Annotated in this window: 47 protein-coding genes and 1 pseudogene (1 of these 48 running past the window's edge); 13 read left to right on the top strand and 35 right to left on the bottom strand. The window is 62.7% G+C overall.

Translation table 11 applies throughout. The features are described from left to right. The 3 genes and pseudogenes from BMY03_RS27045 to BMY03_RS19895 form a co-directional block, all read right to left on the bottom strand. Window positions 1-307, bottom strand: the 5' end (the start) of a protein-coding gene (locus tag BMY03_RS27045) for a methyl-accepting chemotaxis protein (protein WP_413697910.1). It extends 434 nt beyond the left edge of the window; only the first 307 of its 741 coding nucleotides appear in the window; its start codon is at window positions 305-307; the stop codon falls past the left edge of the window. A 114-nt stretch (window positions 308-421) separates the two neighbouring features. After that, a pseudogene (locus BMY03_RS27040) lies at window positions 422-1,192 on the bottom strand (MCP four helix bundle domain-containing protein); the annotation flags it as partial. A 114-nt stretch (window positions 1,193-1,306) separates the two neighbouring features. Beyond that, window positions 1,307-2,314: an amidohydrolase family protein gene (locus tag BMY03_RS19895; protein WP_094012052.1), complete on the bottom strand. Its 1,008-nt coding sequence runs from the start codon at window positions 2,312-2,314 to the stop codon at window positions 1,307-1,309. A 109-nt stretch (window positions 2,315-2,423) separates the two neighbouring features. Here BMY03_RS19895 and BMY03_RS19890 point away from each other — a divergent pair, with 109 nt between their 5' ends. Beyond that, window positions 2,424-3,287 (top strand): pirin family protein, encoded by an 864-nt coding sequence (locus BMY03_RS19890; protein ID WP_094012051.1) that lies wholly within the window; start codon window positions 2,424-2,426, stop codon window positions 3,285-3,287. 28 nt (window positions 3,288-3,315) lie between these two features. Here the strand turns inward: BMY03_RS19890 and BMY03_RS19885 are convergent, their stop codons facing one another. The 4 genes from BMY03_RS19885 to BMY03_RS19870 form a co-directional block, all read right to left on the bottom strand. Next, window positions 3,316-4,041, bottom strand: a complete 726-nt coding sequence (locus tag BMY03_RS19885; RefSeq protein WP_023629622.1) for a dienelactone hydrolase family protein — start codon at window positions 4,039-4,041, stop codon at window positions 3,316-3,318. 101 nt (window positions 4,042-4,142) lie between these two features. Beyond that, a complete protein-coding gene (gene htpG, locus BMY03_RS19880) occupies window positions 4,143-6,050 on the bottom strand; it encodes a molecular chaperone HtpG (protein ID WP_094012050.1) in 1,908 nt (635 codons plus the stop codon). Between the two features lie 92 nt (window positions 6,051-6,142). Continuing rightward, complete coding sequence (locus BMY03_RS19875) at window positions 6,143-6,601, bottom strand: PaaI family thioesterase (protein ID WP_023629623.1); 459 nt, start codon at window positions 6,599-6,601, stop codon at window positions 6,143-6,145. Beyond that, window positions 6,598-7,074 (bottom strand): PaaI family thioesterase, encoded by a 477-nt coding sequence (locus BMY03_RS19870; RefSeq protein ID WP_023629624.1) that lies wholly within the window; start codon window positions 7,072-7,074, stop codon window positions 6,598-6,600. Before BMY03_RS19870 ends, BMY03_RS19875 begins: the two co-directional genes overlap by 4 nt. Before the next feature lie 136 nt (window positions 7,075-7,210). On the opposite strand from BMY03_RS19870, the gene BMY03_RS19865 reads away from it, so the two are divergent. Further along, window positions 7,211-7,486 (top strand): hypothetical protein, encoded by a 276-nt coding sequence (locus BMY03_RS19865; protein WP_023629625.1) that lies wholly within the window; start codon window positions 7,211-7,213, stop codon window positions 7,484-7,486. A gap of 67 nt (window positions 7,487-7,553) precedes the next feature. Here the strand turns inward: BMY03_RS19865 and BMY03_RS19860 are convergent, their stop codons facing one another. From BMY03_RS19860 to sdhC, 11 genes are all read right to left on the bottom strand, one after another. Next, window positions 7,554-8,303 carry a DUF599 domain-containing protein gene (locus tag BMY03_RS19860; RefSeq protein WP_094012049.1) on the bottom strand — a complete coding sequence of 250 codons (750 nt, stop codon included), beginning with the start codon at window positions 8,301-8,303 and terminating at the stop codon, window positions 7,554-7,556. A 190-nt stretch (window positions 8,304-8,493) separates the two neighbouring features. Further along, the gene (brnQ, locus tag BMY03_RS19855; protein WP_023629627.1) at window positions 8,494-9,807 is read right to left on the bottom strand and encodes a branched-chain amino acid transport system II carrier protein; all 1,314 of its coding nucleotides are present in this window, start codon (window positions 9,805-9,807) and stop codon (window positions 8,494-8,496) included. 389 nt (window positions 9,808-10,196) lie between these two features. After that, on the bottom strand, window positions 10,197-11,081 hold the full coding sequence (gene sucD / locus BMY03_RS19850) for a succinate--CoA ligase subunit alpha (RefSeq protein ID WP_004376004.1): 885 nt from the start codon (window positions 11,079-11,081) through the stop codon (window positions 10,197-10,199). Beyond that, window positions 11,081-12,247 (bottom strand): ADP-forming succinate--CoA ligase subunit beta, encoded by a 1,167-nt coding sequence (gene sucC, locus BMY03_RS19845; RefSeq protein WP_023629628.1) that lies wholly within the window; start codon window positions 12,245-12,247, stop codon window positions 11,081-11,083. Before sucC ends, sucD begins: the two co-directional genes overlap by 1 nt. Window positions 12,248-12,419: 172 nt before the next feature. Beyond that, on the bottom strand, window positions 12,420-13,856 hold the full coding sequence (gene lpdA / locus BMY03_RS19840) for a dihydrolipoyl dehydrogenase (RefSeq protein ID WP_038706504.1): 1,437 nt from the start codon (window positions 13,854-13,856) through the stop codon (window positions 12,420-12,422). A gap of 90 nt (window positions 13,857-13,946) precedes the next feature. Then, window positions 13,947-15,167 (bottom strand): 2-oxoglutarate dehydrogenase complex dihydrolipoyllysine-residue succinyltransferase, encoded by a 1,221-nt coding sequence (odhB, locus tag BMY03_RS19835; RefSeq protein ID WP_094012048.1) that lies wholly within the window; start codon window positions 15,165-15,167, stop codon window positions 13,947-13,949. Between the two features lie 42 nt (window positions 15,168-15,209). Next, complete coding sequence (locus BMY03_RS19830) at window positions 15,210-18,041, bottom strand: 2-oxoglutarate dehydrogenase E1 component (RefSeq protein WP_023628894.1); 2,832 nt, start codon at window positions 18,039-18,041, stop codon at window positions 15,210-15,212. 245 nt (window positions 18,042-18,286) lie between these two features. After that, complete coding sequence (locus BMY03_RS19825) at window positions 18,287-18,991, bottom strand: succinate dehydrogenase iron-sulfur subunit (RefSeq protein WP_012315348.1); 705 nt, start codon at window positions 18,989-18,991, stop codon at window positions 18,287-18,289. 11 nt (window positions 18,992-19,002) lie between these two features. Next, complete coding sequence (gene sdhA / locus BMY03_RS19820; protein ID WP_023628895.1) at window positions 19,003-20,775, bottom strand: succinate dehydrogenase flavoprotein subunit; 1,773 nt, start codon at window positions 20,773-20,775, stop codon at window positions 19,003-19,005. Between the two features lie 3 nt (window positions 20,776-20,778). Continuing rightward, the gene (gene sdhD, locus BMY03_RS19815) at window positions 20,779-21,147 is read right to left on the bottom strand and encodes a succinate dehydrogenase, hydrophobic membrane anchor protein (protein WP_023628896.1); all 369 of its coding nucleotides are present in this window, start codon (window positions 21,145-21,147) and stop codon (window positions 20,779-20,781) included. Beyond that, a complete protein-coding gene (gene sdhC, locus BMY03_RS19810) occupies window positions 21,141-21,527 on the bottom strand; it encodes a succinate dehydrogenase, cytochrome b556 subunit (RefSeq protein ID WP_023628897.1) in 387 nt (128 codons plus the stop codon). Before sdhC ends, sdhD begins: the two co-directional genes overlap by 7 nt. A gap of 352 nt (window positions 21,528-21,879) precedes the next feature. Between sdhC and gltA the strand changes: the two genes are divergently transcribed. Continuing rightward, window positions 21,880-23,169 carry a citrate synthase gene (gltA, locus tag BMY03_RS19805; protein WP_023628898.1) on the top strand — a complete coding sequence of 430 codons (1,290 nt, stop codon included), beginning with the start codon at window positions 21,880-21,882 and terminating at the stop codon, window positions 23,167-23,169. Window positions 23,170-23,238: 69 nt separating this feature from the next. On the opposite strand, the gene BMY03_RS19800 is transcribed toward gltA, so the two are convergent. The 7 genes from BMY03_RS19800 to rlmKL form a co-directional block, all read right to left on the bottom strand. Beyond that, a complete protein-coding gene (locus BMY03_RS19800; protein ID WP_023628899.1) occupies window positions 23,239-23,844 on the bottom strand; it encodes an START domain-containing protein in 606 nt (201 codons plus the stop codon). A gap of 33 nt (window positions 23,845-23,877) precedes the next feature. Further along, window positions 23,878-24,132, bottom strand: coding sequence for a YkgJ family cysteine cluster protein (locus tag BMY03_RS19795; protein ID WP_023628900.1), 255 nt, complete (start codon window positions 24,130-24,132; stop codon window positions 23,878-23,880). A gap of 107 nt (window positions 24,133-24,239) precedes the next feature. Continuing rightward, a complete protein-coding gene (locus BMY03_RS19790) occupies window positions 24,240-24,692 on the bottom strand; it encodes a hypothetical protein (RefSeq protein WP_094012047.1) in 453 nt (150 codons plus the stop codon). Window positions 24,693-24,754: 62 nt separating this feature from the next. Then, entirely contained in the window at window positions 24,755-26,197 is a 1,443-nt protein-coding gene (locus BMY03_RS19785; protein WP_038706507.1) for an aminotransferase-like domain-containing protein, read from the bottom strand. 115 nt (window positions 26,198-26,312) lie between these two features. Further along, window positions 26,313-26,543 (bottom strand): hypothetical protein, encoded by a 231-nt coding sequence (locus BMY03_RS26415; protein ID WP_094012046.1) that lies wholly within the window; start codon window positions 26,541-26,543, stop codon window positions 26,313-26,315. 706 nt (window positions 26,544-27,249) lie between these two features. Further along, window positions 27,250-29,649, bottom strand: coding sequence for a sensor domain-containing diguanylate cyclase (locus BMY03_RS19775; RefSeq protein WP_094012045.1), 2,400 nt, complete (start codon window positions 29,647-29,649; stop codon window positions 27,250-27,252). A 95-nt stretch (window positions 29,650-29,744) separates the two neighbouring features. Beyond that, window positions 29,745-31,943, bottom strand: a complete 2,199-nt coding sequence (gene rlmKL / locus BMY03_RS19770; RefSeq protein WP_094012044.1) for a bifunctional 23S rRNA (guanine(2069)-N(7))-methyltransferase RlmK/23S rRNA (guanine(2445)-N(2))-methyltransferase RlmL — start codon at window positions 31,941-31,943, stop codon at window positions 29,745-29,747. 550 nt (window positions 31,944-32,493) lie between these two features. Here rlmKL and rmf point away from each other — a divergent pair. After that, window positions 32,494-32,709 carry a ribosome modulation factor gene (gene rmf / locus BMY03_RS19765; protein ID WP_003248687.1) on the top strand — a complete coding sequence of 72 codons (216 nt, stop codon included), beginning with the start codon at window positions 32,494-32,496 and terminating at the stop codon, window positions 32,707-32,709. A 139-nt stretch (window positions 32,710-32,848) separates the two neighbouring features. Here rmf and BMY03_RS19760 read toward each other — a convergent pair whose 3' ends face one another. Next, window positions 32,849-33,874 carry a quinone-dependent dihydroorotate dehydrogenase gene (locus BMY03_RS19760; RefSeq protein WP_038706511.1) on the bottom strand — a complete coding sequence of 342 codons (1,026 nt, stop codon included), beginning with the start codon at window positions 33,872-33,874 and terminating at the stop codon, window positions 32,849-32,851. 126 nt (window positions 33,875-34,000) lie between these two features. Here BMY03_RS19760 and BMY03_RS19755 point away from each other — a divergent pair, with 126 nt between their 5' ends. The 4 genes from BMY03_RS19755 to BMY03_RS19740 all read left to right on the top strand — a co-directional run bounded on the left by BMY03_RS19755 (window position 34,001) and on the right by BMY03_RS19740 (window position 38,852). Next, the gene (locus tag BMY03_RS19755) at window positions 34,001-35,215 is read left to right on the top strand and encodes a CmpA/NrtA family ABC transporter substrate-binding protein (RefSeq protein WP_038706512.1); all 1,215 of its coding nucleotides are present in this window, start codon (window positions 34,001-34,003) and stop codon (window positions 35,213-35,215) included. Between the two features lie 11 nt (window positions 35,216-35,226). Further along, window positions 35,227-35,802, top strand: coding sequence for an ANTAR domain-containing response regulator (locus BMY03_RS19750; protein WP_023631803.1), 576 nt, complete (start codon window positions 35,227-35,229; stop codon window positions 35,800-35,802). Window positions 35,803-35,963: 161 nt separating this feature from the next. Next, window positions 35,964-37,175, top strand: a complete 1,212-nt coding sequence (locus tag BMY03_RS19745) for a nitrate/nitrite transporter (RefSeq protein WP_038706513.1) — start codon at window positions 35,964-35,966, stop codon at window positions 37,173-37,175. Window positions 37,176-37,184: 9 nt separating this feature from the next. After that, window positions 37,185-38,852 carry a bifunctional protein-serine/threonine kinase/phosphatase gene (locus tag BMY03_RS19740; RefSeq protein WP_038706514.1) on the top strand — a complete coding sequence of 556 codons (1,668 nt, stop codon included), beginning with the start codon at window positions 37,185-37,187 and terminating at the stop codon, window positions 38,850-38,852. A gap of 70 nt (window positions 38,853-38,922) precedes the next feature. On the opposite strand, the gene BMY03_RS19735 is transcribed toward BMY03_RS19740, so the two are convergent. The 8 genes from BMY03_RS19735 to ppsA form a co-directional block, all read right to left on the bottom strand. Next, complete coding sequence (locus BMY03_RS19735) at window positions 38,923-39,963, bottom strand: OmpA family protein (protein ID WP_023632142.1); 1,041 nt, start codon at window positions 39,961-39,963, stop codon at window positions 38,923-38,925. Window positions 39,964-40,073: 110 nt separating this feature from the next. After that, window positions 40,074-40,640, bottom strand: coding sequence for an RNA polymerase sigma factor SigX (gene sigX / locus BMY03_RS19730; RefSeq protein ID WP_046854750.1), 567 nt, complete (start codon window positions 40,638-40,640; stop codon window positions 40,074-40,076). A 113-nt stretch (window positions 40,641-40,753) separates the two neighbouring features. Further along, entirely contained in the window at window positions 40,754-41,578 is an 825-nt protein-coding gene (locus tag BMY03_RS19725; RefSeq protein ID WP_023632140.1) for a mechanosensitive ion channel family protein, read from the bottom strand. 2 nt (window positions 41,579-41,580) lie between these two features. After that, window positions 41,581-41,844, bottom strand: a complete 264-nt coding sequence (locus BMY03_RS19720) for a hypothetical protein (protein WP_038706516.1) — start codon at window positions 41,842-41,844, stop codon at window positions 41,581-41,583. A 168-nt stretch (window positions 41,845-42,012) separates the two neighbouring features. Beyond that, entirely contained in the window at window positions 42,013-43,008 is a 996-nt protein-coding gene (locus tag BMY03_RS19715; protein ID WP_094012042.1) for a zinc transporter ZntB, read from the bottom strand. Between the two features lie 25 nt (window positions 43,009-43,033). Further along, a complete protein-coding gene (gene rraA, locus BMY03_RS19710) occupies window positions 43,034-43,525 on the bottom strand; it encodes a ribonuclease E activity regulator RraA (RefSeq protein WP_023630330.1) in 492 nt (163 codons plus the stop codon). Between the two features lie 156 nt (window positions 43,526-43,681). Next, window positions 43,682-44,677 (bottom strand): alpha/beta fold hydrolase, encoded by a 996-nt coding sequence (locus BMY03_RS19705; RefSeq protein WP_023630329.1) that lies wholly within the window; start codon window positions 44,675-44,677, stop codon window positions 43,682-43,684. Between the two features lie 152 nt (window positions 44,678-44,829). Continuing rightward, a complete protein-coding gene (ppsA, locus tag BMY03_RS19700) occupies window positions 44,830-47,205 on the bottom strand; it encodes a phosphoenolpyruvate synthase (protein WP_023630328.1) in 2,376 nt (791 codons plus the stop codon). A gap of 178 nt (window positions 47,206-47,383) precedes the next feature. Between ppsA and ppsR the strand changes: the two genes are divergently transcribed. Further along, window positions 47,384-48,202 carry a posphoenolpyruvate synthetase regulatory kinase/phosphorylase PpsR gene (gene ppsR, locus BMY03_RS19690; protein ID WP_023630327.1) on the top strand — a complete coding sequence of 273 codons (819 nt, stop codon included), beginning with the start codon at window positions 47,384-47,386 and terminating at the stop codon, window positions 48,200-48,202. 151 nt (window positions 48,203-48,353) lie between these two features. Here the strand turns inward: ppsR and BMY03_RS19685 are convergent, their stop codons facing one another. After that, window positions 48,354-53,219: an NAD-glutamate dehydrogenase gene (locus BMY03_RS19685; protein WP_094012041.1), complete on the bottom strand. Its 4,866-nt coding sequence runs from the start codon at window positions 53,217-53,219 to the stop codon at window positions 48,354-48,356. A gap of 290 nt (window positions 53,220-53,509) precedes the next feature. On the opposite strand from BMY03_RS19685, the gene BMY03_RS19680 reads away from it, so the two are divergent. From BMY03_RS19680 to BMY03_RS19665, 4 genes are all read left to right on the top strand, one after another. Next, window positions 53,510-53,863 carry a hypothetical protein gene (locus BMY03_RS19680; protein ID WP_094012040.1) on the top strand — a complete coding sequence of 118 codons (354 nt, stop codon included), beginning with the start codon at window positions 53,510-53,512 and terminating at the stop codon, window positions 53,861-53,863. Between the two features lie 240 nt (window positions 53,864-54,103). After that, window positions 54,104-54,814 (top strand): FadR/GntR family transcriptional regulator, encoded by a 711-nt coding sequence (locus BMY03_RS19675; RefSeq protein WP_094012039.1) that lies wholly within the window; start codon window positions 54,104-54,106, stop codon window positions 54,812-54,814. Between the two features lie 102 nt (window positions 54,815-54,916). Beyond that, complete coding sequence (gene lhgO / locus BMY03_RS19670; RefSeq protein ID WP_023632060.1) at window positions 54,917-56,110, top strand: L-2-hydroxyglutarate oxidase; 1,194 nt, start codon at window positions 54,917-54,919, stop codon at window positions 56,108-56,110. 46 nt (window positions 56,111-56,156) lie between these two features. After that, a complete protein-coding gene (locus tag BMY03_RS19665) occupies window positions 56,157-57,485 on the top strand; it encodes an MFS transporter (protein WP_023632061.1) in 1,329 nt (442 codons plus the stop codon). The last annotated feature ends 186 nt before the right edge of the window (window positions 57,486-57,671 follow it).

Here is a 57,671-nt window from a genome sequence, read left to right as displayed (position 1 = left end):
GCGCTGCCTCGATGGCAGCGTTGAGCGCCAGCAGGTTGGTCTGCTCGGCGATCGAGCCGATGACATCCAGCACCTTGCTGATGTCGTGCACCTGCTGGGCCAACTGCCCCACCTCCTCGGCGTTGCCCGCCACGCCACTGGCCAATGCCTCGATGGCAGTGACCGTGGCCTGCACCTGCTCGCGCCCGCGGCGAGCGATCTGGTCTGACTCACGCGAAGCCTCGGAGGTAGCCACCGCGTTGCTCGCCACCTCCTCCACTGCCACAGTCATCTGGTTAACCGCAGTGGCGGCTTGCTCGATTTCCATGCTTTGTTGCTGCAGGCCACGGGTCGCGTCCTCAGTGACCGCGCTCAGTTCTTCGGAAGCCGAGGCCAACTGGTTGGCCGAGTCTGAGATTCTCCCAATGGTCTCGCGCAGGCTCTGCTGCATGCTCTTGAGGGCTGCCAGCAAGCGTGCTGGCTCATCGTCGCCCTGCACGGTGATCTGCGGTGTGAGGTCGCCGGTGGCGACCGTCTCGGCAACCCTCAGCGACTGACCTAGCGGCCGCACGATGCTGCGGGTCAAAGCCAGGGCGAGCACCACAGTCAGGCTCAGGGCAATCACCAGCAACACGCCGACCCAAACTTTCGCACCGTTGTACACAGCCTCGGCCATGTCGGTGGCTGAGTTGGCCTGATGGTTGTTCAGCTCGATCAACTCGTTGAGGGTCGCAGTCATCTGATCGGCCAACTGGTTCATCTCGCCGTTGACCAGCGTCGCCGCCGCCTGGACATGCCCATCGGTGGCCAGTTGTACGACTTGCCCTTGCAAGGTCATGTATTGGCGCTCGAGAACCTGGTAGCGATCGAACAACGTCCGCTCTTCAGGAAGCACGATCAAGGCATCGTAGTGACTCTGCGCCTTGCTCAGGCCGCCCTTGACCTCGTCTATGCGAGCACGGTTCTGCTGTTGGGCAACCGGGTCGGTATTGACCAACAACCGCAAGGTCAAGGCGCGGATGCGTAACATGTCCTGGGTCATGCTGCCCACCGAGATCACGCTCGGCAGCCAGTTGTTGTCCACCTGCTCGGACTGCTGGCGCATATTGGTCATCTGTTGCAATGCGAAGCCACCCAGCGCCACCACCAGCAGCGCCATGATGCCAAAGCCAAGCCCAGCGCGCGGCGCTATATTCAAGCGTCTCAAGCTCATTTCCAGGATCCCTCCCAAGCGTGATAGTCCGTTGCTTAAAAAAGGTATCGGGCCACATGGAAATTGCGTAAGACGAAAAGGCGATATCAAAACGACATCTGCTCATGAAACTCGCTATTTCGTGCGTTTTGGCAGCAGCTCAATAAAATTTTTCCTGCTCACCCGCTCTGCCACCGCTTCGGGCAAGGCATCGAGGAATGGATCGAAAGCGTGCATCTGCTCGCCGATGCTGCCAAAGCGCCCCACCACATCGGACCCGAGCATAAAGCGCTCGGGAAAGCGCACGACCAACTCGACCCAGTCCTGGCGTGGCACGCCCTGCTCATCCAGCAGATAGGGCTCAAGCACGCTCCAGGACAGGTCCACGTACAGGTTGGGATAGTCCTCGAGCAATCGGTTGAGCACCGGCAGGAGAAAGTCCATGCGCTCCTGGTGCCGGTGAATCTCCATGCTGCTGCCGGCATGGGCCCAGATGAAGCGGGTATGCGGGTGGTTACGCAACGGCTCTTCGATTTCCGCCAAGTAGAGTGGGTTGCGCTCGCGCTTGGAGGTGATGTTCGAGTGCAGCAACACCGGCAGGTCGCGCTCGGCAGCCAGGTGATAGATGCGGGTCATGGCCTCGTTGTTGGCGCGAGGCGTGTCGCCGCTGGTCAGGGCGGTGAGGTCGTCATGGCGGGTAAATACCTCGCCGATGCCCTGCCACAACCCCGGATAAAGCTCGAGCATGCGCTCGATATGGCTGACGGCGTTCTTGTCCACCGGGTTGAAGCCGGTGAGAAACGGGTGGAAACGCCTGCGCTGCTCAGCAGGCAGCTTTTCCAGAGCGGCGGCGACGTACAGGTCGGTGGCGCTGTACCAGTAGGCATCGGCATCGTCGCCGGCGTAGTAGCGCGGACGCTTGGGTTCGTCCTCGTGCCATTTCTTCGCCACCGGGATGCCGGAGATCATCGACTGCTCCACCCCGGCCTCGTCCATGGCCTTGAGCAAGGCCGGCATGCCTTCGGTTTCCTGGAAGAAATCCACGTAGTGCAGATGGGCGTCGCTGTAGCGGTAGTCGCGGGCTTGCGCAGTGTCGAACAGACTTGCACTCAACAGCAGGCAGGCCAATGTGCGGGCAATCATCTCAGGCTCCTTTGCCGGTACCGCAAGAGTAGACCGGGCAGCGCTCGCGACGGTTCAGCCACGGACGGCAAAACGCTATGCTTGCAGGCATCCCTCAAGGAGTGTCGCCATGAGCAGCCCCCTGGTCATCCGCCCACGCGCCGAATCGGTCGAGGGCCAGCCGATCCTGCGCCCGCTGCCCTCGGCGCAGTGCCGCAGCGTAGGCCCTTTCGTGTTCTTCGACCATATGCTGGAAACCGACTACGCGCCGGGTCATGGCATGGACATTCGCCAGCACCCTCATATTGGCCTTTCCACCCTCACCTACCTGTTCGAGGGTGAAATCCAGCACAAGGACAGCCTCGGCTCGGACCAGCGCGTGCGCCCAGGAGACGTCAGCTGGATGACCGCCGGAGCGGGCGTGGCGCATGTCGAGCGCACGCCGGCCGAGGTGTTCGAGCGCGGCTCGCGGCTGCATGGGCTGCAGGTCTGGCTGGCCTCGCCGAAGTCCGACGAGCAGGGCCCGGCAAGCTACAGTCATCATCCGGCCGACAGCCTGCCGGCCAGTGACAGCCTCGGCGTGCGGATCCGCATGATCGCCGGCACAGGCTTCTGCCTGGCCTCACCGGTACCGGTGCTCTCCCCCACGCTCTACGCCCATGTGCACATGCAGGCGGCCACCACCCTGATCGTGCCGACGGAACACGTGCAGCGCGCGCTGTATCTGCTCGAAGGTGAGTTGCTGCTGGATAACGAGGACGTCGAGCCATGCAGCCTGGTGGTGCTACCCGAGGGCGAAGTCGTGAGCTTGTATGCCGAAGATGAGTGCCAGCTGGTGCTGATCGGCGGCGCGCCGCTAGACGGACCGCGGCGGATGAACTGGAACTTCGTCGCCAGTGACCCGGGATTGATAGAAGCGGCACGGGCGCGCTGGGCGGCTGGGGATTGGCCGGTGGTGCCGGGAGAAAGCGGGCGGATCGAACTGCCGCGCTGATTGGGGCCGCTTGGCGGCCCCTGAGCCTTCAGCTTGCGAACACTTCCTTGAGCAAGTTATGCATCGAGCGGAATGCCCGCTCCGAGGTGCGCCGGTCGTACTGCATCTTGCCCGGCACATTGGCGTTCGGATCGGTGAACGAGTGCACCGCCCCGCCATAGCTGAGCAACTGCCAGTCAACCTTGGCAGCATTCATCTCTTCTTCGAAGGCTGGCAACTGTTCCCTTGGCACCAATGGGTCGGAGGCACCATGCAGCACCAGCACCGAACCCTTGATGCGCTTGGCATCCTCGGGGTTCGGGGTATCCAGCGTGCCGTGGAACGACACCGCTGCCCTCAGATCGGCGCCGGTGCGGGCAAGCTCCAGGGCACAGCAGCCGCCAAAGCAGAAACCGAACGTCGCGACCTTGCCTGGCTCGAGCAGCGCCTTGGACTGCCCGAGCAATTGCGCCAACGCTTCCTGCATGCGCTTGCGAAGTTCGGCGCGGTCGTTCTTCAGCGGCATCATCGCCGTACCGGCTTCGTCAGCATTGGACGGCCGCACCGACTGGCCATACAAGTCGGCAATCAGCACCACATAGCCTTGCTCGGCCACTTCCTTGGCGATACGTTCGGCGCCCTCGCCGATACCCATCCAGTTCGGCGCCATCACCAGGCCCGGCTGCGGCAGCGCGCCCGGGGCGTAGACCAGGCGGCTTTCGTAAGCCTTGCCTGACAGGTGATAAACCAACGACTCGACGATGACCTTGCTCATTCAGCTCTCCTTGGGCGTTCACGGGTCAGGACAGGATAGATGTATTCGTGGCAACGGCAGACATGAAAAAGCCCGCCGAAGCGGGCTTTTCTTGCCTCAGGTCAAGCCGACAGCTCGACCAGCAGCTTGTTGAGACGGCGTACGTAGGCCGCCGGATCCTTCAAGCTGTCACCGGCCGCCAGGGCCGCCTGGTCGAACAGGATGTGCGAAAGCTCGGCGAAGCGGTCTTCACTCTGCTCGCCATCGAGCTTCTCGATCAGCGGGTGGCTCGGGTTGAACTCGAAGATCGGCTTGGACTCCGGCACCTTCTGCCCGCTGGCCTCGAGGATCTGGCGCATCTGCAAGCCCAGGTCCTGTTCACCGATGGCCAGGATCGCCGGCGAGTCGGTCAGGCGGTGCGAGACACGCACCTCGGCAACGCTGTCACCCAGCGCGCCCTTGAGACGCTCGACCAGGCCTTCCTTGTCCTTGGCGACTTCTTCCTGGGCCTTCTTGTCCTCTTCGGAGTCCAGACTTCCCAGGTCCAGGTCGCCGCGGGCGACGTCGACGAAGGCCTTGCCGTCGAACTCGTTGAGGTAGCTCATCAGCCACTCGTCGATGCGGTCGGTGAGCAGCAGCACTTCGATGCCTTTCTTGCGGAAGACTTCCAGGTGCGGGCTGTTCTTGACCTGGGCGTAGGATTCGCCGGTAAGGAAGTAGATCTTGTCCTGGCCTTCCTTGGCGCGGGCCAGGTAGTCGGCCAGGGCGACGCTCTGCTCGCCGCTGTCGTCATGGGTGGAGGCGAAGCGCAGCAGGCTGGCGATCTTCTCCTTGTTGGCGAAGTCCTCGGCCGGGCCTTCCTTGAGCACCTGACCGAAGTTTTTCCAGAAGCCCTTGTACTGCTCGGGTTCGTTCTTCGCCAGTTTCTCCAGCATGTCCAGCACACGCTTGGTCAGCGCGGTCTTCATCGAGTCGATGATCGGGTCTTTCTGCAGGATCTCGCGGGAAACGTTCAGCGACAGGTCGTTGGAGTCGACCACGCCCTTGATGAAGCGCAGGTACAGCGGCAGGAACGACTCTGCCTGGTCCATGATGAACACGCGCTGCACGTACAGTTTCAGGCCGCGTGGCGCTTCGCGCTGATACAGGTCGAACGGCGCGCGGGCCGGCACGTACAGCAGCGAGTTGTACTCGAGCTTGCCTTCGACCTTGTTGTGGCTCCAGGCCAGCGGGTTCTCGAAGTCATGGCCGATGTGCTTGTAGAACTCCTGGTACTCCTCGTCCTTCACCTCGGTGCGCGAACGGGTCCACAGGGCGCTGGCGCGGTTGACGGTTTCCCATTCCTGCTCCGGCTTTTCCTCGCCTTCGGCGGCCTCGGCCTGCTCCTTGGGCAGCTCGATCGGCAGGGCGATGTGGTCGGAGTACTTCTTGACCACGTTGCGCAGACGCCAGCCATCGGCGAATTCATCCTCGCCCTTCTTCAGGTGCAGGACGATGCGGGTACCGCGCTGCGGCTTGTCGATGGTGGCGACTTCAAACTCGCCCTCGCCTTTGGATGACCAGTGCACGCCCTCGGCGGCCGGCAGGCCGGCGCGACGGCTGAACACGTCGACCTTGTCGGCGACAATGAACGCGGAGTAGAAGCCCACACCGAACTGACCGATCAGGTGCGAGTCCTTTTTCTGGTCACCGGTGAGGTTCTTCATGAAGTCGGCGGTACCGGACTTGGCAATGGTACCCAGGTGCGCGATCACGTCTTCGCGGCTCATGCCGATGCCGTTGTCCTCGAGGGTAACGGTGTTGGCAGCCTTGTCGAAGCTGAGGCGGATCTTCAGGTCGGCGTCGCCTTCGAGCAGCTCAGGCTTGGCCAGGGCCTCGAAGCGCAGCTTGTCAGCGGCGTCGGAGGCGTTGGAGATCAGCTCGCGCAGGAAGATCTCCTTGTTCGAATACAGGGAATGGATCATGAGGTGCAGCAGTTGCTTTACCTCGGTCTGAAAGCCCAGGGTTTCTTTTTGAGTCTCCACACTCATGGTCTTCAAAACTCCAATCTGTTGGTTGGTGACGCCTGGCGGCCAGCGGGCCGTTTTGATGGCGGATGTCCAGCAGATGGGGGCAGCCCTGACTATTTCAAGGGCTTTTCCGGTTCAATCTTGAAATGCGCGCGTGCCGTGGCGATCGGGGTGTCGCGATCGCCCTGCCAGGCGGTAATGGCGACGTTGGTCACCCGTCGCCCCTGGCGCCACAGCTGGCACTGGGCGTAGGTATCGCGGTAAAGGCCAGCACGCAGGTAGTCGATGGAAAAATCGATGATCTTCGGAATGCTCGCGCTTTCGCTGTAGATCAGCAGGTAGAGCGCCGCGGACAGCTCCATGAACCCGGCGATCACGCCGCCATGGATGGCCGGCAGCAACGGGTTGCCGATATTGTCCGGATTGGCCGGCAGACGGAACAGCAGGTCTTCGCCCTGGCGCTCGCATTCGATACCGATCAATCCGGCATAGGGGATCAACGCCAGCAAGGGCTGGTAATCACCCCGGGCGTGGGCCTGGTTCAGTTGCTGGCGGATATCGCTGGGGATCACGTGCGGCGCTCCTTGAGGCTGTTACCGAAGCGGATGCCGCCTTTGACGTCCTGCCCCAGGCGCATGAAGGTGCCGACTACCTGGCAGATCGGTTGCGCAGGGTCATCCTGGTAGGCTGTCCCCCGGGTGAAGATGACATCGCGGGTCACACGGTAGCACTGGGCATGGCCATGGATGTCCTTGCCCGCCTCGGCCGGGTGCATGTAGTCGATGCGTAGGTCCAAGGTCGGACATACCTCGAAGCTGGGCAGCGCGCAGAGCGTAGCCATGCCGCACGTGGTGTCCATCAGCGTGGTCAGCACACCACCATGCACCGCGCCATTCTGCGGATTGCCGACAATGGCCGGCGACCAGGGCAGCACCAGGGTCATGCCATCGGCGTCGGCATGCTGCACCCGCATCTGTAGTACCTGGCAATGTTTCAATGCCGACAGAAAGCGCTCGGCCATCGCCATCAATGGAGTCTCGTTCATTGTCCGCCGCCGCATAAAATGGGTAAAAAGTCTATATAGGCCAGGCAGTTATATATCTGTAACCTGCGTTGAACTTATTCGCCGGCAGGGTACTCGAAGGAACATACAAAGTTATTCCACCCAGGAGAAACACCCCATGCGTAAACCTTTTGCTTTTGCTCTGATGCTGGCCGCTGCCATGGGCCTGGCTGCTTGCGATAAAGCGAGCGAAGACAAAGCCCAGGACGCACAGCAACATGCCGAGCAAGCCCAAGAGAAGATGGGCGAAGCTCAGGATAAGATGAACGACGCCGCCAAGGAAAACGCCGAAGCCGCCAAAGATCAGGCCGAAGCGCAGCAGAAGGCCGCCGAGGAAGCTGCGCCTTCCACGCCAGCGCCGACCACTGCACCTGCCGAGCCAGCCAAGCAGTAATCGAGCGACATAAAGAAACCCGACACTGTCGGGTTTTTTTATATCTGTCATTTAACGCTGAAAGGCTTCAGCTTGCACTGTCGGAAGTGTCCCTGCTCGCCTCTACCGGTGCACTTTCGGTGGGCGTGAACACCATCACTTCCAGTACATGGGAATGAAACTCACGGCGATACAGAATGAACACCACGCCCACGCTCATGGCCATGAACAGCCAGGGGCTGATGAACCAGCTCAACATGGCCATGCCGAAGTAATACGAGCGCAACCCCAGGTTGAACTGGTTGGCGGCCAGCGACAGCACCCGCGCCGCCCGGGAGGCGAAAGCCTTGCGTTCCAGTTCGTTGACCTGACGTTCGCCTATCATCGGCGCCGAGCCCACCAATACTGCGGCGAAGTTGTATTGACGCATACACCAGCTGAACGTGAAGAACGCATAGACGAACACCGTCGCCAGGCACAGCAGCTTGATTTCTGACATGCCTTGGGACGCCTGCTGTACCAGCGGCAGGTCGGCCAGCAGCGACAACGCGCGGTCGGACGCACCGAGCACGGTGAGGATGCCGGCAAGAATGATCAGGGTGCTGGAGGCGAAGAACGATGCATTGCGCTCCAGGTTGCCTATCACGCTGGCATCGGCGATGCGGTTGTCGCGCAGCAGCATGCGGCGCATCCAATCCTCGCGGTAAAGGTGCAACACGCTGGCCAGGCACGCGGTGTCGCGCCCCTTCCAGGTGGCATAGCGGGTGTAGCCGCCCCAGCAGATGGCGAACCAGCAGACGGCCAGGAGGTTGCCAAGGTTGTTTTGGATGAAGGTCATGCAGGAATCCCTTAAAGAGAAACAGACCGGTGTTCGACGCCCGGATTCGTTAAAAGATACGCCATCGCGCGCTAGCGTCGGTCCAGGCCACAAAAAACCCCGCGCCTTTCGGCAGCGGGGTCTCGATAACCACCTTTGACGGGGGCCCTTTGGCTTTTGGCCAGCGCCCCGTCCATCAGGTTTCAATCCATCAGGCCAGCGCCTCGCGCGGCTTGCCCAGCATGCGGTCGCAGACCACGGCGACAGCCAGGGTCACCACCGAAGGCACCAGCCAGGCCATGCCTTCGTTGCTGAACGGCAGGTGAGCCAGGGCGTCAGGCAGTGCGTGGGCGAAGCTGCTGCCCTTGATGGCGTCGACAACGCCGAACACCAGCGACACCAGCATGACCGGCGCCAGGATGCGGGTTGGCGAGTTCCACAGGTCCTTCACGAAGCTCAGGCCCACGACCACGATGCACGGCGGATAGATCGCCGTCAGCACGGGAATCGAGAACATGATCAGCTTGGTCAGGCCCAGGTTGGAGATCACCAGCGAGAAACCAGCCAGGATCACCACCAGCGCACGGTACGACAGCGGCAGGATCTGGCTGAAGTATTCGGCACAGGCGCAGGTCAGACCCACGGCGGTGACCAGGCAGGCCAGCGCGATCAGTACCGCCAGGAAACCACTGCCCAGCGAACCGAAGGTGTGCTGCACATAGGCATGCAATACCATCGCACCGTTGGTGGCATCGGCTGCGATGTCATGACTGCCCGCGCCGAGGCGGAACAGGCTGACATACACCAGGACCAGACCCAGGCCGGCAATCAGGCCCGCAATGATGGCATAGCGGGTGATCAGCTTCGGCGACTCGACACCACGCGAACGGATGGCATTGACGATGACGATACCGAAGACCAGTGCCCCCAGCGTGTCCATGGTCAGGTAACCATCGGAGAAACCTTTGGAGAACGCAGCGGCGGCGTAGGCAGGCTGGGCCTCACCGATGGTGCCGGCCGGCAATGCGAACGCCGCGATGCCCAGCACAGCCAGGGCGATGATCTTCAACGGCGCGAGGAAACGCCCTACGGTGTCGAGCAGCTTGCCCGGGTACATGGACACGGCCAGGACCACCGCGAAGTACACCACGCTGTAAATGAGCAGAGCGAGCGGGCTTTCACCGGTCAGCGGTGCCACGCCCACTTCGAACGACACGGTCGCAGTGCGCGGGGTGGCGAACAGCGGGCCGACCGAGAGGTAGCACACCGCCGCCAGCAGGCCGCCGAAGAACTTGCCGATCGGGCTGCTCAGGGCATCCATGCCGCCACCGACCTTGGCCAGGGCGATCACGGTGATGACCGGCAGGCCCACGGCGGTGACCAGGAAGCCGAGTGCGGCCATCCATACGTTCGGGCCAGACTGCAGGCCGACGATAGGTGGGAAGATGATGTTGCCGGCGCCTACGAAAAGCGCAAACGTCATAAAGCCAAGCGCCAGGATATCCTGGCCTTTTAACACTTTCATTTAAGGAAATACCACACTGCTGAAATCGGGAGTCGGAGGGGATTTCCCATAGGATGAAGGGAAATGCTGCCCGGCTTGGTGAGCCAGACCCGTTTAGCGTGTCGTTCCCTTTTGGGGTACGGGCACAGAGTGAACGCGTAGCCTACCTGTTTTGCCTGACAAACGCACTGGCACAGTGCTGCTTGTCCGATGTGCGTATGTGTTTGTCGTCTTGTTGAACGTGTTCAGCGACAATTTATTGCGTATTCAAACGAATGTCTGGTTGAAAATCCTGATAGCGACCATCGGAATTTCCGAAGGTGTGCAGCCCCATCTTCCAAGCGATCCCCGTTAACGACAAAGGCCACCCGAAGGTGGCCTTTGTGCGCGTGGGGGGTATTGCGTGTTACTTACTTCTTGACTTCCCAGCCAGTCAGCTCGGCCAGAGCCTTGCCGATGTCAGCCAGGGAACGCACGGTTTTCACACCAGCGTCCTGCAGGGCGGCGAACTTCTCGTCCGCAGTACCCTTGCCACCGGAGATGATGGCGCCAGCGTGGCCCATGCGCTTGCCAGCAGGTGCGGTAACACCGGCGATGTAGGAAACGACAGGCTTGGTCACGTTGGCCTTGATGTAGGCCGCGGCTTCTTCTTCAGCGGAACCGCCGATTTCACCGATCATGACGATCGCTTCGGTCTTCGGGTCTTCCTGGAACAGCTTCAGGATGTCGATGAAGTTGGAGCCCGGGATCGGGTCACCGCCGATGCCGACGCAGGTCGACTGGCCGAAGCCGGCGTCGGTGGTCTGCTTGACAGCTTCATAGGTCAGGGTGCCGGAACGCGAAACGATACCGACCTTGCCTGGCAGGTGGATGTGACCTGGCATGATGCCGATCTTGCACTCGCCCGGAGTGATCACGCCTGGGCAGTTCGGGCCGATCAGGGTCACGCCCAGCTCGTCGCACTTGACCTTGGCGTCCAGCATGTCGAGGGTAGGGATACCCTCGGTGATGCAGACGATCAGCTTGATGCCACCGAAGGCGGCTTCCAGGATCGAGTCCTTGCAGAAAGGAGCCGGTACGTAGATGACCGACGCGTCAGCGCCGGTAGCTTCCACAGCTTCTTTCACGGTGTTGAACACCGGCAGGCCCAGGTGGGTGGTGCCACCCTTGCCCGGGGTGACGCCGCCGACCATCTTGGTGCCGTAGGCGATGGCTTGTTCGGAGTGGAAGGTACCCTGCGAGCCGGTGAAGCCCTGGCAGATGACTTTGGTGTCTTTATTGATCAGGACGCTCATTACTTGCCCTCCGCAGCTTTGACAACTTGTTGAGCAGCGTCGGTCAGGCTGGTTGCCGCAATGATGTTCAAACCGCTTTCTGCCAGTACTTTAGCGCCCAGTTCGGCGTTGTTGCCTTCAAGGCGAACGACGACCGGAACCTTGACGCCGACCTCTTTCACCGCGCCAATGATGCCTTCGGCAATCATGTCGCAGCGAACGATGCCGCCGAAGATGTTGACCAGTACGGCCGCGACATTGCTGTCGGACAGGATGATCTTGAACGCTTCGGTAACGCGCTCTTTGGTAGCGCCGCCGCCAACGTCGAGGAAGTTGGCAGGCTTGCCGCCGTGCAGGTTGACGATGTCCATGGTACCCATGGCCAGGCCGGCACCGTTGACCATGCAGCCGATGTTGCCTTCGAGGGCAACGTAGTTCAGTTCGAACTTGGCGGCGTGGGCTTCACGGGCGTCATCCTGCGACGGATCGTGGAAGGTCTTCAGCTTCGGCTGACGGTACATGGCGTTGGCGTCGATGTTGATCTTGGCATCGAGGCAGTGCAGATCGCCATCGGCCTTGATCACCAGCGGGTTCACTTCCAGCAGGGCCAGATCGTGATCCTTGAACAGCTTGGCCAGGCCTACGAAGATCTTGGCGAACTGCTGAACTTGCTTGCCTTCCAGGCCCAGCTGGAACGCCAGCTCGCGACCCTGGAACGGCTGGGCACCGACCAGTGGATCGATGGTGGCCTTGAGGATCTTCTCAGGAGTGTCGTGAGCGACTTTCTCGATGTCCACGCCACCTTCGGTGGAGGCCATGAACACGATGCGGCGGCTCGAACGGTCGACTACAGCGCCCAGGTAGAGCTCTTTGGCGATGTCAGTGCAGGACTCGACCAGGATCTTGGAAACTGGCTGACCATTGGCGTCGGTCTGGTAGGTAACCAGGTTCTTGCCAAGCCACTGTGCAGCGAACGCCTTGGCGTCTTCCTTGCTGCGAACCAGCTTGACGCCGCCCGCTTTACCGCGACCACCGGCGTGGACCTGGGCTTTTACAACCCACTCGGAACCGCCGATCTTGTCGCAGGCTTCTGCTGCAGCTTCAGGGGTGTCGACTGCGAAACCCTTGGAAACTGGCAGGCCGTACTCAGCGAACAGCTGCTTACCCTGATACTCGTGAAGATTCATGCTTTTTACCGTCTTCGTTAGGTACTGCGCTTCGGCGCTGCGCCATTACTGGCGCCGCACCACCTGTGACCGTTGACCCTGGGTTTTCCCATGTGATCCGGTCCGGCGGACGTTCCGCGGTGAGTCTTGCACGCAAGACCCACGACGGGCAGCCCGCCGTGGTTTCTTATAATTAACGCTTCTTACGGTTGGCGACGTGAATGGCACCGCCATTCACCGCCAGCGCTGCTTCATGCAGCGCTTCGGACAGGGTCGGATGGCTGAAGACCATCATGCCCAGATCCTCGGCACTGGTGCCGAATTCCATTGCGATCGCGCCTTGCTGGACCAGCTCGGCAGCGGATGGGCCGATCACATGTACACCCAGCACACGATCGGTTTTAGCATCGGCGATGACCTTGACGAAACCACCGGTATCGTTGGCTGCCATCGCACGGCCGCTGGCCGCGAACGGGAAGGTGCCCACGTTAACCTCAACGCCTTCGGCTTTCAACGCCTGTTCGGTCTTGCCGACCCACGCGATCTCCGGGTGGGTGTAGATGACGGAAGGAATCAGGTCATAGTTCATCTGGGCTTTGTGGCCCTTGATGCGCTCGACGACCATGATGCCCTCTTCCGAGGCCTTGTGCGCCAGCATCATGCCGCGCACCACGTCGCCGATGGCGAACACGCCAGGAACGCTGGTGGCGCAGTGATCGTCAACGAAGATGTAGCCACGCTCGTCAATGGTCACACCGCTGTCGGCGGCCAGCAGGTCGGTGGTCACCGGGCGACGGCCGACCGCGACGATCAGCTTGTCGAAGGTGATCTTCTGCTCGCCTTCGGCATTGGTGTAGGTAACTTCGACTTCGTCGCCGTTGACTTTCGAGCCGGTGACGCGAGCGCCCAGCTTGATGTCCAGGCCTTGCTTGGTCAGGGTCTTCTGGGCCTCTTTCGACACGGCAGTGTCGGCAGCCATCAGGAAGGTGTCCAGGGCCTCGAGCACGGTGACTTCGGCACCCAGGCGCGCCCAGACCGAACCCAGTTCCAAGCCGATAACGCCGGCACCGATGACGCCCAGGCGCTTAGGAACCGATTGGAATTCCAGTGCGCCGGTGGAGTCGACGATGACTTTCTGGTCGACCGGAGCCGGAGGAATATCGATCGGGCGCGAGCCGGAAGCCAGGATCACGTTCTCGGCTTCGATGACTTCGGTAGTGCCGTCAGCCTTGGTAACTTCGACTTTCTTGCCGGCCAGCAGCTTGCCGTGGCCCTGGATCGAAGTGACGCCGTTGGCCTTGAACAGGGTGGCAACACCGCCGGTCAGGTTCTTGACGATGCCGGCCTTGCGGCCAACCATCGCGGCGACGTCCATCTTCACTTCACCCGTGGAGATACCGTGGACGTTGAAGCTCTCTTTGGCTTCCTTGTACTTCCAGGAGCTGTCCAGCAGTGCCTTGGAAGGAATGCAACCTACGTTCAGGCAGGTGCCGCCCAGGGCCAGCTTGCCCTCGGCGTCGGTGTATTTCTCGATACAGGCAGTCTTCAGACCGAGTTGGGCAGCCTTGATGGCGGCAACATAGCCGCCAGGACCTGCACCAATCACCACTACGTCGAATTTCTGGGTCATAAAAGATTCCTTATCAGCTACAAGCTACAAGCCGCGTACCGCACGGCCCCGTCTCTTGAAGAACGGGGCCGGCGGCGCGCAGCTAGTTGATTAGATGTCCAGCAGCAGGCGAGACGGATCTTCCAGCAGGTTCTTGATGGTCACCAGGAAGGTTACCGCTTCCTTGCCGTCGATCAGGCGGTGGTCATAAGACAGCGCCAGGTACATCATCGGACGGATCACGACCTGGCCATTGATGGCCATCGGGCGCTGGATGATGTTGTGCATACCCAGGATCGCGGCCTGCGGCGGGTTGACGATCGGGGTCGACATCATCGAGCCGAAGGTACCACCGTTGGTGATGGTGAAGGTACCGCCGGTCATCTCTTCGATGGCCAGCTTGCCGTCACGGGCCTTCTTGCCGAAGGTGGCGATGCCGTTCTCGATCTCAGCCAGGCTCATCGACTCGGCATTACGCAGTACCGGCACCACCAGGCCACGGTCGCTGGACACGGCGACGCCGACGTCGGCATAACCGTGGTAGACAATGTCGTTGCCGTCGATCGAGGCGTTGACTGCCGGGAAGCGCTTGAGCGCCTCGGTGGCGGCCTTGACGAAGAACGACATGAAGCCCAGGCGCACGCCGTTGTGGGTCTTCTCGAACAAGTCCTTGTACTTCGAACGCAGGGCCATGACCTCGGTCATGTCGACTTCGTTGAAGGTGGTCAGCATCGCCATGTTCGACTGGGCTTCGACCAGACGCTCGGCAATCTTGGCGCGCAGACGGGTCATCGGCACGCGCTTCTCGGTACGGTCGCCGGCGGCAACGACAACCGGGGCAGCGGCGGCTGCGGCGGCAGGCTTGGCCGCTGGAGCCGGGGCGGACTTCTTGTTGGCGACGGCGGCAACGACGTCTTCCTTGGTGATGCGACCGCCCTTGCCGGTGCCGGCAACGGTAGCCAGGTCGATGCCGTTCTCTTCGGCCAGCTTGCGCGCAGCCGGGGCGGCAACCGGGTCGTCTTCACCAGCGTCGGCGGCAGCGGCGGCTGGAGCGGCAGCGGCCGGGGCAGCAGCCGGAGCAGCGGCGGCAGCGCCGCCCTCCACGATCGAACCCAGCACTTCGTCGGACAGGACGGTGTCGCCCTCGCCCTTGACGATGGCGCCCAGCACGCCGTCGGCAGTGGCCAGGACTTCAAGGACGACCTTGTCGGTTTCGATGTCGACGATCAGCTCGTCACGCTTGACGGCGTCGCCCGGCTGCTTGTGCCAGGTGGCAACGGTGCCATCGGCAACCGATTCCGGGAAGGTTGGGGCTTTGATCTCGATAGCCATTATCTGTGTTTCCTTAAATTCGGTTTCAGGTGCGCGAAGGCGTTAGACGGTGAACGCGTCTTGCAGCAGTTTTTCCTGCTGCTCGGCGTGCTTCGATGCGTAACCACAGGCTGGCGCGGCGGAAGCGTCGCGGCCGGCGTATTCCAGAACCAGTGCCTTGTTGTGGCGGCCCAGGATACGGCGCATGTGATGCTGGCTGCTGTACCAGGCGCCCTGGTTCATCGGCTCTTCCTGACACCACACTGCATGCTTGAGGTTGGTGTAAGGCGCCAGGATTTCGACCAGGTCGTCCTCAGGGAACGGATACAGCTGCTCGATACGCACGATGGCGATGTCTTCGCGGCCTTCGGCACGGCGTTTTTCCAGCAGGTCGTAGTAGACCTTGCCACCGCACAGGACCAGACGCTCGACCTTGGCCGGATCGAGGTTGTCGATTTCCGGGATCACGGTCTGGAACGAACCTTCGGCCAGATCTTCCAGCGTCGAGATGGCCAGCTTGTGGCGCAGCAGCGACTTCGGCGTCAGCACGATCAGCGGTTTGCGCAGCGGACGGATGACCTGGCGACGCAGCAGGTGGTAGATCTGGGCCGGGGTGGTCGGCACGCAAACCTGGATGTTGTGCTCGGCGCACAGCTGCAGGTAACGCTCCAGACGCGCGGAGGAGTGCTCCGGACCTTGCCCTTCATAACCGTGTGGCAGCAGCATGGTCAGACCGCACAGGCGGCCCCACTTGTGCTCACCGCTGGTGATGAACTGGTCGATCACCACTTGCGCACCGTTGGCGAAGTCGCCGAACTGGGCTTCCCAGATCACCAGCGCGTTCGGCGTGGTGGTCGAGTAGCCGTATTCGAAGGCCAGCACGGCTTCTTCCGAAAGGAAGGAGTCGTACAGTTCGAAGCGCGGCTGGCCCGGGAACAGGTTCTTCAGCGGTACGTAGGTGCTGGCGTCCTTCTGGTTGTGCAGCACCGCGTGACGGTGCGAGAAGGTGCCACGGCCGATGTCCTGGCCGGTCATGCGGATCGGGTGCCCTTCGAACTGCAGGGTGGCGTAGGCCATGGTCTCGGCGTAGCCCCAGTTGATCGGCAAGCCACCGGCCTGCATCTTCTGGCGATCTTCGTAGATCTTGGCGACCTGACGCTGGACGACGAAGCCTTCTGGAAGCTCCAGCAGCTTGGCCGACAGTTCCTGCAGGGTCTTGAGGTCGAAGCGGGTGTCATGACGCGCGGTCCAGGCATGGCCCAGGTAGGGACGCCAGTCGACGAACAGCTCGCGGTTCGGCTCCTTGACCAGGCTCTTGACTACATGCAGGCCGTTGTCCAGGGCGTTGCGATACTCGTCGATCTTGGCCTGGGCGCGTTCGGCATCGATGCGGCCGGCGCTGATCAGTTGCTCGGCGTACAACTCACGGGTGGTGCGCTGCTTGCTGATCTGCTGGTACATGAGCGGCTGGGTGCCGTTCGGCTCGTCGGCCTCGTTGTGGCCGCGGCGGCGGTAGCAGACCAAGTCGATGACCACATCACGCTTGAACTGCATGCGGTAATCGATGGCCAGCTGGGTGACGAACATCACCGCTTCAGGATCGTCGCCGTTCACGTGCAGGATCGGCGCCTGGATCATCTTGGCAACGTCGGTGGCGTACTCGGTTGAACGCGCGTCGAGCGGATTGCTGATGGTGAAGCCGACCTGGTTGTTGATCACGATGTGCACGGTGCCGCCGGTCTTGAAACCGCGGGTCTGCGACATCTGGAAGGTTTCCATGACCACGCCCTGGCCGGCGAACGCTGCGTCGCCGTGGATCGAAATCGGCAGAACCTTGTCGCCAACGCTGTCGTTGCGGCGATCTTGGCGGGCGCGAACCGAACCTTCCACCACTGGCGAGACGATTTCCAGGTGGGAGGGGTTGAACGCCATGGCCAGGTGGACTTCGCCACCGGGGGTCATCACGTTGGAGGAGAACCCCTGGTGGTACTTCACGTCACCGGAGCCCAGCTCGTTCATCTTCTTGCCTTCGAACTCGTCGAACAGCTCGCGCGGGTTCTTGCCGAAGGTATTGACGAGCACGTTCAGACGGCCACGGTGGGCCATGCCGATCACGACTTCCTTGGTACCGTAGGAACCGGAGCGCTGGATCATTTCGTCCAGCATCGGGATCAGGCTCTCACCGCCTTCCAGGCCAAAGCGCTTGGTGCCCGGGTACTTGGTGCCCAGATACTTCTCAAGGCCCTCACCGGCCGTGACGCGCTCGAGCAGATGTGCCTGCACGTCGGCGGAGAACTCGGGGCGGCCACGCACGCTTTCCAGGCGCTGCTGGAACCAGCTGCGCTGCTCGGAATCGACGATGTGGGTGAATTCGGCACCAATGGTGCGACAATATGTCTTCTCGAGCGCCTCGAAAATTTCGCGTAGGCTCGCTTCCTCTTTGCCGATGAACAGGTCGCCGGCACGGAAGGTCGTATCAAGATCGGCATTGGTCAAGCCGTAATGATTGATCGACAGGTCTACGGGCGCAGGACGCTGCCACAACCCCAACGGGTCGAGCTTGGCAGCCTGATGGCCGCGCATACGATAGGCCTGGATCAGTCGCAGCACTTCAACCTGCTTCTTCTCGTGTTCTGTGCTCACGCTCCCGGCGGAAACCGGTTGGGCGCGGCGCTGGTTCTTTGCCAGCAGTACGAAATGGTCGCGGATCGTCGAGTGCGAGACATCGGTAGCGGTGCTGCCGTCGGCGGGCAACTTCTGGAAGTAAGTGCGCCACTCTTCTGGCACAGCGTTAGGGTCGTGCAGGTAGAGCTCATAAAGCTCTTCCACATATGCAGCGTTACCACCTGAAAGGTGGGCGCTTTCCCACATGCGCTGCATCACGCTTTCTTGCATGCTTGGTCACCCTCGGTTAGGGGACTGATCGGCGAGAGCCACAGCAAACCTGGAAAAGTCCGAACACAGCGACTGAACCACGCCACCTGGATCCTGCTGATTTTCCGGGTACCAGCCCGGAAGCCCCTGCTGGTCTCATATCTTCATAGGTAATGAGCGCGGGCTTTGTGAGCCCTTGCTCGGGTTTTACCTCAGTGCGGGCTCACCACCCGCACCTCGGCTTACTGCAGGTACAACGCTTTGAATCAGGTGCCGCTTTGCAGCAGCATGTTACGTACGTGGCCGATTGCCTTGGTCGGGTTCAGACCCTTCGGGCAAACGTTCACGCAGTTCATGATCCCGCGGCAGCGGAACACGCTGAACGGGTCATCCAGGGACGCCAGGCGCTCCTGAGTCTTGGTGTCACGGCTATCGGCCAGGAAGCGGTAGGCCTGCAGCAGGGCGGCGGGGCCCAGGAACTTGTCCGGGTTCCACCAGAACGATGGGCAGGAGGTCGAGCAGCAAGCACACAGGATGCACTCGTACAGACCGTCCAGCTTGTCGCGGTCTTCCGGCGACTGCAGACGCTCGATGGCCGGGGCCGGCGTGTCGTTCTGCAGGAATGGCTTCACCTTCTCGTACTGCTTGTAGAAGATGCTCATATCGACCACCAGGTCACGAATGACCGGCAGGCCAGGCAGCGGACGCAGTACCAGCTTATTGCCCTTGACCACGCCCGACAGCGGGGTGATGCAGGCCAGGCCGTTCTTGCCGTTCATGTTCATGCCATCGGAACCGCACACGCCTTCACGGCAGGAGCGACGATACGAGAAGCCCTCGTCCTTTTCCTTGATCAGTGCCAGCACGTCCAGAACCATCAGGTCCTTGCCGCCGGTATCGACGTCGAACGACTCCATCTTGGGCGCCGAGTCGGTGTCGGGGTTGTAGCGATAAACTTCGACTTTCAACATAGCAGCCACCCTTAGTAAGTCCGGACTTTTGGTTCGAAGGCAGGAACTGTCTTCGGCGCAAAGTTGACACCACGCTTGGCGACGCGCTTCTCACCCGGGTAGTACAGGGTGTGGCACAGCCAGTTTTCGTCGTCACGGTCTTCGAAGTCTTCACGGGCGTGTGCGCCACGGGACTCTTTACGGGCTTCGGCCGCGATGGCGGTAGCTTCGGCGACTTCCAGCAGGTTCTGCAGCTCCAGCGCTTCGATACGCGCAGTGTTGAAGGCCTGGGACTTGTCGTTGATCTTGACGTTGGCGATGCGGTCACGCAGGCCAGCCAGTTGCTCGATACCCTTCTGCATGTATTCACCGGTACGGAATACACCGAAGTAGTTCTGCATGCAGCTCTGCAGTTCGCGCTTCAGGCTTGCCACGTCTTCGCCGCTGGTACGCTCGTTGAGCTTGTTCAGGCGGTTCAGGGCAACATCGACGTCGGTGTCGCTGGCATCGCGGTACTCGACGCCTTCGGTCAGCGCCTTTTCCAGGTGCAGGCCGGCGGCACGGCCGAACACCACCAGGTCGAGCAGCGAGTTGCCGCCCAGGCGGTTGGCGCCGTGGACCGATACGCAAGCCACTTCACCCACGGCGAACAAGCCCGGGATGATGTGATCCTTGCCTTCGGCGTCCATGGTGATGGCCTGGCCATGAATGTTGGTGGCGACGCCGCCCATCATGTAGTGGCAGGTCGGCACGACCGGTACCGGGGCGACTACTGGATCGACGTGGGCGAAGGTCTTGGACAGCTCGCAGATACCTGGCAAGCGGCTGTGCAGCACTTCCTCGCCCAGGTGATCCAGCTTCAGCAGCACGTGGTCCTTGTTCGGGCCCACGCCGTTGCCGGCGATGATTTCCTTGACCATGGAACGAGCGACCACGTCGCGGCCGGCCAGGTCTTTCGCGTTCGGCGCGTAACGCTCCATGAAGCGCTCGCCGTGGGCGTTGATCAGGTAGCCACCCTCACCGCGGCAACCTTCGGTGACCAATACACCGGCGCCGGCGATGCCGGTCGGGTGGAACTGCCACATCTCGATGTCCTGCACCGGTACGCCGGCACGCAGGGCCATGCCGATACCGTCGCCGGTATTGATCAGGGCGTTGGTGGTGGAGGCGTAGATACGACCAGCACCGCCAGTCGCCAGCACGGTGGCCTTGGACTTGATGTACATGGTTTCGCCGGTTTCGATGCAGATCGCGATCACACCGACGAAAGCGCCGTCCTGGTTTTTCACCAGGTCAACGGCGTAGTACTCGTTGAGGAAGGTGGTGCCTGCCTTCAGGTTGCCCTGGTACAGGGTGTGCAGCAGCGCGTGACCGGTACGGTCGGAGGCTGCACAGGTACGGGCAGCCTGGCCGCCCTTGCCGAAGTCCTTGGACTGGCCACCGAACGGACGCTGGTAGATACGGCCGGTTTCGGTACGCGAGAACGGCAGGCCCATATGGTCGAGCTCGAAGACCGCGGCCGGGCCTTCCTGACACATGTACTCGATAGCGTCCTGGTCACCGATGTAGTCGGAACCCTTGACGGTATCGTACATGTGCCAGCGCCAGTCGTCGTTCGGGTCGGCCGAAGCGATGGCGCAGGTGATGCCGCCCTGGGCGGAAACGGTATGCGAACGGGTCGGGAACACCTTGGTGACTACGGCGGTCTTGTGGCCGCCTTGAGCCAGTTGCAGTGCTGCGCGCATGCCCGCGCCGCCACCACCAATGATGATGGCGTCGAAGGAAATGGTTGGAATGTTAGCCATGAATCAGATACCCCAGAGAATCTGCACACCCCAGACGAAGTAAGCGAACATCGCAACGCCGCATACCGCCTGGAACAGGAAACGAATCGCAGTCGCCGACTTGCCGAACGCCATCGGCGTCAGGTAGTCGGTGGCAATGGTCCACATGCCGACCCAGGCGTGTGCGCCCAGGGCAACGAGGGCCAGCAGACTGAAGATGCGCATCGCATTGTTGGTGAACAGAGCATGCCACTGGGCGTAGTCGATGCCCGGGTGGGCGGCGAGGTAGCCGATCAGGAAAATGAAGTAAGCCGCGAGAACGACCGCCGAGACGCGCTGCGCCATCCAGTCGTAGAGGCCCGAACGCGACAGGTTCGTGACGTTAGTTACCATACCCAAACTCCTGCCAGAACGATCAGCACCACGGAGATGACGATCACGATTTTCGAGCCCAGCTTGCCGCCTTCCAGCGTCTCACCGACCCCCATGTCCATGATCAGGTGGCGCACACCTGCCACGAGGTGGTACAGCAGGCCGGACAGCAGGCCCCAGGTCACCAGTTTGGCCAGCGGACTGGTCAGACACGCCTTCACCTCGGCAAAGCCTTCCTCCGAACCCAGCGACTTGCCCAGTGCGTACAGCATGATGGCAAGGCCGAGGAAGAGGATGACGCCGGAAATACGGTGAAGAATGGACGTGTACGCGGTGATCGGGAGTTTGATGGTCCTTAGGTCTAGGTTTACAGGTCGTTGGCTTTTCACGGCTTTTTTCACACTGAAGAGCCCCTAGCTAACAGGGCAAAGTTGTTGGTAAGTGTACTGGTCAGGTACCCACCACCCAGGAGAGCGACGACACCCAGCAGGGCGGGCTTGAAAGCCCCTGGGAGTCGGCTGCCGAGTATAGACAGTTAGGCTGCTTATGACAACGTGAGGGGCTAGCCCAAATAGCGCATTGCCTTTAACGGACAAAAGGCGTAAACGGGCGAGAATTTCGTGAAAAATTAGGCCTCAGAGGGCGTTTCAACCAGCCTTTAGGCAAATTGACATTCGAATTTATCCCTCTATAGTGGTGCGGGCCCTGCGTGGGGGGTCTGTCTGATGATTTCAAGCATTAATAGGAGGCCACATGGCTGACAAAAAAGCGCAGTTGATCATCGAGGGCGCTGCCCCCGTCGAGCTGCCCATTTTAACCGGCACCGTTGGTCCCGATGTTATCGACGTCCGCGGGTTGGGGGCATCAGGCCACTTCACCTTCGACCCAGGTTTCATGGCGACCGCATCGTGCGAGTCGAAGATCACCTACATTGATGGCGACAAGGGCGTGCTGCTGCACCGCGGCTACCCGATCGAACAGCTCGCCGAACAGTCGGACTACCTCGAGACCTGCTACCTTCTGCTCAACGGTGAATTGCCGAATGCCGAGCAGAAGGCCCAGTTCGTCAGCACCGTGAAGAACCACACCATGGTTCACGAGCAGCTGAAGTCGTTCTTCAACGGCTTCCGCCGCGACGCCCACCCGATGGCGGTGATGTGCGGCGTGGTCGGCGCTCTGTCGGCGTTCTATCACGACTCGCTGGACATCAATAACCCGCAGCACCGCGAAATCTCCGCGGTACGCCTGGTCGCAAAAATGCCGACCCTGGCCGCGATGGTCTACAAGTACTCCATGGGCCAGCCCATGATGTACCCGCGCAACGACCTGTCGTACGCGGAAAACTTCCTGCACATGATGTTCAACACCCCGTGCGAGATCAAACCGATCAGCCCGGTGCTGGCCAAGGCGATGGACCGGATCTTCATCCTCCACGCCGACCACGAGCAGAACGCCTCCACCTCCACCGTGCGCCTGGCGGGCTCCTCGGGCGCAAACCCGTTCGCCTGTATCGCCGCCGGTATCGCCGCACTGTGGGGCCCTGCCCACGGCGGTGCGAACGAAGCCGTACTGACCATGCTCGATGAAATCGGCGATGTCTCGAACATCGACAAGTTCATCGCCAAGGCCAAGGACAAGAACGACCCGTTCAAGCTCATGGGCTTCGGTCACCGCGTGTACAAGAACCGCGACCCGCGCGCCACCGTGATGAAGCAGACCTGCGACGAAGTGCTCAACGAGCTGGGCATCAAGAACGACCCGCAGCTGGAACTGGCCATGCGCCTGGAAGAGATCGCCCTGACCGATCCGTACTTCGTCGAGCGCTCGCTGTACCCGAACGTCGACTTCTACTCGGGCATCATTCTCAAGGCCATCGGCATTCCGACCAGCATGTTCACTGTGATCTTCGCCCTGGCGCGGACCGTCGGCTGGATCTCGCACTGGAAGGAAATGCTCTCCAGCCCGTACAAGATCGGCCGCCCGCGCCAGCTTTACACCGGCTACGAGCAGCGTGACATCGTCGAGCTGAAAGACCGCAAGTAAGCCTTTTCGGCCGAACGCAAAAAGGCTGCCCTCGGGCAGCCTTTCTTGTTTCTGCATTACCAAAGCCGATCACTGTTTCTCGGCACGCTCCTTCAACCCCTTCAGGGTATTGAACGGTGCATCCACCACGAACTTGTTGGCCAGCCAGGACGGCACGCTGCCACCTGGTTCGGTGTGCACCTGGTAGGTCACCTCGGTGCTGTCACCCTTGGGCACCAGCTTCCAGTAGCCCTCTACCTGGGCGACGCGCACGAAGCCCTTTTCCTCCGGCAGATACTTCGGCTGCTCCTCAAGCTTGCGGGTCAGGCTACCATCAGCCTCCTGGACAGTGGTCACATGCAGGACGGAATCGCGTGGCGTCACCGGCCATGGCGTATTGAACTGAGTGTAGGTCCAGCTCTGGTCGCCCTCGCTCTTGAGCAGTTTCTGCGACTTGCACTCGTGGATCCAGGCGCAGGCCCCGACCACGTCCTCCTGCAACGCCTTGACCTTGGCCAGTGGTGCCTTGATCACGGTCACGCCACGGTAGGCCTTGTACTTGGAACCGGCCACCTCGCTGAGGGACACCTTGATCCCCTCCTCGTCCTTGGCCACCTGCCAGTTCTCGGCCCAGGCCGTGGGTGCCAGCACGACACCCATGCCACACAGCAGTGCAATACGCTTGATCGATCTCATCATCTTGTTCCTTGTTGTCGAGGATCCAACCTGTCATGCCGCCGTCATTTGCTCCAACCACCCGATGATGCGGATGGCCTCGTCACGATCGTTGCCACAGATGTCCGCTTCCGCCTTGAAGCCGCCACACACCTGCGGTCGCTCGGGCTTGCCGAACAGCGCACAGAGGTTTTCGACATTAAGGTGCAGACAGCGTTCGCCGGCCGGCTTGCCCTGGGGCATGCCGGGGATAGGCGAACTGATGGACGGGGCGATGCAGCAGGCACCGCAGCCCTCGCGGCATTTCATGACAACAGGACTCCCAGGAGCAAAACGGGACGAACGTCCCTGGATACTAACCGCTCAAACATATGTTTGAAATTGCCGAGCGAATGAAAAAGACCGTGACCCGGCAGTCAGTTACGAAACTCGAAATCGATCGCTGCACCTTCGACATCGCGCCGGCTGTCGTTGCGCAACTGCAGCTGCATTTCGTTGCTGATCAGTCGGCCGTTGAGCTGGAACGGGCTGCTTTCGGATTCCGGCTTGGTGGGGAACATCGACGGCAGCAGAGGCTTGCGCACCACCGGCCCGCCACCCAGGTCCGGCTCGAGATGCCTGACCATCTCACTCGGCAGGCTCAGGTCGATCTTCGGCTTGTGCAGCGGTTTGGCGACAGCCTTGCTGACAGGCTTGGCCTTCACCTTGGGCTTGGCCTTTGGTTTAGCCTTGGACTTGGCTGCAGTCTTGGCCGCCGACTTGTGCACCCCCTGCGCCTTGGCAGCAGGCTCGGCAGCCTGCACCGCTCCGGCCGGCAGCCAGGGCAACGCGCAACACAGGGCAATGACAAGAGGACGAAACAGGTTCATGGGTACCGGGAACGTAAGCTGCAAAACGCGTATGCTCCCTGTTCCCCACTCATCTGACAAGCCTACAAAAGTGAACCTGTAGGCTCACGGCACAATTGTTGGGCCAGCAGCCCCAGGGTCATCACCGCGCGCTCCGCCTCGCGGTTCCAGGGAATGCCGCAATTAAGCCGGATACAGTGATTGAACTGCTCGGTGTTACTGAAGATCAGGCCCGGCGCAATGCTGATCCCCTGCTCCAACGCCCGCACATGCAGCTCCTGAGTATTGACTCGCCCTGGCAGGCTCACCCAGAGGATGAAGCCACCTGTGGGCCGGGTCATCTGCGTGCCCTCAGGGAAATGCTGCTGCACCGCCAGCTGGTAGGCACTGAGGTTCTTGCGATATTCCTGGCGAATGTAGCGCAGGTGGCGATCGTAGCCCCCGTTCTCCAGGTAGGCGGCCACCGCCATCTGCGTGACACTACAGGCCGAGTGCGTGGTGAAGGTCTGCAGGCGCTGGATCTCGTCCTGGTAGCGCCCGGCGATCATCCAGCCGACCCGCACCCCTGGTGACAAGGTCTTGGAGAAGCTCGAGCAGTAGATCACCCGGTCAAGACGATCAAACGCCTTAAGCGCCTTGGTGCGCCCCTGCTCAAACATCAGTTCGCCGTAGATATCGTCCTCGACGATCTGTATGTCGAAATCCGATGCCAAACGCAGCAGTTGCTTCTGCCGCTCCTCAGGAATGGTGCCGCCCAGCGGGTTGCTCAAACGCGCCGTCAACACCAGCGCCTTGATTGACCACTGGTTGGCGGCCAGTTGCAGGGCCTCCAGGCTGATACCGGTAGAGGGATCGCTGGGGATTTCGATGACCTTGAGCCCCAGCAGGTCGGCCAATTGCAGCAGGCCGTAGTAAGTGGGCGACTCGGCCGCGATCAGGTCGCCCGGCCGGGTAAGGACCCGCAGCGCCATCTGCAGCGCATCGACACAGCCATGGGTGACCACCACCTCACGTGGATCGACCAGTACGCCGGCATCACGCATGCGTATGGCGATCTGTCGGCGCAGGGGTTCGAACCCCGGGCTGAACATGTAGCTGAAGGCACGCGGGCTATGGAAGCGCGTTACCTTGGCCAACTGCTGGTGCAGGGCACGCACGGGCAGGTAGTCCACATGCGGCACCGCGGCGCCGAACGGGAAAACCCCATCGCGCCGCGCCTCGACTAGCACTTGCTGGATGATGCTTGCCCGGGTGACCAGGCCCGGGCGCTCGACCCGCGCGATATCCGGGGTCTGCGCCGTCAACGCCGGGGTCTGGTGGACGTAGTAGCCGGACTGCGGCCGGGCACGTATCAGACCCTGATCCTCGAGATTGGCGTAAGCCTGCAGTACGGTGGCATGGCTGACATTGAGCTGCGCGCTCATCTTGCGCACCGACGGCACCCGCTCACCCGGCTGGTAGACACCCCGACGGATGTCATCGGCCAGTTGCTGGGCAATGCGCTGGTACAGCAGCAGGTTGGTCATGGCGTGTTCTCGAAGCGCTGACGGGTCATTGTTCTTGTGTGGCTCACTGCGGGCCAGAATACCGTAACAGTTCCGAAGTGTACTGGGACAGATTGGAGAATAGCCAACAATACAGTTACGTGACAGAGAAGTGATAGCCGACCACGTCGGCGCGCCGACGAACGCTCAAATTACCTTTGATACTGCCGTTGCCGTTGCCGTTGCCGTTGCCGTTGCCGTTGCCGTTGCCGATCAGGAGTCTAGCGCCATACCCAGCTAGCGACAGCTGCGTCAGCCCAGGCGCCGCCCGTAACTTCGCGACTTCAGGAGGCCGAACGGAGGTCTTGCGGAGGGAGGTGACGGGCATGGATGCCCGTCAAGCGCTGCGCCCCAGGATGGGGCGTTCAGCGCGGTCCTCCCGGGAGCAAGGCCGGAGTGAGGGGACCCGGAGCGAAGCGGAGGGCCGGATGAATGGAGCGCCACGGCTTTGCTTACTTTGGCCATGACCAAAGTAAGCCGCCGTAAGGGCGGAAAGGTGACTATGCGTCGATATCGCAAATGAATGCACTTACAACTATAAAAACCCACACCAACCGCCTTTTACTTTTACTTTTACTTAAACAATGTGTGTTTTGAAAGTTATATGCGCATTCATTTTCGGTAGTGACGCATAATCACCTTTCCGCCCTTACGGCGGGTCCCTTTTTGAAGGATCAAAAAGGAACCAAAAAATCCTCGCTCCATTCATCCGGCCCCTACGCTTCGCTCCGGGCTCCCGGGAGGACCGCGCTGAACGCCCCATCCTGGGGCGCAGCGCTTGACGGGCATCCATGCCCGTCACCTCCCTCCGCAAGACCTGCGTTCGGCCTCCTGAAGTCGCAATTTGTGTCGCCTGAACTATCGCGCACTTAGAAGCAAAAGCAGAGCAGAGCAAGAGCAAGAGCAAAACTTGGAGAATTATCGATTGAAAATAAGACAATACACCGACGCACCGAAATACAACCTGAATTCGCATGCAACTTCAAACCGACACTAACTACCACTCGCGAATCAACAAGAACATCAAACTTAAGTCAAGACAACAACTCCCCCTCAACCCGATCCCTCCCCCCCTGCTTGGCCGCATATACACCAGCATCCGCCCGCAACAACAATGCATCCGCCCCCTCCCCAGCGCGCCACCCCGCTACCCCGAAACTCGCGGTGACCCGCCCGACGCCTTCCACCGGCACACTGCGCACCCCCCGCCACAACTCCTGTGCCAGCACCCGCGCCTGCTCGGCACTGCTCCCGGGACACAACACCATGAACTCCTCCCCACCCAATCGGCAGAACACATCGGTCCGCCGCAGCCGATGCGCGATCCGCTGGCACAAGCTGCGCAGCACATGATCCCCGACCGCGTGCCCGAACTGATCGTTGATACGCTTGAAATGGTCGATGTCCAGCATGATCACCGCCAGGTCCAGACCTTCGCGCTGCGCCCGATCCAGCTCGTTGCGCAACCGCTCCTGGAAATAGCGACGGTTGTAAATGCCGGTCAGGGCGTCGGTCACCGACAATGCGCGCAACTCTTCCTCGACCCGCTTGAGATCCGAGATATCCGTCAGGTAGCCATGCCAAAGCGTGCTGCCGTGCTCGCCGATCTCCGGCGTCGCCTCCCCGCGCACCCAGCGCAGCCCCGCTTGCGGCAGGCACACCCGGTACTCCTCCCGCCATGGCGTCAGGTGCTCGGCGGAATAGCGCACCGAACGCCGTACCCGCTCCAGGTCGTCCGGGTGAATTCGCTCGAACACCGCCGTGGCATCCTCGCGCAACACCGCCAGGTCCACTTCATAGATCTCGTGCAGCCCCTGGCTGGCGTAGGGGAAACAGGAATGTCCATCAGCATCCAGGCGATACTGGTAGATTCCGCCAGGTACCTCGGCACTGAGTTTCTCCAGCAAGCGGTCGCGGGCCGCCAGGGCCTCGTGTACCCGACGCCGCTCGGTGACATCGATGCAGATTGCCAGGTAACCCACCCACAACCCCTGCTCATCCAGCACCGCCGTCACCAGCATGTTGGCCAGCAGATGGCTGCCGTCCTTGCGCACCAGTGTCCAGTCCGCTGGCTGTGCGCCACCTTCCTGCGCAGTCTCGGCAAACATCGCCTGGCCGGCGCCGACCTCGCGACCAAAACGCTGACTCAGGGCATGGGCGCGCTGGTGCAGCTCATCAGCCAGTACCAGGTCCTCCAGACGCAGCTGGCCCAGGGCTTCACTGGCCGAATAGCCCAGCATGCGTTCGGCACCCGCATTGAAAGTGCCGATCACCCCGCGCAAGCTGGTGGCGATAATCGCAACCTGAGTCGCAGCATCAAGCACGCTGCGCAACTGATTGTGAGTCTCGCGCAACGACTGCTCGCTGACACGTAGTTCGGCAGTACGCCGTGCGACCAGGCCCAGGGCACGTTGGCGCTGGCTGAACAGGCTGTAAAGCAACAGCGCCAGCAATACGCTCAACAGGCCGCCGAGCAATGCCACCACCGGTACCGCCGACGACTGGTTGGCCAATAGAAAGTCCTGGCTTGGGCGAATGTCGAGCTGGTAGTGATGGTCAGCCAGGTGCAGCAGGTGACTGCTGGCAAGGCCCATGCGCGCAGGCGGCCCGCCAGAATCGAACAGCACCTCGTGACCACCCTCGTTGGACAGGTCGAGAATGCGCACCACCAGGTTGTCGTCGGCTACGGTGGGCAGGCTCTCGGCAATCAACTGGTGCAGGCTCAGCAAGGCCATCACATAACCTCGGGGCAACCCATTCGCAGACGCCTCATCGCCAAAGACGGGAGCGACCATCAGCAGGCCACGGGTGTAGGTCGGCTGGACATTGATCATGTCCAGCGGCGCGGACACCGCCATGCTGCCGCGTGCCTGGGCCCGGGCAAGTGGCGCGGCGCGCGGCGCCTGCCCGCCCAGGTCGAAACCATAGGGCTGGGCCTCATGGCTCGCCGCCTGGGTATACAGGATCGGGTAATAGTGGTCGCGCATCGCAGCCGGCTGTAATCGGCCCTGGGCGTCCAGGTCACGGATCTGGTATGGCTGACCCAGCAAGGCGCTGGAGCGCTGCTCGAACGCGCTACGCTGCCCCGACGCTACCCGCGGTGCCCAGGAGTAGGCCTGGGTGCGATGCAGCAATGGGCGTGCGTAACCATCGAACGCGTAGGGCGTGACTTCACTGGAGTATGTGATAAAGCGGCGCAGGCCATCCAGGCGCAGCTCCTGCTCCTCGAATCGTTCAACGATACGGCTGTAGCGCTCACTGGCCAACAGCTCGAAACGCTGGCGCAGTTGCTGCTTGAAGAAGGTCTGCGTGGCCATGGCCAGCGCGGCCGTGAGCAGCGCCCCGGCGACCAGCGCCGCCAGGGCCACGCCCCAGGCCGACAGCTCGTCACCGAACAGGCCAAGCGGCTTCGCAGGTACGCCTGGGTTCGACATAGAGGACTCTCAGCAACGTCAGCGTCCTGCGTATTGTCCCGCCCTGTCCTGCTTTATAGCCGCTGGCCAGTGGCCACGCCATGTACCTCGTCGGCTCAGCGCAAACGCAGCTGCCAGGCGCGATGGATGCGGTTGTTGCGAGCGAAGTCAGGATCCAGGGTCTGGGCGCTGATTTCCTCCACCGCATACCGCGTCGCCAGGTGCTCGTCGAGCTGGAACTTGCGGAAGTTGTTGGAGAAGTACAGCACACCACCCGGCGCCAGGCGCGCCATGGCCAGGTCGAGCAGCTGCACATGGTCGCGCTGCACGTCGAACACCCCTTCCATGCGCTTGGAGTTGGAGAAGGTCGGCGGGTCGATGAAGATCAGGTCGTAGCTGTCCTGGGCGTTCTCCAACCAGGCCATGACGTCGCCCTGCTCCAGGCGGTTGCGCTCGGAGAAACCGTTGAGCGACAGGTTGCGCCGTGCCCAGTCCAGGTAAGTCTTCGACAGGTCGACGCTGGTGGTGCTGCGCGCGCCACCCTTGGCTGCGTGCACGCTGGCCGTGGCGGTGTAGCAGAACAGGTTGAGGAAGCGCTTGCCCGCCGCCTCGCGCTGGATACGCAGGCGCATCGGGCGATGGTCGAGGAACAGGCCGGTGTCCAGGTAGTCGGTGAGGTTGACCAGCAGCTTGACGCCGCCTTCGCTGACTTCCTGGAAGCGTCCTTCGGTGGCCTGGCGTTCGTACTGGCGAGTGCCGGTCTGGCGTTCCCGGCGCTTGAGCACCACGCGCTGCGGATCGACGCCCAGGGCTTGGGGAATCGCGCTGAGCGCGTCGAGCAGGCGCGCCTGGGCCTTGTCCGGATCGATCGAGCGGGGCGCGGCGTATTCCTGCACGTGTACCCAGTCGTGATACAGGTCGACTGCCAGCGCGTACTCGGGCATGTCGGCATCGTACACGCGGTAGCAATCGACTTTCTCGCGACGGGCCCACTTGCCCAGCTGCTTGAAGTTCTTCTGCAGGCGATTGGCGAACATCTGCGCGCCTTCCGACAGGCGCGCCGGCTCGCTGGCCACCGCTGCCTGGCGGCGCGGCTCGTCCTCGCCCGCCTCGGGCTGGGCCTGGCGACGATCGCCGGTGACGAACTGGTCCGGCTGGACCTTGAACAGCAGCAACTTGCACGGCAATGCGCCGTTCCAGAAAGCGTATTGCTTGTGGCTGCGGATGCCCATGCGCTTGCCCAGCTCCGGCGCACCGGTGAACACCGCCGCGTCCCAGCCCATACACGCCTGGCGCAGGCGCTCGCCGAGGTTCTGGTAGAGGTACAGCAGGCTGGCTTCATCACCCAGGCGCTCGCCATAGGGCGGGTTGCTGATCACCAAGCCCTTCTGGTTCTGGTCCGGGCGCGGTTCGAAGCTCGCTACCTCGCCCTGGTAGATCTTCACCCAGTCGCCCAGGCCTGCGCGCTCGACGTTGTTGCGCCCCGGCTGGATCAGCCGCGGGTCGGCCTCGTAGCCACGAATCCACAGCGGTGGCTTGGCCAGGCCCACCTGGGCACGGGCCTGGGCCTCGTCGTGCAGCTTGCGCCACAGCGCCGGCACATGCCCGAGCCAGGCCGTGAAGCCCCAGCGCTCGCGCTTGAGGTTGGGGGCGATGTCGGCGGCGATCATCGCCGCCTCGACCAGGAAGGTGCCCACACCGCACATCGGGTCAGCCAGGGCGCCGCCCTCGGCTGCAATACGTGGCCAGCCCGAACGGATCAGCACCGCCGCTGCCAGGTTTTCCTTCAATGGCGCCGCGCCCTGCTGCAGGCGATAACCGCGCTGGTGCAGGCTGTGGCCGGACAGGTCGAGGGACAGGATGGCCTCGCCACGATCCAGGCGCAGGTGTACGCGCACATCCGGGTCGACCTTCTCCACCGACGGGCGCAGGCCTTCGCGGTTGCGCAGCTTGTCGACGATGGCGTCCTTCACTTTCAGGGCGCCGAAGTGGGTGTTGTCGATACCCGAACCATGGCCGCTGAACTCCACCGCCAGCGTACCGTCGGCCGCCAGGTGATCAGCCCAATCGAGGGCATGCACACCGTCATAGAGGTCATCGGCGTTCTTCATGGAAAAACGCTTGAGCACCAGCAGCACCCGGTTGGCCAGGCGCGACCACAGGCACAGGCGATAGGCGGTTTCCATATCGGCGTCGCCGCGAATGGCCGAGGTGTGTTCACGCACCTCGCTCAGGCCCAATTGGCGGGCCTCCTCGGCGAGCAGGCCTTCAAGACCCTTGGGGCAGGTGAGATAAAGTTCGAAACGGTCCGACATGTGCAATCCAGAGCCTTTGGCTAGGTAGATGGCAAACCGACGCATCGGCTGCCGCTGTTTGCCCGGGCACCTTTCCAGCAGGCGCCCGGGTGGCCTTGCGAAGCGCTCGCAAGACCTGGCCGCCCGGCAGACCAACGCCTCGCGCAGAAGCGAAAGAGGCTTTGATCGTCGGGCAGTGTGAAAATTTCGTGGACCCAGGATTCAGATGTGACCCTTCGTCGCATTACCAATTATTACTGTCATCAGCGAGCAACGCTGGCCATTTGACGTCAACGCTGACTAAACCCTGATCATAGCGGGCTCAACGGCAAACAAGGTTGAGTCGCATTTATTTACTTATCCCCTCACCCTCGGAAAGGTTACGTCCTTATGACAAATCGATCATTCACACTGTGACTCGCATTCGTTAGAACTGATCTCAGGCCGCACCGCAACGGGGCGGCACTTTCAGCCCGCGACGCCGGCAGCGGGCGCAAACCGGCAGAACGATTCTGCCCGGCCTCGGAGAGGCCGACGGGACATTACAGTCAACAAGTGAGGGCAACACCCTATGAGAAGACTTAAGCGTGATCCGTTGGAAAGAGCATATTCACGTGGCTACCAGTATGGAGTCACCGGCAAATCCCGCGAACTTTGCCCCTTCAATCTACCCTCTGTACGCCAAGCCTGGATCAACGGCTGGCGCGAAGGTCGCGGCGATAACTGGGATGGCATGACCGGCACCGCTGGCATTCATAGACTCAACGAAAATCACGCCGTTGGCTGAACGAGGACACTGAATTCGAGTCACCATGCGCGCCCTATCCGGGCGGCGGGCTACGGCCCAGGGGCCCCTTTGAAGGGGCCCTTTTTTATGCACCGTATTTTCCCGCCAAATCTTCTATACAGCGTGGGAGCGGCTCATTTCATGGTTTCGGCATCGCCGCAATCGCATCCACCGCTTCACGAATCAACGCCGGGCCTTTGTAGATGAAGCCCGAATAGATCTGCACCAGGCTAGCCCCAGCGGCGATCTTCTCAGCCGCGTGGCGCCCCTCGGTAATACCGCCAGCGGCGATGATCGGCAGCTTGCCGCCCAGTTCGCCCGCCAGCACCTTCACCGTGTGCGTGCTCTTTTGCAGTACCGGGGCGCCCGACAGGCCGCCCGCCTCGCCACCGAACGGCAGCCCTTCGACACCTTCGCGGCCCAGGGTGGTGTTGGTGGCGATCACCGCATCCATGCCCGACTCGCGCAGCGCCGCGGCAACCAGCGCGGTCTCTTCGTCGCTCATGTCCGGTGCGATCTTGATCGCCACCGGCACGCGCTTGCCGTTGGCCGTGGCCAGCTGTTCACGTCGTTCGGCCAGGGCATCGAGCAGTTGCTTGAGCGAGTCGCCGAACTGCAGCGAACGCAGGCCCGGGGTATTCGGCGAGCTGACGTTGACGGTGATGTAGCTGGCGTCGTTGTAGACCTTTTCCAGGCAGATCAGGTAGTCGTCCTGGGCCCGCTCGACCGGAGTGTCGAAGTTCTTGCCGATGTTGATGCCCAGTACCCCGGTGTATTTCGAGGCGCGCACACGTGCCAGCAAGTGGTCAACACCCAGGTTGTTGAAGCCCATGCGGTTGATGATGGCCGTGGCTTCAGGCAGGCGGAACAGCCGTGGCTTGGGGTTGCCCGGCTGCGGGCGCGGCGTCACGGTGCCGATCTCGACGAAACCGAAACCCAGCTGGGCGAAACCGTCGATGGCTGCGCCGTTCTTGTCCAGGCCTGCGGCCAGGCCGACCGGGTTGGCGAAGTTCAAGCCCATCACCGTCACCGGCAACGCCGCCGGCTGCTTGCACAGCAGACCGTTGAGCCCGAGGCGGCCACCGGCGCCGATCAGGTCCAGCGAGAGGTCGTGGGAGGTTTCCGGGGAGAGCTTGAACAGCAGCTGGCGGGCCAGGGTATACATGGGCGGGCGGACTCGCGGTGTGTGAGGGGGCGATTATAGCCAGCGCGCCGCCAGGGCGACAGGCCCATGGCACATGGGTTGCTATGTCAGTTGCAGGCAGCCCATTGCGAACGCTCGAGGAACTCCGTGAACACAGCCCTCCCGACAACGCCCCTGGCCTGGGTCAACGGCAGCGACGCGCCGGAAAAACCCAGCCTGGACATCGGTTTCATGGCCCTCACCGACTCCGCCTCGGTAGTGGTCGCCGCCACCCAGGGTTTCGCCCAGCCATTTGGCCTGACTCTCAACCTGCGCCGCCAGGCCTCCTGGGCCGGACTGCGCGACAAGCTGGTCAGCGGCGAGCTCGACGCCGCCCACTGCCTCTATGGCCTGGTGTACGCGGTGCACCTCGGTATCGGCGGCGTGCCCGCCAGCCCCCTGGCCGTGCTTATGGGCCTGAACCAGAACGCCCAGGCCATCAACCTCTCTCCCGCACTGCAGCGCAAGGGCGTGACCAACCCCGAGGCACTGGCGCGGCTGGTGCACCAGCAAGGCGCACGGCTGACCTTCGCCCAGACCTTTCCCACCGGCACCCATGCCCTGTGGCTGTACTACTGGCTGGCCAGCCAGGGTATCCACCCATTGCGTGACGTCAGCAGCGTCGTGGTGCCCCCGGCACAGATGGCCGCCCACCTGCAGGCCGGGCGTATCGACGGCTTCTGCGTCGGCGAACCCTGGTCGGCGGAAGCGCTCGCCAAGGGCCAGGGCTTCACCCTGGCCACCAGCCAGTCGATCTGGCCCGATCACCCCGAAAAGGTCCTGGCCTGCGCGCGCGGTTTCGTCGAGCAGTACCCCAACAGCGCCCGCGCGCTTATCCAGTCGGTACTCGCCGCCGCGCGTTTCATCGAGCAGAGCCAGGAAAACCGCCGCAGTACCGCGCAACTGCTCAGCGGCAGCGCCTACCTTGACACCCCCGTCGACAGCATCGAGCCGCGCCTGCTCGGCGACTACCAGGATGGCCTCGGCCATCGCTGGCACGACCCCCATGGCCTGCGCCTGTTCGACCAGGGCCGGGCCAACCTGCCCTACCTGTCCGACGGCATGTGGTTCATGACCCAGTTCCGCCGCTGGGGCCTGCTGCGTGACGACCCGGACTACCTCGGGGTCGCCCGCCAGGTGCAACAGCTGGCCCTCTACCGCGAGGCCGCCTCGGCACTGGGCGTGCCCTGCGCCGACCTGCCCATGCGCAGCAGCCTGCTGCTCGACGGCCGCCGCTGGGACGGCAGCGACCCCCATGGCTATGCGCGCAGCTTCCCCCTGCACGCCCTGGACGCGGCGCCTGATGTCCGCGCCAGTCACTGAGGGGGGCGAACATGCTGCGTATTCTGCTGATCGACGACACCGAAAAGAAAGTCGGTCGTCTCAAGGCGGCCCTGATCGAGGCCGGCTTCGAAGTGATCGAGGCCGGCAACCTGAGCATCGACCTGCCCGCCTGTGTCGAAACGGTGCACCCGGACGTGGTGCTGATCGATACCGAGTCACCTGGCCGCGATGTGATGGAACAGGTAGTGCTGGTCAGCCGCGATCGCCCCCGCCCGATCGTGCTGTTCACCGACGAGCACGACCCCGACGTGATGCGCCAGGCGATCCAGGCTGGAGTCAGCGCCTACATTGTCGAGGGGATCCAGGCCACGCGCCTGCAGCCGATCCTCGACGTGGCCATGGCCCGCTTCGAAAGCGACCAGGCGCTGAAGGCGCAATTGCTGGCCCGCGACCAGCAACTGGCCGAGCGCAAGCGCATCGAACAAGCCAAGGGCCTGCTGATGAAAATGAAGGACTGCAACGAGGAAGCGGCCTACACCCTGATGCGCCGCCAGGCCATGAGCCGCCAGCAGAAGCTGATCCAGGTAGCGGAACAGATCATCGCCATGTCGGAGCTGCTGGGGTAGGCAAGACCTTGGCCCGCCTCTTGCTCATGCAACCCCGGGTAGCCAACGGCGGTTGCCCCCCAGACCCCGACAAAGACGTCGCTTCCCCGCCACTCATCCGTGGACCGGGCAGCGGCGTCTTTTCGTTTCCACCCTGTGTTGTGCGCCCCACGAGGTGTCCGATGAATACGAGCTTCTGGAAATCCGGGCATGTGCCCACCCTGTTCGCCGCCTTCCTGTATTTCGACCTGAGCTTCATGGTCTGGTACCTGCTCGGGCCGATGGCGGTGCAGATTGCCGCCGACCTGCAACTGACCGCACAGCAACGCGGCCTGATGGTGGCCACGCCGATCCTGGCCGGTGCGCTGCTGCGCTTTGCCATGGGCGTACTGGTCGATCGCCTGTCGCCCAAGACCGCCGGGCTGATCGGCCAGGTGACGGTGATCGTCGCCCTGGCCTGTGCCTGGCAGCTGGGCGTGCACAGCTACGAACAAGCCTTGCTGCTGGGTGTGTTCCTTGGCTTTGCCGGCGCCTCGTTCGCCGTATCCCTGCCGCTGGCCTCGCAGTGGTACCCGCCGCAACACCAGGGCAAGGCCATGGGCATCGCCGGTGCCGGCAACTCCGGCACGGTGTTCGCCGCGTTGCTGGCGCCGGCGCTGGCGGCCGCCTTCGGCTGGAACAATGTGTTCGGCTTTGCCCTGCTGCCGCTGCTGCTGACCCTGGTGCTGTTCGCCTGGCTGGCCCGCAATGCCCCGCAACGGCCCAAGCCCAAGGCCACCGCCGACTACCTCAAGGCCCTCGGCGACCGCGACAGCTGGTGGTTCATGTTCTTCTACAGCGTCACCTTCGGCGGCTTCATCGGCCTGGCCAGCGCCCTGCCTGGCTATTTCAGCGACCAGTATGGCCTGAGCCCGGTGACTGCCGGCTACTACACCGCCGCCTGCGTGTTCGCCGGCAGCCTCATGCGCCCGCTCGGCGGCGCCCTGGCCGACCGCTTCGGTGGCATCCGCACCTTGCTGGCAATGTACAGCGTGGCCGCCGTATGCATCGCGGCGGTGGGCTTCAACCTGCCCAGCGCGACGGCGGCCCTGGCGCTGTTCGTCAGCGCGATGCTCGGCTTGGGCGCTGGCAATGGCGCGGTATTCCAGTTGGTGCCACAGCGCTTCCGCCAGGAAATCGGCGTGATGACCGGGCTGATCGGCATGGCCGGCGGTATCGGTGGCTTCCTGCTCGCCGCAGGCCTGGGCAGCATCAAGCAACATACCGGCGACTATCAACTGGGACTGTGGCTGTTCGCCAGCCTCGGCCTGCTGGCCTGGTTCGGCCTGCATGGCGTCAAGCAGCGCTGGCGCACAACCTGGGGATCGGCCGCAGTCACCGCGGCCCGAGTCTGAGGGCACGCGATGAGCCTGCAATTGAGCTTCGCTCATGCCAGTGCCACCGGGCCACGCCCGGATAACCAGGACGCCCTGCGCCTGGTCACCCCGGTGCCGGAACTCGCGGCCAGCAAAGGCTACCTGTGCGCGCTGGCCGATGGCGTCAGCCAGTGCGCCGACGGCGGCCTGGCAGCGCGCGCCAGCCTGCAGGCCCTGGCCCTGGACTACTACGCCACGCCCGCCACCTGGAGCGTGGCGCAGGCCATCGACCGCCTGCTGGTGGCGCAAAACCGCTGGTTGCGCGCCCAGGGCAATGGCCAGCCGCTGCTCACCACCCTCAGCGCCCTGGTACTGCGTGGGCGACGCTTCACCCTCGCGCATATCGGTGACTGCCGGGTATATCGCTGGCAAAACGGGCAATTGCAATGCATGAGCGAAGACCATGTGTGGGAACAGCCCGGCATGCAACATGTGCTCAAGCGGGCCCTGGGCCTGGACCAGCAGTTGCTGGTGGATTACCTGGAAGGCGACCTTCGTGAAGGCGAGTGCTTCGTGCTACTCAGCGATGGCGTGTGGGCCTGCCTGGGCGACGCGCACATCCAGTCGATCCTGCGCGAACAACCTGACCTGCAGCAAGCCGCCGACACCCTCGTGGCCAGCGCGCATCATCGTGGCAGCCAGGACAACGCCAGTGCCCTGCTGGTGCGGGTCGACCGGCTGGGCGCGACCAACCTCGGCGACACCCTGGCGCAGCTCCAGCAGTGGCCCCTGCCCGGCGCGCTGCGTGACGACCAATTGATCGACGGTTGGCAAGTCGACAGTTTGCTCGCCCAGAGCCGGCAGTCGCTGCTCTATCGCGTTTGTGATCCACAAGGTCAGGCTTGGTTGCTCAAGACCTTGCCGCAGACCCGTCAGGACCCAGGGGCGGCCCAAGCCCTGCTATTGGAAGAGTGGTTCCTGCGCCGGGTCGCCGGCCGGCACTTCCCCGAAGTACACCCGGCCCGCCATCGACAGCACCTGTATTACCTGATGCGCGAATACCCAGGCACGACCCTTGCCGACCTGTTCAAGGCGGGCGGTCCCCTACCGCTGGCGCAATGGCTGGAGATAGCCCGCCAATTGCTGCAGGCCGTCGGCGCGCTGCATCGACGTAACCTGCTGCACCGCGACATCAAACCGGAAAACCTGCATTACGGCAGCGATGGCCAACTGCGCCTGCTGGACTTCGGGCTGGCGTACTGCCCAGGGCTTTCCGAGGACCCGCCCCATACCTTGCCGGGCACCCCCACGTTCCTTGCCCCGGAAGCCTTCGACGGCCTGCCCCCCCGGCCGCGCCAGGACCTCTATGCGGTGGGCGTGACACTTTACCACCTGCTTACCGGCCACTACCCCTACGGCGAGGTCGAGGCGTTCCAACGGCCACGCTTCGGGGCACCCGTGAACCCCGCGCGCTACCGCCCAGATATACCGGAATGGTTGCAGCGCAACCTGTTGCAGGCGGTGGCGGCAGACCCGGCGCAGCGGTTCGAGACCGCTGAACAATGGTTGCTGCTGCTGGAGCGAGGAGATCGTCAGGAGCTGGACGAGCGGCCACGGCCGCTGCTGGAGCGTGAGCCGTTGAAGGTATGGCGAGCGCTAGGGCTGCTGTCGATGTTGCTGAACATGCTGTTACTGCTGGTGCTGCTCAAACGCTGAACACGACCTAGAAATCGCGGACAAAGAAAAACCCGGCCAAGGCCGGGTTTTCCGTGAAGCATCAAACCAATTACTTGGCCTGGGCTTCTACCTGAGCTTCTACGCGACGGTTCACGGCGCGGCCAGCTTCGGTGGCGTTGTCGGCGACCGGACGGGTCTCACCGTAGCCAACCGAATCAACACGGCTCGATTCAACACCGTACTGCTGGGTCAGGACCTGCTTGACAGCATTGGCACGACGCTCGGACAGCTTCTGGTTGTAAGCGTCTGGGCCGACGGAGTCAGTGTGACCTTCCACGGTGGTGGTGGTCTGTGGGTACTGCTTCATGAAGTCAGCCAGGTTCTTGATGTCGCCGTAGCTGTTTGGCTTGACGACCGACTTGTCGAAGTCGAACTTGACGTCCAGCTCAACGCGAACGACTTCGGCAACAGCCGGGCAGCCATCAGCGTCAACGGTAACGTTGGCTGGGGTGTCAGGGCACTTGTCGACGTTGTCGCAGACGCCGTCGTTGTCGCTGTCGGAGCAGACTTCGGCAACTGGAGCCGGCGCAGGAGCGGCTTTCTGGCCACCGCTGCCACCGAAGTTCAGACCCAGACCAACGGTCGGACCCCACTCGGTGTTGCCGTTATCGATGTTGTACATGGCTTCGACGCCGGCACGGGCGAAGAACATGTCGGTGATGTACCACTTGGCGCCAGCGCCAACGTTGGCGAAGGTGGAGTGGTCACGGCCGCTACGGGTAGCCTGGCCCAGGCTCTCGTGAGCGAAACCGGCGGAAACGTACGGACGCAGCGCGTCGCCTACGGTACCGAAGTGGTAGGTAGCGTCGAGCTTGGTCTTGGAGCCTTTGATGTCTTTGTTGAAGACTTCACCACGAGCGTTGTGAGTCTCGTTGTAGCCCAGGTCCAGGGAGACGTCGTCGGTCAGGAAGTAGCCGAGACGAACGCCAGGGTTGGTGCCGTCGTTCTTGAAGTTACGCTCGCTGTCGTAGAACTGCTTGGTAACGTTACCTTCGATTTCGACCGCGCCTTGGCCTTGAGCCAGAGCGCCGAGCGAAGTCACGGCTACGAGAGAGCCAATGGCCAAGCCCAAGGTGTTTTTCAATTTCATCCGTTAAATCCCCATCTGGTGATAGTTAAGCAGTCCCACCAACATCCGGGGGACAACTCGACGGCAAGTCTAGCAGAACTTGCCGGTTGGTTAGAGGTATTTGCAGACCACTAAGTTTCAGCCACGCCTGCAAATTTCTCTCTAAGCTTGTCGAGCGCACGCTTGTAGCGCATTTTCGTGGCGCTCAGGCCCATGTGCATGATGTCAGCGATCTCCTGGAACTCCAGTTCCGCGACAAAACGCAGCACCAGGATTTCCCGATCGATCGGGTTCACATGCACCAGCCATTTATCCAGCCCGCCTTTTTCTTCCGGCTTTGGTGCCTTGTCCTCGGACGCCTCTTCCACAGGGTCCAGGCTCAACGCATCCATCAGCCGACGCTTGCGACGCTCCTTGCGGTACTGGGTGATACATTCGTTGTACGTGATGCTGTACAGCCAGGTCTTGAACTTGGACTTGCCCTCGAAATTCTTCAACCCGTACAGCACCTTGAGCATCACCTCCTGACAGACATCGTCGGCATCCCGATCGTTCCCCAGGTAACGCGCACAGACGTTGAACAGCGTGCGCTGGTAGCGCCGCATGAGCTCCTCATAGGCGCGGGTGACGTGAAACAGCTCCTCATGCGAACGCGCCACCAACTCCTCGTCGGTGAGCTCGCGGGGGTCATAGCGCATGGGCGGCGAATGAACTTTATTCAAAACGGATCTGGCCGACAGTCAGGTCAATGTCGCCGCTCGGCCCCGTGGGCCGATTTTTGCGGCGGCATACATTAACAGCTTTTGTTCGGTTAGCGGCTATTCACGCGCTGCTCGAGCAGCTCGCGATTAGACAACGACACCAGTTCGCCATCATCGGTCAGCAGGGTCGTCTTGACCGTGCCGATCTCCTCGATGTGCCCTTCGACCTCGCCAATGCGCACGTGCTGGCCGACCTGATAGAGCTCACGCACATAGATGCCGGCCAGGATCTGCCCGGCAATTTCACGGCTGCCCAGGCCCATCGCCAGGGCAATTGCCAGACCAACGGTAATCAGCCCGATGACGATCACGTGGTTGAGCAGGTCGGTCTTGACCTCCAGCTGGCTGATGGCCACCGAAATACTGATGATGATCACCAGGCCCTGGACGATACGCCCGACGCCAGCGGCGTATTCCAGGCCGATGCCCTCGGCGGCGCCGCGCACAAGGCCGTTGGCCAGTTGCGCCAACAGCACGCCGGCCAGCATCACCAGCGCCGCGCCGAATACCTTGGGCAGGTACAGCGCCAGCATGTCCAGGGTCGCAGAGACCCGCTCCAGGCCCAGCGATTCAGCCGCCGAAACCAGGAATATCAGCAGCACGAACCAATAGACGATCTTGCCGATCAGCGTCGAAATCGGTACCTGGATACCAATCCGGGCGAGCATCTTGGTCAGGCCGGTACCGCTCATCAGGCGGTCCAGGCCGAACTTGGCCAGCACCTTCGACAGCAAGGTGTCGAGCAGCTTGGCCACGACGAAACCAAGCAGCACCACGACCAGCGCGCCGAACAGGTTGGGGATGAAGTTCGCCACCTTGGTCCAAAGGGCAGTCATGGCGGTGACCAGGCTCTGGGTCCAGAGATCGAGTTCCATATTCAATCGGCCTTATCTGCAGGGCTGCCTGCGGCAGGGTTGCGGGTAGAGTTGCGGCGCACCGGCGCGACATGCGCCGAGCCATTGTTCACGGCGATCAGCAGCGCCTGGCTCCAGCGGCCAAGCAGGCTGAACAGATCGCCCGCGCCAACCTGGCGGTTGGCGGTCTTTAGCACGCGCCCCAGGCACGCGGCGTCGTCACGGTCCTGGCCGGACGGCGACGCCTTGAGCAGGTCGCGCAGGGATTCTTCAAACGGATCGTGCATGGGCACCTCGCGCAATGTCAGTCAAAGACGTGGGTGCCGGGCGATGGGTCACACAGCGATGTGGCACGAATGTTTCAAAATGAGTGCCCGAGCCCATCGCGGGGCAAGCCCGCTCCCAGGAAACCAAGCTGAGACCGTGGGAACGGGCTTGCCCCGCGACAGGACACATCACACCCACCGCAAACGCCGGAACAGCAGCCATTGCCCTGCCGCCAGCCCCAGCACGATCAAGCTGGCGAACAGGAATCCATAGGGGCTGTCGGAGCCCGGAATTCCGCCAACATTGATCCCGAGCAATCCGGTGATAAAGCTCATGGGCAGGAAGATGCAGGTGATGATGCCAAACCGGTACATAGTCCGGTTCATCCGTTCGCTGCGGCGCCGATCCTCGCTTTCCAGCACCAGGGCGGCTCGCTCGCGGGCCAGCTCCAGCTCTTCGAGGTAGCGGATCAGGCTGTTGTTCAGCTCGTTCCAGTAGTCCCCGTCGGCATCGGCGAACCAACTGCATTTATTGCGCGAAAGCTGGGCATAGATATCGCGCTGGGGAGCGAGGAAACGGCGCAGGCCGGCAGCACGACGGCGGATCTGCTGCAGGCTGCCTTGGGCCGGGGAATACCGTTCGTCGGATTCTGCCTTTTCCTCTTCCAGATCGACCGCTTCGGACAGGTCGCTGACCAGTGCCTGGACCTTTTCGGTCAGCAGTTCGCCCATCAGCAACAACAGTTCGGAGGCCGTTTTCGGCCCCCTGCCCTCGTCCAGTTGCTGAAGCACCTCGTCGCTGGCGCGCAGCGGTCGCAAACGCAGCGAGATGACCCGCCGCGCTTCGGCGAAGATACGCACCGACACCATGTCCTCGGGTTCGGCACCCGGGTTGAGGTTGACACCGCGCAAGAACAGCAGCATCTGCTCGCCGGCCATCTGCAACAAGCGCGGACGGGTATTTTCTTCAAGCAGCAGGTCGCAGGCGAACTCGCTCAGACCGCTGTCGTGCAGCAGCCAGGTGCGGGTCTGCGGATGGCTGCGATCCCAATGCAGCCACAGGCTCTCCTGCGGCTGCAACTGCAGGTCGTCCAGCTCGGTGCGGGCGATCGAACGCGCGCCACCCTTGCCATCGAGCACCAGGGCATGCACCAGGCCCCATTGCGCGTTGTCTTCCTCGAACATCAAAGCTCCATGGGTGTGCGGCGGATCACTCGGGCATCTTCAGCGGGCTTGGCGAGACCAGCACGCCGTTGTTGTCGGCGTACACGTATTCGCCCGGGCGGAAGGTCACGCCGGCAAAGGTCACCGCGACGTTGAGGTCACCAATGCCGCGTTTGTCGGTTTTCATCGGGTGGCTGGCCAGGGCCTGGATACCGACATCGGTCTGCGCCAGCACGTCCACGTCACGTACGCAGCCATAGATAAGCAGGCCTTCCCAGCCATTCTTCGCGGCCTTCTCGGCAAGCATGTCGCCCAGCAGCGCCCGGCGCAGCGAGCCGCCGCCATCAACCACAAGCACCTTGCCCTTGCCATCAAGCTCGACCTGCTCCTTGACCAGGGAGTTGTCTTCGAAGCACTTGATGGTGACGATCTGGCCGCCGAACGAGTCGTGGCCGCCAAAGTTGCTGAACATGGGCTCGAGCACCTGGACCAGGTCCGGGTAGGCGTCGCACAGGTCGGGCGTTACGTAATGCTGCATGGGAAACTCCTGTCAGTCACAACGAAGCGGATGTCGAGCAAGGCTACACCTTAGGAGGGCTGGCAGTCATCCGGGACCGAGCAGTCAGTTGAACGTCCACCGCACCGGCTTCATCGTCGGCAAGCCGGCGATGGAGCAAGATGCAGCAACTACGTTTCAACTGGCAGCCACAGCCTCCTCCATCACCACCGTCGAGGCGTGCACCGGCACCAGGGGATCGCGCAACCAGCTCTCCACCAACGGCCATACCTGCGCCTGCGCCGGCTTGCTGACCAGCATGTCGACATGCCCGAAGGCCTCGAAGCCCTCCTCACGCCCCAGGCGCAGGAACTGCTTGCTGTCACCACCCCACTGGCCGAAAAGCTTGCGGCAAGCCCAGACCGGATCCTGGAAATCCCCTGCACCGGCCACCGCCAGCAGTGGCACCTCGACCTCGGCCAGGCCCGCCCACCAGTCGCGGTCCTTGTCGCCAAAGCGCCCGAACAGACCATTCCAGCGCAGGCTCTCCAAAGCCAGGCCTATGGGTTCGTCTTCCGGGCCACGCTTGAGGCGCGAACCGGAAATCTGCGCGAACCGCTTGAGCAGCATCCGCGCGCCCCACTCGACGGGTGGCACTTTCAGTGGCCAGTAAACCCGGCTGACCTGGGTCCCGAACAACGCCACGCTGGCGACAAGGCCCGGGGCCAGATAACCGCTGCCCAGCGCCGCCGCCAACGTCGTACCACCCAACGAGTGGCCAATCCAGCGTGGGGCCTGCCCAGCCTTTTCATGAACGAAGGCGCCGATCACCGGAAGGTCGTAGCGCGCATAATCGGCCACCCGATTCTGCCGCCAATCGCGGTTGCGCGGCGACAAGCCGTGGCCGCGCATCTCCGGGATCCACACATCGAAGCCAGCACGCGCCAGATAAGCGCCCAGGCCTATGCCCTTGGGCGAATACCAGAAACGCCGGTTGGAGAAGCTGCCGTGCAGGAGAATGACCGGCACACCTTGGACACCGTGCTGATCAGCCAGGCCCAGACGGGTGACGGCCAGCTCGACGCTATGGTCGGGACTGTTGCCAGCCTTGATCCGGTAGACGTCTTCACTAAGGTCGCCGCGGCGCTCGGCACTGAGCAACGCGACGGGAAATTGGGTGGAGCTGCTTTGCATGGGTTCACAGATTCAGTGGACATGAAACGTGGGAGCGGGCTTGCCCCGCGAGAGCGTCAGAGCAGACTACAGATGTGTCTTCGCTGACGCTATCGCGGGACAAGCCCGCTCCCACGCATTAACATCAGGGCGCAAGCACCCTGCTCACAGCATCAGGCCGCGCCCTGGCCCTCGGCCAGGAAGAACCAGGTCTCGAGCACCGAGTCCGGGTTCAGCGACACGCTTTCAATGCCCTGTTCCATCAGCCACTTGGCCAGGTCCGGGTGGTCCGACGGGCCCTGGCCACAAATGCCGATGTACTTGCCGGCCTTGTTACACGCGGCGATGGCGTTGGCCAGCAGTTTCTTCACGGCCGGATTTCGCTCATCGAACAGGTGAGCGATGATCCCCGAGTCGCGGTCCAGGCCCAGCGTGAGCTGGGTCAGGTCGTTGGAACCGATGGAGAAGCCATCGAAGTACTCGAGGAACTCTTCGGCCAGGATGGCGTTGGACGGCAACTCGCACATCATGATCACGCGAAGGCCGTTGTCACCGCGGGCCAGGCCGTTTTCGGCGAGCAGGTCGACAACCTGGCTGGCCTCGCCCAAGGTACGCACGAACGGCACCATGATCTCGACGTTGGTCAGGCCCATCTCGTTACGCACGCGTTTGAGGGCGCGGCATTCAAGCTCGAAGCAGTCACGGAACGACTCGCTGATGTAACGCGAAGCGCCGCGGAAGCCCAGCATTGGGTTTTCCTCTTCCGGCTCATACAGCTTGCCGCCGATCAGGTTGGCGTACTCGTTAGACTTGAAGTCCGATAGGCGCACGATGACCTTTTTCGGGTAGAAGGCTGCGGCCAGGGTGCTGATGCCCTCGACCAGCTTCTCGACATAGAAGCCGACCGGGTCGTTATAGCCGGCAATGCGCTTGTCGACGCTCTCTTTCAGTTCCGGCGGCAGGCCGGCGTAATTCAGCAGCGCCTTGGGGTGTACGCCGATCATGCGGTTGATGATGAACTCCAGGCGCGCCAGGCCGACACCGGCATTGGGCAACTGGGCGAAGTCGAAGGCGCGATCCGGGTTGCCCACGTTCATCATGATCTTGAACGGCAGCTCCGGCATGGCATCGACAGAGTTCTGCTTGACGTCGAAGCCCAGCTCACCTTCGAAGATGAATCCGGTGTCGCCTTCGGCGCAGGAGACGGTCACGCCTTGGCCATCCTTCAGGACCTGGGTGGCGTTGCCGCAGCCGACGACGGCCGGGATGCCCAGCTCACGGGCGATGATCGCCGCGTGGCAGGTACGCCCGCCACGGTTGGTGACGATGGCGCTGGCGCGCTTCATCACCGGCTCCCAGTCCGGGTCGGTCATGTCCGAGACCAGTACATCGCCTGGCTGGACCTTGTCCATCTCGGACACGTCGTTGATCACGCGGACCTTGCCGGCGCCGATGCGCTGGCCGATGGCACGGCCTTCGACCAGTACGGTGCCCTTCTCTTTCAGCAGGTAGCGTTCCATGACATTGGCGCTGGCGCGGCTCTTCACGGTCTCGGGACGGGCCTGGACGATGTACAGCTTGCCGTCGTCACCGTCCTTGGCCCACTCGATGTCCATCGGGCGCTGGTAGTGCTGTTCGATGATCATGGCCTGCTTGGCCAGTTCATTGACTTCGTCGTCGCTCAGGCAGAAGCGCGCACGCTCGGCGCGGTCGACCTCGACGGTCTTGACCGAACGACCGGCCTTGGCTTCGTCGCCATAGACCATCTTGATCGCCTTGCTGCCCAGGTTGCGGCGCAGGATCGCCGGGCGACCGGCCTGCAAGGTGTTCTTGTGAACGTAGAATTCGTCCGGGTTGACCGCCCCCTGCACCACGGTTTCACCCAGGCCATAGGCACCGGTGATGAATACCACGTCGCGGAAGCCCGACTCGGTGTCCAGGGTGAACATCACACCCGCGGTGCCGGTTTCGGAACGGACCATGCGCTGCACGCCGGCGGACAGGGCGACCAGTTTGTGGTCGAAGCCCTGGTGTACACGGTAGGAAATGGCCCGATCGTTGAACAGCGAGGCGAACACTTCCTTGGCCGCGCGGATCACGTTGTCGACGCCACGGATGTTGAGGAAAGTCTCCTGCTGGCCAGCGAAGGAGGCGTCTGGCAGGTCTTCGGCCGTGGCCGAGGAACGCACGGCCACCGCCATGTTGTCGTTGCCCTGGGACATTTCGGCGAAAGCGGTTCGGATTTCCGAATCAAGGCGGGCCGGGAAATCGGCTTCCATCACCCACTGGCGAATTTGCGCACCGGTCTTGGCCAAGGCGTTGACATCGTCGACATCCAGCGCGTCGAGCGCCGCATGAATGCGGTCGTTCAGGCCACTTTGCTCGAGAAAATCGCGGTACGCCTGAGCCGTAGTGGCAAAGCCGCCCGGCACCGAGACACCAGCACCTGCGAGGTTACTGATCATCTCGCCCAGGGATGCGTTCTTGCCCCCCACATGCTCCACATCATGGACGCCGAGCTTATCGAGGGAAACTACGTACTCTACCAAGGTGATCTCTCCACTAACTGTATTGGAAAAGCTCAAGGGCGCCCGCCTGCCTGACTGACTGGGCCGGACGCTTGTGGCCTGGACCTGGAAAATAAGTGAGAATGCCGTGCAACCGCGTTCGGCAAACCGAACCTATCATATCCAGAAATCTTCGGCAGCTTAAGGCCCCCAGGTGCAAATGAAACGAACCGCGTTCTTCATCTCCGACGGTACCGGCATCACTGCAGAAACGCTGGGCCAGAGCCTGCTCGCACAATTCGAGAGCATTCCGTTCAATAAATTCACGCGACCCTACATCGACACGCTGGAAAAGGCCCGGGCCATGGTCCAGCAAATCAACGCCGCGGCCGAGCGCGACGGGGTGCGTCCGATCATATTCGACACCATCGTCAACCAGGACATCCGTGAGGTCATGGCCACGTCCAATGGCTTCATGATCGACATCTTCTCGACGTTTTTATCCCCGCTCGAGCAGGAATTGACTGCCCATTCGTCGTATTCCGTGGGCAAGTCCCACTCGATCGGTGGCAATTCCAACTATATGGAGCGGATCGAGGCGGTCAACTTCGCCCTGGACAACGACGATGGCGCGCGTACCCACTACTACGACAAGGCCGACCTGATCCTGGTGGGCGTATCACGCTGCGGCAAGACCCCAACCTGCCTGTACATGGCCATGCAGTTCGGTATTCGTGCCGCGAACTACCCGCTGACCGAGGACGACATGGAACGCCTGCAGCTGCCGCCAGTGCTCAAGAAGCACCACAACAAGCTGTTCGGCCTGACCATCGACCCCGACCGACTGACCGCGATCCGCCACGAACGCAAGCCCAACAGCCGCTATTCGAGCTTCGCGCAGTGCGAATTCGAAGTGCGCGAAGTGGAAAACCTGTTCCGTCGGGAAAACATTCCCAACATCAACTCCACGCATTTTTCGGTGGAAGAGATTTCGGCGAAGATTCTGGTGGAGAAAGGGGTGGAGCGGCGGTTCAAGTAACGCGAGGGGCTCGTCACAAGATTTTCATCGCCAGTGAGACCGAGCGCGGCGCGGGCGGCGCTCGATTCGCGCACCACCACAAACTCAGCGCGCGCCCCATGAAAAAGCCCCGGCATCACTGCCGGGGCTTTCTTTTACCTCAACGCAAGGCTCAGGACGGCATCACCGTCGCCTGCCCGCTCAGCGCCAGGTCGACCAGCTCGCGGTTGGCCACCGCGTACATCGCATAGTCGGTGCCGGTGGCGTTGCGCAGGTCGTCGAGCATGGCGCGCCAGCGCTCGACCATCACCCGGTGCTGCTCGCACCACAGGGCCACGCGGGCGTCCATGTCTTCCGGCGCGTCGGCCATCTGCAGTACGGAGATAGTGATCGCCCGCTGCTGCAGGTCGATGTCGTCGCGGAACGCCTCGCGGGCCAGGGCCTGCCAGTTGTTCTCCACCGGCAGGTTGCTGATCTCCTGCAGGTACCAGGTCAGGTCCAGCGAGCTGCCCACGGCGAAGAACGCCTTGGCCACCTGCGCCGGATCGTGCCCGGTGACGTCCGAAGCCTCGATGATCGGCAACAGGGTGTACAGGTGGGTGGTACCGGCGACCATGCGTGCCAGCAATTCTGGTACACCCGCATTGACGAAGCCCTGGTAACGGTTCATCCAGCGCTCACGGGTTGGTCCCTCCAGCAGTTCGTCGAGTTTCAGCCCCAGCTGGGCGATCTTCGGCCCGAAGTGCGCCACGTCACGCCCGGCGTCCTGCTCGTTGCGGCGGCTACGCAGGAACCAGCGGGTGGCCCGACGCCCCAGACGCATGAGCTCGTCCATCAAGGTCAGCTGGATCTCGGCCGGAACTTGGTAGTCCAGGGCCTCGATCTGGCGGAACCAATGCGGCAGGTGGAAGATATCGCGCACAATCACATAGGCACCGGCCACGTTGGCCGGGCTCATGCCGGTGGACTCCTTCAGGCGCTGCACGAAGGTGATGCCCATGTTGTTGACCAGGTCATTGGCGATCTGGGTGCTGACGATCTCGCGCTTCAGGCGGTGGCGGCGCATCGAGTCGGCGAACTTGCTGACCAGCGACGGCGGGAACGCGGTCTCCATGTCGCGGGTCAGGTAGTCGTCGTCCGGCACCAGCGACTTGAGCAGTTGCTCCTTGAGGTCGATCTTGCTGTATGAGATCAGCACCGAGAGCTCGGCGCGGGTCAGGCCCTGCCCCGCCGCCAGGCGCTCGGCCAGCTGCTCTTCGCTGGGCAGGAACTCGATGGCGCGGTCCAGCTTGCCACGTGCCTCCAGGTCGGCCATCAGGCGCTTGTACTCGGCGATGCGCTCGCGGGCACGGCGGGCCGCCAGCGACAGCGCTTGCGTCTGCTTATAGTTGTTGCCCAGCACCAGCCCGGCGACTTCGTCGGTCATGCTGCCCAGCAGCTGGTTGCGCTGCTTCTCGGTCATGTCGCCACCCTGCACCACTTCGTTGAGCAGGATCTTGATGTTGACCTCGTGGTCGGAGCAGTCGACGCCACCAGCGTTATCGATGAAGTCGGTGTTGGTGGCGCCGCCGTTCAGGCCGAACTCGACACGGCCGAGCTGGGTCATGCCCAGGTTGCCGCCCTCGCCCACTACCTTGCAACGCAGCTCGTTGCCGTTGACGCGCAGGGCGTCGTTGGCCTTGTCGCCGACATCGGCGTGGCTTTCGCTGCTGGCCTTGACGTAGGTGCCGATACCACCGTTCCACAGCAGGTCCACCGGTGCCTGCAGCAGTGCATGCAGCAGTTCGGTCGGGGTCAGGCGGTCGGCTTCGATGGCGAAGCGTTCCTTCATCTGCGGGCTGATGGCGATGCTCTTGGCGCTACGTGGGAAGATCCCGCCGCCTTCGGACATGATGCCGGTGTCGTAGTCGCTCCAGGCCGAGCGCGGCAGGTCGAACAGGCGCTTGCGTTCGGCGAAACTGGTGGCCGGGTCCGGGTTCGGGTCGATGAAGATGTGCAGGTGGTTGAACGCCGCCACCAGTTGCAGTTTGTCGGACATCAGCAGGCCGTTGCCGAACACGTCGCCGGCCATGTCGCCGACACCAACCACGGTGATCGGGTCTTCCTGCACGTTGATGCCGCGCTCGCGGAAGTGGCGCTGCACACCAACCCAGGCGCCACGCGCGGTGATGCCCATCTTCTTGTGGTCATAGCCGGCCGAGCCGCCCGAGGCGAACGCGTCGCCCAGCCAGAAGCCGTAGTCGATGGCGATGCCGTTGGCGATGTCGGAGAAGGTCGCGGTGCCTTTGTCGGCCGCCACCACCAGGTACGGATCGTCGTCATCGTGGCGCACCACGTTGGCCGGCGGCACTACGCCACCGTCCTTCAGGTTGTCGGTGATGTCGAGCAGGCCAGAAATGAAGATGCGGTAGCACGCCACGCCTTCGGCGGCGATCTCGTCACGGCTGCCGCCCAGCGGCAGGCGGCGCGGCAGGAAGCCGCCCTTGGCGCCGACCGGGACGATCACCGAGTTCTTCACCTGCTGGGCCTTGACCAGGCCGAGCACCTCGGTGCGGAAGTCTTCCTCGCGGTCCGACCAGCGCAGGCCGCCGCGGGCGACGTTGCCAAAGCGCAGGTGCACGCCCTCGACCCGGGGCGAATAGACGAAGATCTCGAACTTCGGCACCGGCTTGGGCAGCTCGGGGATCAGCTTGGGGTTGAACTTGAAGCTGAAGTACGACTTGTTCTGGCCGTTGGCGTCCGGCTGGTAGAAGTTGGTGCGCAGGGTGGCCTTGATCAGGTCCAGGTAGCGCCGCAGGATGCGGTCCTCGTTGAGCACCTGGACATCGTCCAGGGCGGTGAGGATCGCCTGCTCCAGGCGTTGCTGCTTGTCGTCGAGGTCTTCGTTGGTGAGCTTGCGCGCCAAGTAGAAGCGGGTCTTGAACAACCGGGTCAGCTCGCGGGCGATATCGGTGTGGTTGTTCAGGGTGCTGGCGATGTAGCCCAGGTCGAAGCCCAGGCGGATCTGCTTGAGGTAACGGGCGTAGGCACGCAGCAACGCGACGTCGCGCCATGGCAGGCCGGCGGTCAGCACCAGGCGGTTGAACGCGTCGTTCTCGGCGTCGCCCTTGACGATATGGACAAAGGCGTCCTGGAAGGTGTCGTTGAGCTGCTGGATGTCGAGGTTGAGGCCTTCGCTGTAGGTGAAAGCGAAGTCGTGGATCCAGAACTCGCGGCCGCTGGCGTGGCGCAGGCGGTAAGGGAACTCACCGAGCACGCGCAGGCCGAGGTTTTCCAGGATCGGCAGCACGTCCGACAGTGCCAGCGGCGTATCGGCGTGGTAGAGCTTGCAGTGCAGCGTGCGCTCACCGAGCTGCGTCAGCGGCTGGTAGAAGCTCATGGCCAGCGGCTTGGCCTCGGACAGGTTGAGCACATGTTGCATGTCGACCACCGCCGAATGCGCGGCGAAGCGCTCGCGGTAGCCGGCCGGGAAGCCTTTCGGGAAGTCGGCGAGGATGTTGGTGCCGTGGGCTTCGCCGAAGTTTTCCACCACCAGCGCCGAGAAGTCGTCCTGCCACGAACGGCAGGCCTGGATCACTTCGTTCTCCAGCTGCTGCGGATCGATCTCGATGCGATTCTTCGGGTCGACCCGCAGGATCAGTTGCACGCGGGCCAGCACCGACTCGGAGAAGAAGGTCCAGAATTCGCAGTCGGTGGCTTTCAGGCGCTCCATGAGCACCTGCTGGATCTTCTGCCGCACCTCGGTGGAGTAGATCTCGCGCGGCACGTAGGCCAGGCAGTAGCAGAAGCGGCCGTACGGGTCCTTGCGCAGGAACACGCGGATCTTGTTGCGTTCCTGGATCTGCACGATCGACATGGCGGTGCTGAACAGCTCGTCCACCGGGGTCTGGAACAGGTCGTCGCGGGGCAGCACTTCCAGGACCTGGGCCAATTCCTTGCCCAGGTGCGCCTTCGGGTCGAAATGCGAGCGGCGCTCGACTTCGGCGACCTTGCCGCGGATGTAGGGGATGGTGTGCACGCTCTCGCCGTACACCGACGAGGTGTACAGGCCCATGAAGCGGCATTCCTTGACCACCTTGCCGTCCTGGTCGATCTGGCGGATCGACACGTAGTCCGGGTAGGCCGGGCGGTGCACGCGGCTTGGCTGCGAAGCCTTGGCGAAGGACAGCAGGCGCGGTTCGCGCAGGTAGGCGACGGCGTAGTCCTCGATGCGCAGGTCATCGGCGCCCAGGCCTGCGCGCAGCAGGCGGGCCAGGCCCAGGAACGAGGCGTCGTCGTAGACCAGGTGGCCGCCGTCGGCGTCGGACTCGACGGTGAACTCCTCGTAGCCGAGGAAGGTGAAATGGTTGTCCAGCAGCCACGACAAGAAGCTCTTCACCTCGGCCTTGTCGTTCTGCGCGGGGCCGAAGGCGTTCTGCTCCACCAGGTCCAGCAGCTCGCGGATCTTGGCCTTCATCGGCTCGAAGTCGGCTACCACGCCCCGCACCTCGGCCAGCACCTGCTCCAGCTCCATGGCCAGGGTGTTGAGCTCGCCGGTGTTGGAGCAGCGGTCGATCTCCAGGTACATCAGCGATTCATGGCTGACGCCCTCGCCCAGGGTGCCCTTGGGCAGCAGCTCGACCAGCTCGCCCTTGGCGCCGCGGCGCACGCTGAGCACGGTGGTTTGCAGGGTGTGGATGCTGTAGCCGCGGCGGTTGAGCTCGGTGCGCACAGAGTCGACCAGGAATGGCAGGTCGTGGTGCAGCACCTCGACCACGGTGTGCGTGGATTGCCAGCCGTGGCGTTCGTAATCGGGGTTGTAGACCCGCACCTGCGGGTGCGCGGCGTCGAAGCGCTCGATGATGCGCCAGGCGGACAGCGTGCAGCCGGCCAGGTCCGACAGCCTGCGCTGAGTGAGTTCGTCCAGAGAGATGATGCCGAAGAACTGTTCAGCGAACAGTGCCACTTGTGGCAGGGACTGTTCGTTGATGTGCTGCGCCAGGGCCGCTTGCAGTTGATGCTGGAAGTCGGCTTTGCTGGCTGCGGTGAAGAACGCCATCTGTGGTACTCCGCTTGGGCTTTGTTATAGGTGAAGCGTCGCGTACATGCGCCTTGTACGGATCAACCATAGCCAACCCGTGGCAAGACAGAAGCGTTGGGTGCCTGCAAAAGCGACTGCCAGGTGGCTGTGCCTTTACGGGAACCCATCGACAGGGCAGCTTAACGACTGAACGGTCACTTGGGCTTGCAGCGCTGCGACAATTTCGGTCAATGCGCGGTAACTTTACGTTTATCAGTGTGCGCAAGGCTGTCAGAATTCCTTTTCATCTCCATTAATCCGAGTGCGCCATGCAATTGAAAACCGCCCTGCTCTTCGCCACCGCCTGCGACGACGAGGAAGACAACATGGCGACCCTGTGCTGCCACAGCGAAAAGGGCCAGATGTTCCTGCTGACCCGCTACCCGGACGAGGACACCGTCGACCTGACCCTGGACGACGAGCCGTCGACGCTGGACGGGCTGAAGGTGACCTTGAGCGCCACCCGCCTGCTGATCGAAGTGGCGGCCGGGGATCGCGATGCGCTGAAGGGCGACGAAGAACTGGAGATCATCCTGACTACCTCGGGCAGCGACCTGGAGGAAGTGGCGCTGACCTTGCGCAACATCCTCGACGGCACCGGGACCTTCGTGTCCGAGATCTGAGCCCGGCGCATCGCCACGCTCATGAACAAAACGCAGTTCGACCAGGACAGCATGGGAGTTGGCTTGACCCGCGATCACCGGCAAAGCCGGTGCCATACGCCCCATCGCGGGGCAAGCCCGCTCCCACGCCGGATACTTGCAGCGCTGCTCCGATCCCCAGCAGAAACAACGACAGCGTTGACAGCTGACCACAGGGGCAGGCATTGTCTGACAACCTGACCAATAGGCACCCGCACGTCCATGCTAGAGCTCCAGCGCCCCGACACCCTCGTTGAACGCGTCGTCAGCGCCATCCGCGCCGAGATCGATGCCGGCCGCCTGGCCGCCGAGTCGCGCCTGCCCACCGAACAGCAACTGGCCGACCAGCTCAATGTCAGCCGCTCGGTGGTGCGCGAGGCCGTGGCGCAGCTCAAGGCCGACGGCGTGCTGATCGCTCGCCGTGGGCTCGGTTCGTACATCTCGCAGACCCCAAACGGCACGGTGTTCCGCTTCCCTGGCAGCAACGGGCGCAAGCCGGACCTGGTGCAGATGTTCGAGATGCGCCTGTGGATCGAGACCCAGGCCGCCGCCATCGCCGCCCGCCGCCGCGATACCGATGACCTCCAGCGCATGGCCGCGGCCCTGGGCACCATGGAAGACCCGCGCAGCGACTTTGCCACCGCCGCGGCCGCCGACGTGGCCTTTCACCGTGCCATCGCCGACGCCGGCAAGAACGACTACTTCGTCGCCTTCCACGATTTCCTCGGTGGCCAGCTGGCCGCCGCGCGCCGCACCGCCTGGGAAAACTCCGCCACTCCGGCGGTAGGCGGCTCGGCTGACGCCCTGCGTGAGCACCGGGCCTTGTACCAGGCCATTGCCGACGGTGACCGCCATGCGGCCGCCGCCTGCGCCGAAGCCCACCTGCGCGCCTCGGCCAAGCGCTTGAAACTCGACCTCCCCGACCTCGACTGACCCCGGAGAACCCTATCGCAACCTGGCGAGGTTTTTACGCGCACCACTTAGTCTGACAACCTGATAAGCAGATTCACCGACAAGAATTCCAAGGTACCCTGCATGACCTACGACTATTGCATCATCGGCGGCGGCATCGTCGGCCTCGCCACCGCGATGGCCCTGCTCACCCATCGCCCCGGCGCCTCGCTGCTGATCCTGGAAAAGGAGGCCAGCCTCGGCCGCCACCAGACCGGCCACAACAGCGGCGTGATCCATGCTGGTATCTACTATGCACCCGGCAGCCTCAAGGCCGACCTGTGCAAGCGCGGCGCCCAGGCCACCAAGGACTTCTGCGCCGAGCACGGCATCGCCTTCGAGGTCTGCGGCAAGCTGCTGGTGGCCTCCAACGACCTGGAGGTGCAGCGCATGCAGGCGCTGTACGAGCGTTCGCAACAGAACGGCCTGAAGGTCGAGCGCCTGGACGCCGACGCCCTGCGTGAACGCGAGCCGAACATCGTCGGCAAGGGCGCGCTGTTCCTCGATGCCACCGGTATCGTCGACTACCAGCAGGTATGCGACGCCATGGCCAAGGTGATTCGCCAGGCCGGTGGCGAAGTGCACCTGTCCACCGCCGTGCGCGCCATCCAGGAGCATGCCGATCATGTCGCGGTCAGCACCGACGACAACACCTGGCGCGCCCGCCAGCTGGTGGCCTGCGCCGGCCTGCAATCCGACCGCCTGGCGCGCCTGGCCGGGGTGAAGATCGACCACCAGATCATCCCCTTCCGCGGCGAGTACTACCGCCTGCCGGCGAGCAAGAACCAGATCGTCAACCACCTCATCTACCCGATCCCCGATCCGGAGCTGCCGTTCCTTGGCGTGCACCTGACGCGAATGATCGACGGCAGCGTCACCGTCGGCCCCAACGCGGTGCTCGGCTTTGGCCGGGAGAACTACCGCAAGTTCTCGGTGAACTGGCGCGATGTCGCCGAGTACGCACGCTTCCCCGGTTTCTGGAAAACCATCTGGAACAACCTCGGTTCCGGCACCGCCGAGATGAAGAACTCGCTGTTCAAGCGCGGCTACCTGGAGCAGTGCCGCAAGTACTGCCCGTCGCTCCAAGTCGAGGACCTGCTGCCCTATGAGGCCGGCATCCGCGCCCAGGCGGTGATGCGCGACGGCACCCTGGTGCACGACTTCCTGTTCGCCGAGACGCCGCGAATGGTGCACGTGTGCAACGCACCGTCGCCGGCCGCCACTTCGGCCATCCCCATCGGCCAGATGATCGCCGAAAAGATCCTCGAGGCCCGCTGAAGCACCTGCTGCATCCACAACTACAAAGACAACAAGGAAACCTCAGATGTCGGTATACGAGACGGCCCCGGCCGCGCCGGAAACCCCCGAACAGCAACGCAAGCGCCTGCGCAAGGTGGCGGCGGCGACCATCTTCGGCTCAATGCTGGAGTGGTATGACTTCTATCTCTACGCGACCATGGCCGCGATCGTCTTCTCGAAGATCTTCTTCGACCCGAGCAACCCGGCGGTGGCCTCGCTGCTGGCGTTTTCCACCTTCGCCATCGGTTTCATCGCCCGGCCGTTCGGCGGTGTGCTGTTCGGCTACCTGGGTGACCGTTTCGGGCGCAAGCATGTGCTGGTGATCACCTTTTGCATGATGGGCCTGTGCACCATGCTGATCGGCCTGATCCCCGGCTACGCGACCATTGGTATCTGGGCGCCGATCCTGCTGGTGATCATCCGCATCATCCAGGGCCTGGGCGCCGGTGCCGAGCTGTCCGGCGCGGCAGTGACCTCCTACGAGCATGCCAGCGAAGGCAAGCGCGGCAGCCAGGGTGCCTGGCCGGCGCTGGGGCTGAACCTGGGCCTGCTGCTGTCGTCGCTGACCGTGTACCTGCTGACCATGAACGGCAACGAATTCCTGCTGGCCGGCGGCTGGCGCATCCCGTTCATCGCCAGTATCGCCCTGGTGGCGGTGGGCCTGTGGGTGCGCAAGAGCATCCCCGAGACCCCGGACTTCAAGGAGCTGGACAAGGCCGATGACAAACCGCAGGTGTCGCCGCTGAAGCTGCTGTTCAGGAATGACCTCAAGGGCCTGGCCGTGGTGTTTTTCGTGGCGGTGGGCTACAACGCCCTGAGCTACATCTTCAAGACCTTCTCGCTGGCCTACCTGACCCAGTTCAAGGGCGTCGAGGCGCATGTCACCTCGCTGTCGGTGACCCTGGCCAGCCTGGTGGCGATCTTCGCCGTGCCGTTCTTCGGCTGGCTGTGCGACAAGTGGAGCAGCAAGACCGTGCTGATGCTCGGCGGGCTGCTGTCGGCGCTGTTCGCCTTCCCGTTCCTGCAACTGCTGTCGACTGGCGAGCCGATGATGATCTACCTGGCCATCGCCGTGGGCACCGGGATACTGGCGCCGATGATGTTTGCCCCGCAGGGGTCGTTCCTCAGCCGGCAGTTCCCCACCCAGACGCGCTCGTCCGGGTTCGGCACCGGGCGAGAGGTCGGTACCGCGGTGGCCGGTGGCCTGGCGCCGTTGGGCGGGCTGGCGCTGGTGGCAGGTTCCGCGACTCATTCAACCGATGGCGTGGCGATGATATTGGCGGTGGCCGGGGTGCTGGTGGTGGTGTTTGCGTTCTTTGACCAAGGGTGGAGGCATTCGAAGGCGAAGAACTAAACAAAGCCACGATCGGATCTTGATCTTGATCTTGATCTTGATCTTGATCGCAAGATTAACTGCGTAGTCACTAGCGACAGCTGCGTCAGTTCAGGCGCCGCCCGTAACTTCGCGACTTCAGGAGGCCGAACGGAGGTCTTGCGGAGGGAGGTGACGGGCATGGATGCCCGTCAAGCGCTGCGCCCC

Origin of the sequence: Pseudomonas soli (assembly GCF_900110655.1) — a bacterium.
Lineage (GTDB): Bacteria > Pseudomonadota > Gammaproteobacteria > Pseudomonadales > Pseudomonadaceae > Aquipseudomonas > Aquipseudomonas soli.
The sequence above is the reverse complement of the archived record's forward strand: the minus strand, read 5'-3'. Positions and strand labels throughout refer to the sequence as shown.

Coding starts and splice junctions, on each gene's coding strand:
- sdhA (WP_023628895.1), bottom strand. CDS start 20,775: ATGGCTAACATTCCAACCATTTCCTTCGACGCCATCATCATTGGTGGT.
- sucC (WP_023629628.1), bottom strand. CDS start 12,247: ATGAATCTTCACGAGTATCAGGGTAAGCAGCTGTTCGCTGAGTACGGC.
- BMY03_RS19865 (WP_023629625.1), top strand. CDS start 7,211: ATGCGTAAACCTTTTGCTTTTGCTCTGATGCTGGCCGCTGCCATGGGC.
- BMY03_RS19775 (WP_094012045.1), bottom strand. CDS start 29,649: ATGTCGAACCCAGGCGTACCTGCGAAGCCGCTTGGCCTGTTCGGTGAC.
- BMY03_RS19685 (WP_094012041.1), bottom strand. CDS start 53,219: ATGGCGTTCTTCACCGCAGCCAGCAAAGCCGACTTCCAGCATCAACTG.
- BMY03_RS19720 (WP_038706516.1), bottom strand. CDS start 41,844: ATGCACGATCCGTTTGAAGAATCCCTGCGCGACCTGCTCAAGGCGTCG.
- BMY03_RS19890 (WP_094012051.1), top strand. CDS start 2,424: ATGAGCAGCCCCCTGGTCATCCGCCCACGCGCCGAATCGGTCGAGGGC.
- BMY03_RS19895 (WP_094012052.1), bottom strand. CDS start 2,314: ATGATTGCCCGCACATTGGCCTGCCTGCTGTTGAGTGCAAGTCTGTTC.
- BMY03_RS19675 (WP_094012039.1), top strand. CDS start 54,104: ATGCTAGAGCTCCAGCGCCCCGACACCCTCGTTGAACGCGTCGTCAGC.
- BMY03_RS19680 (WP_094012040.1), top strand. CDS start 53,510: ATGCAATTGAAAACCGCCCTGCTCTTCGCCACCGCCTGCGACGACGAG.
- BMY03_RS19705 (WP_023630329.1), bottom strand. CDS start 44,677: ATGCAAAGCAGCTCCACCCAATTTCCCGTCGCGTTGCTCAGTGCCGAG.
- BMY03_RS19745 (WP_038706513.1), top strand. CDS start 35,964: ATGAATACGAGCTTCTGGAAATCCGGGCATGTGCCCACCCTGTTCGCC.
- BMY03_RS19665 (WP_023632061.1), top strand. CDS start 56,157: ATGTCGGTATACGAGACGGCCCCGGCCGCGCCGGAAACCCCCGAACAG.
- BMY03_RS19830 (WP_023628894.1), bottom strand. CDS start 18,041: ATGCAAGAAAGCGTGATGCAGCGCATGTGGGAAAGCGCCCACCTTTCA.
- BMY03_RS19715 (WP_094012042.1), bottom strand. CDS start 43,008: ATGTTCGAGGAAGACAACGCGCAATGGGGCCTGGTGCATGCCCTGGTG.
- BMY03_RS19725 (WP_023632140.1), bottom strand. CDS start 41,578: ATGGAACTCGATCTCTGGACCCAGAGCCTGGTCACCGCCATGACTGCC.
- BMY03_RS19740 (WP_038706514.1), top strand. CDS start 37,185: ATGAGCCTGCAATTGAGCTTCGCTCATGCCAGTGCCACCGGGCCACGC.
- BMY03_RS19735 (WP_023632142.1), bottom strand. CDS start 39,963: ATGAAATTGAAAAACACCTTGGGCTTGGCCATTGGCTCTCTCGTAGCC.
- htpG (WP_094012050.1), bottom strand. CDS start 6,050: ATGAGTGTGGAGACTCAAAAAGAAACCCTGGGCTTTCAGACCGAGGTA.
- ppsR (WP_023630327.1), top strand. CDS start 47,384: ATGAAACGAACCGCGTTCTTCATCTCCGACGGTACCGGCATCACTGCA.
- rlmKL (WP_094012044.1), bottom strand. CDS start 31,943: ATGTCGGACCGTTTCGAACTTTATCTCACCTGCCCCAAGGGTCTTGAA.
- sucD (WP_004376004.1), bottom strand. CDS start 11,081: ATGAGCGTCCTGATCAATAAAGACACCAAAGTCATCTGCCAGGGCTTC.
- lhgO (WP_023632060.1), top strand. CDS start 54,917: ATGACCTACGACTATTGCATCATCGGCGGCGGCATCGTCGGCCTCGCC.
- brnQ (WP_023629627.1), bottom strand. CDS start 9,807: ATGAAAGTGTTAAAAGGCCAGGATATCCTGGCGCTTGGCTTTATGACG.
- rmf (WP_003248687.1), top strand. CDS start 32,494: ATGAGAAGACTTAAGCGTGATCCGTTGGAAAGAGCATATTCACGTGGC.
- BMY03_RS19885 (WP_023629622.1), bottom strand. CDS start 4,041: ATGAGCAAGGTCATCGTCGAGTCGTTGGTTTATCACCTGTCAGGCAAG.
- BMY03_RS19795 (WP_023628900.1), bottom strand. CDS start 24,132: ATGAAATGCCGCGAGGGCTGCGGTGCCTGCTGCATCGCCCCGTCCATC.
- gltA (WP_023628898.1), top strand. CDS start 21,880: ATGGCTGACAAAAAAGCGCAGTTGATCATCGAGGGCGCTGCCCCCGTC.
- BMY03_RS26415 (WP_094012046.1), bottom strand. CDS start 26,543: ATGCCCGTCACCTCCCTCCGCAAGACCTCCGTTCGGCCTCCTGAAGTC.
- BMY03_RS19790 (WP_094012047.1), bottom strand. CDS start 24,692: ATGAACCTGTTTCGTCCTCTTGTCATTGCCCTGTGTTGCGCGTTGCCC.
- BMY03_RS19870 (WP_023629624.1), bottom strand. CDS start 7,074: ATGAACGAGACTCCATTGATGGCGATGGCCGAGCGCTTTCTGTCGGCA.
- sigX (WP_046854750.1), bottom strand. CDS start 40,640: ATGCGCTATGACCCCCGCGAGCTCACCGACGAGGAGTTGGTGGCGCGT.
- lpdA (WP_038706504.1), bottom strand. CDS start 13,856: ATGACCCAGAAATTCGACGTAGTGGTGATTGGTGCAGGTCCTGGCGGC.
- BMY03_RS19750 (WP_023631803.1), top strand. CDS start 35,227: ATGCTGCGTATTCTGCTGATCGACGACACCGAAAAGAAAGTCGGTCGT.
- BMY03_RS19825 (WP_012315348.1), bottom strand. CDS start 18,991: ATGTTGAAAGTCGAAGTTTATCGCTACAACCCCGACACCGACTCGGCG.
- odhB (WP_094012048.1), bottom strand. CDS start 15,167: ATGGCTATCGAGATCAAAGCCCCAACCTTCCCGGAATCGGTTGCCGAT.
- rraA (WP_023630330.1), bottom strand. CDS start 43,525: ATGCAGCATTACGTAACGCCCGACCTGTGCGACGCCTACCCGGACCTG.
- BMY03_RS19800 (WP_023628899.1), bottom strand. CDS start 23,844: ATGAGATCGATCAAGCGTATTGCACTGCTGTGTGGCATGGGTGTCGTG.
- BMY03_RS19760 (WP_038706511.1), bottom strand. CDS start 33,874: ATGTATACCCTGGCCCGCCAGCTGCTGTTCAAGCTCTCCCCGGAAACC.
- BMY03_RS19785 (WP_038706507.1), bottom strand. CDS start 26,197: ATGACCAACCTGCTGCTGTACCAGCGCATTGCCCAGCAACTGGCCGAT.
- sdhD (WP_023628896.1), bottom strand. CDS start 21,147: ATGGTAACTAACGTCACGAACCTGTCGCGTTCGGGCCTCTACGACTGG.
- BMY03_RS19860 (WP_094012049.1), bottom strand. CDS start 8,303: ATGACCTTCATCCAAAACAACCTTGGCAACCTCCTGGCCGTCTGCTGG.